Raw genomic sequence first — 57,512 nt, forward strand, 5'->3', positions numbered from 1 at the left:
AAGACAAGTTCTGGCTGCTCGCGGGGCGGGGGCCTCAATCGCGGCGCCGGAAGTGAGTGCAACGACCGGAGACCCACCGTCATTCCCGGGCGGGGCCGGCGGCGGGGGCCGCTTACCTTCCTCGGCCGTGCACCGGGATACAACGCCGCCACCCCGCCGACGATTCCGCCGCGAGCGTGCCGCCCACCACCCCAAAACCGGACATCCCACCCAGTCGGGCACACCCCGAGCGTGACTCCTCCACCCCCCGCTCGCCGATCTTGCAGTTGCTGCCTGCGCAACGTCGCTTTTGTGCCGTTATGGGAGGGCGACAACTGCAAGATCGCGCGGTGCGGGGGCCGGGCGGGCGGGGGCGGGGGCGTTAGGCGGCGGGCCAGTCCTGGGAGGCCAGACGTGGCGAGACCGCCCCCGGAGGGGCGGCCTCGAGCCAGGAGAGGAAGCCGGTGACCGTGGATCGCGCCATGGCGATCTCGACCGGAGCATGGTCGCTGGTACAGCGCAGGATCACCCAGTCGGCCGGCATGGAGAAGCGCTCCTGCCCCTCGGGCAGTCGGCGACGCTCCACCGCCAGCCCCTTGCGGGAGAGCACCCGCTTCGGGCGGAGCGCGAAGCTGAACATGCGGTACCAGCGGAGCTGATCGCCGGCGAACCGGCCGAAGCCGGGTGACCAACCACGGCCGTCGAGCATCGTGGTGACCCGGACGCTCAGCCGGATGATTCCCCCGCTACGGGTGAACAGGGCCCGCCGGATGAAGAGGATCAGAAGCGCGACGACGACGACCGCGACGCCGATTCCGATCCCTTCCACGATCTCCATCGGCGGGTCGGCTCAGCGGGCCGGAGTGGCCGGGGTGGCGCTCTCGGCGAGGACGGTCACGCCCTCACCGGTGACCGACAGGAAGCCGCCGGCGACGTCGTACGCGACCTGCTGGCCACCGGCCTGCTTGATGCGCACCTGGCTGGGCTCCGCGAGCTGGCCGAGCAGCGGCGCGTGCCCCGGCAGCACACCGAGCTCACCCTCGGTCGTCCGGGCGACGACCATCTCGGCCTCACCGGTCCAGACCTTCTCCTCGACGGCTACGAGCTCGACGTGAAGCTGCTGTGCCACGCTGTCTCCTTGCTGCGGCGGCGGATTGCCGAAAGTCTAGTCGCGACCCCGAGCGCCACCCAACGCGGGTGGTGAGAGCCGGACCACGGTGCCCCGCACCCGTTCAGGCTACTGGCTCTTCTGCTTGAAGTCGGGGTGCTCCAGCAGGAACGCGTCCAACTGCTCGGCACGCAGGGCGGCGAAGAAGTCGTCGGCCGGCGCGAGGAGCTGTTCGCCCCGGTAGGCGCTGCCGCTCCCGATCGGCCCGCCGGGCAGCTTGATCGTCTCGATGGCGTCGGGACGGATGTCCTTGAGCGCGAGGCCGAAGTCGACCACGCTGTTGCCCCGGCCGTTGAAGACGAGCGACTGCCCGGCGGCCCGCAGCACCCGGTCCAGCTTGACCGGGTTGGCCACCACGTCGGCGCTGAACGCCTGGCTCACCATCGCCTTGACGAACTGCTGCTGGTGCCGCTGCCGGCCGTAGTCCGCGTCCGGCACGCCGTTCTTGGGGTAGCGCTGCCGGACGTAGTCAAGCGCCTGCCAGCCGGTGAGGTGGGCGTCGCCCTTCTCGTACCGGGCCTGCGGGCCGAGGTAGCCGCCCCCGCCGGGCTTGAGCTGGCGCGGCTTGCCGTCCGGCTGGAGGTGCTCGGACTTCACGTCGCGCTCGATGTACATGTCGACGCCGCCCATCGCGTCCACGATCTTCTTGAACCCGCTGAAGTTGATGATCGCGCCGGCGTCGAAGCGCTTGATGCCGGTGACCCCCTGGACGGTCTTGGCGAGCAGTTCGAAGCCCTGCGCGGCGCTCGGGTTCTTCCCCGGCACGTTGCTGCCGTGCGACATGGCGGCGTTGATCCGGTCGGTGCCGCCGGCGTAGTCGGCCTTCGCGAAGGCCGGGATGTCCACCCGCAGGTCGCGCGGGAGCGAGAAGAGGTAGCCGCGGTCCATGCCGGCCGGCACGTGCAGGATCATGATCGAGTCGGAGAGCGGGCGGGCCGTCGAGGTGCGGGGGTCGATGCCGACGAGCAGGATGTTGAGCGGGCCCTTGATGTCGCTCTTCTTCTCGGTGGCGCCGGCGGCCTGGTCACCGAAGAGGTCGCCCTTGCCGACCGCACCCTCGTAGCGCGCGACGAGCGTGTGGTAGCCCACCAGCACCGAGCCGCTGAGCACCATCATGACGATGCCGAGGATGGTGCTGATCCGGGCCCACCGCGGCACGCCACGCCACATGGACCGCTTGCCCCGGTCCGTGCCGCCCTTACCCACGAGCATCTCCTATCGTCGCGCCCACGAAGAGGAGACGGGCGCAGGGGTCCGTTTCGTTGCAGAGATCAACGACGGTGACGCGAATTCGTGTCACGAACGGTACCGCGCGCTTCGGCGAACCGCTTGCCGGCCAACCGGACGTCTGGTACGGACCGGTCGTGAACAGGCGAAGGCCGCCCCGACGAGGTGTCGGGACGGCCTTCGTGGTGTGAGCGGGCTCTCAGCCCTCCTCACCCATCAGCTCCTCGGCCTTGGCCTTGAGGTCCTCCAGGCCGCCGCACATGAAGAACGCCTGCTCCGGGAAGTGGTCGAACTCCCCCTCGCTGATCCGGCGGAAGGCGTCGATGGTCTCCGCGATCGGGACCGTCGAGCCCGGCACGCCGGTGAACTGCTCGGCGGCGTAGGTGTTCTGCGAGAGGAACCGCTCGATCCGGCGGGCACGGCCGACGGTGAGCTTGTCCTCCTCGGAGAGCTCCTCGATGCCCAGGATGGCGATGATGTCCTGCAGGTCCTTGTAGCGCTGAAGGATCCGCTTCACCTCGGTGGCGACGGCGAAGTGGTCCTCGCCGACGAACTCCGGGGCGAGGATCCGGGACGAGGACGCCAGCGGGTCCACGGCCGGGTAGATGCCCTTGTCGGAGATCGACCGCTCCAGGTTGGTGGTCGCGTCGAGGTGGGCGAACGTGGTGGCCGGCGCCGGGTCGGTGTAGTCGTCGGCGGGCACGTAGATCGCCTGCATCGAGGTGATGGCCTGGCCCCGGACGGAGGTGATCCGCTCCTGGAGCTCGCCCATCTCGTCGGCCAGGGTCGGCTGGTAACCCACGGCGCTCGGCATGCGGCCGAGCAGCGTGGAGACCTCGGAACCGGCCTGGGTGAAGCGGAAGATGTTGTCGATGAAGAGCAGCACCTCCTGCTTCTTCACGTCGCGGAAGTACTCCGCCATGGTGAGCGCGGAGAGCGCGACCCGCAGCCGGGTGCCCGGCGGCTCGTCCATCTGGCCGTAGACCAGCGCGGTCTTGTCGATGACGCCGGACTCGGTCATCTCGGCGATGAGGTCGTTGCCCTCGCGGGTGCGCTCACCCACGCCGGCGAAGACCGAGGTACCACCGAAGTTCCGGGCCACCCGGGTGATCATCTCCTGGATGAGCACCGTCTTGCCCACGCCGGCGCCGCCGAACAGGCCGATCTTGCCGCCCTTGACGTACGGGGCGAGCAGGTCGATGACCTTGATGCCGGTCTCCAGCATCTCGGTCTTCGGCTCCAGGTCCGCGAAGGCCGGAGCCTTGCGGTGGATGCCCCAGTGGTCGTCGGCCTGGATGGTCTCGCCCTCGGTGAGGTTGAGGCACTCGCCGATCGCGTTGAACACGTGGCCCTTGACCGCGTCGCCCACCGGCACGCTGATCGGCGCGCCGGTGTCCCGGACGTCGGCGCCACGGACCAGGCCGTCGGTCGGCTGCATGGAGATGGCGCGGACCAGGTTGTCACCCAGGTGCTGGGCGACCTCCAGGGTCAGCGTCTTCTCACCGCCGGAGAGCGTCACGTCGACGTGCAGGGCGTTGAACAGACCCGGCATGGCGTCGCGCGGGAACTCGGCGTCGACGACCGGGCCGATGACCCGGACCACGCGACCCGTGGCCGTCTTGGTCTCCACTGCGGATACAGTCATCACACTTCACTTCCCGACGCGGCCAGCGCGTTCGCGCCGCCGACGATCTCACTGATCTCCTGGGTGATCCCGGCCTGACGGGCCGAGTTCATCTCACGCGTGTACTTCTCGATCATCTCTTCGGCGTTGTCGGTGGCGCTCTTCATCGCCCGCCGACGGGCGGCCGACTCGCTCGCCGCCGACTCCAGCAACGCCGCGTAGATCCGCGTGTTGATGTACTTCGGCAGCAGCGCGTCGAGCAGCGACTCCGGCTCCGGCTCGAACTCGTACGCCGGCAGCAGGCCCTCGGACCGCGGCCGGTCCTCGACCTGCATCGGGCCGACGATCCGGGTCACCGGGTTCTGCGTCATCAGGGACTTGAACTCGGTGTAGACGATGTGCAGCTCGTCCACGCCGAGGATCCCGTCCGCCCCGGCGTGGCCGTCCGCGTCGTCCGCGCCGGCGGTGAACGCCTTGATCAGCGTGTCACCGACCTCGCGGGCGTCGTCGAACGACGGCTGCTCGGAGAAGCCCGTCCAGCTCCCGGCGATCTCCCGGTTGCGGAACCGGTAGAACGCCACGCCCTTGCGACCGATGACGTAGAGCACCGGCTCCTTGCCGTCGGCGCGCAGCCGGGCGATCAGCGACTCGGCGGTCCGGATCGCGTTCGAGCTGTACCCGCCGGCCAGACCCCGGTCGGCGGTGACCAGCAGGACGCCCGCCCGCCGCACCCGCTCACGCGGGGTGAGCAGCGGGTGGTCGATCCGCGCGTTGGAGGCCAGCGCCGTCAGCACGCCGGTGATCGCCTCGGCGTACGGCAGCGAGGCCGCCACCTTGGCCTGGGCCTTGGCGATGCGGCTCGTCGCGACGAGCTCCATCGCCTTGGTGATCTTCTTCATCCCCTTGGCGGAACGGATCCGCTGTCGGAGAACGCGTACCTGGGCGGCCATCGGATCAGCTCTCGGCGGGGCGGTCGGTGGTGCCGTCGCGGAAGCGGGTCACCGTCTCGCGGGTCTGCTCACCCTCCAGCGGCTCGGCCGGGGCCTCGTTGACGCGGACCTCGTCGTCCTTGCCCAGGAAGACCTGCTTGAACTCGGCGATGGCCGAGTCCAGCGAGGCGATGATGTCGTCGCCCCACTTGTTGTCCGCGATCGAGGCCAGCACGCCCTCGTGCTTGTGCCGGAGGTACTGGAGGAACTCCGCCTCGAAGCGGCGGACCTCGCCGACCGGGACGTCGTCCAGCTTGCCCTCGGTGCCGGCCCAGACGGAGACGACCTGCTCGTTCACCGGGTACGGCGAGTAGTTCGGCTGCTTGAGCAGCTCGACCAGGCGGGAGCCACGGGCGAGCTGGTTCTGCGAGGCGCGGTCCAGGTCGGAGGCGAAGGCGGCGAACGCCTCCAGCTCACGGAACTGGGCCAGGTTGAGCCGCAGCGAGCCGGCGACCTTCTTCATCGGCTTCACCTGCGCGGCGCCGCCGACCCGGGAGACCGAGGTGCCGACGTTGATGGCCGGCCGGACGCCCTGGTTGAACAGGTCGGTCTCGAGGAAGATCTGACCGTCGGTGATCGAGATGACGTTGGTCGGGATGAACGCCGAGATGTCGTTCGCCTTGGTCTCGATGATCGGCAGGCCGGTCATCGAGCCGCCGCCCAGCTCGTCGGAGAGCTTCGCGCAGCGCTCCAGCAGGCGGGAGTGCAGGTAGAAGACGTCACCCGGGTACGCCTCACGGCCCGGCGGGCGGCGCAGCAGCAGCGACACGGCCCGGTACGCCTCGGCCTGCTTGCTCAGGTCGTCGAAGACGATCAGGACGTGCTTGCCGCCGTACATCCAGTGCTGCCCGATGGACGAGCCGGTGTAGGGGGCGAGGTACTTGAAGCCGGCCGGGTCGGACGCCGGGGAGGCGACGATGGTGGTGTACTCCATCGCGCCCGCGTCCTCCAGCGTCCCCTTGATGGAGGCGATGGTGGAAGCCTTCTGGCCGATCGCGACGTAGATGCAGCGGACCTGCTTCGTCGGGTCGCCGGAGCGCCAGTTGTCCCGCTGGTTCAGGATGGCGTCCAGCGCGACGGTGGTCTTGCCGGTCTTGCGGTCACCGATGATCAGCTGCCGCTGGCCACGGCCGACCGGGGTCATCGCGTCGATGGCCTTGATACCGGTCTGCAGCGGCTCGAAGACGGACTGGCGGGCCATCACGTTCGGGGCCTGGAGCTCCAGCTCGCGGAAGCCCTCGTTGGCGATGTCGCCGATGCCGTCGATCGGCTCGCCGAGCGCGTTGACCACGCGGCCGAGGAACGCGTCGCCGACCGGCACGGAGAGCACCCGGCCGGTGCGCTTGACGCGCTGACCCTCTTCGATTCCGCCGAAGTCGCCGAGGACGACGACACCGATCTCGCGCACGTCGAGGTTCAGCGCCACGCCGAGCGTGCCGTCCTCGAACTCCAGGAGCTCGTTGGTCATGGTCGAGGGCAGACCCTCGACGTGGGCGATGCCGTCGCCGGCGTCGGCGACGGTGCCGACCTCCTCACGGGAGACGTCGGCCGTGTAGGAGGAGACGTAGCGCTCCAGGGCGCCGCGGATCTCCTCCGTCGAGATGGTCAGCTCGGCCATCCTCTGCTTCCTTAAAGTTCAGGGGCCCGGGATACCAGGTACCGACCGGTCCGATGGCGTCGAAATCAGGGCTGCAAGACGCTGGTCAGCGCTTCGCGAGCGCGTTGCGGGTCTCGTTGAGGCGGCGCAGGACGGTGCCGTCGTACAGGTCGGAGCCGACCCGTACGCGCACCCCGCCGAGCACGTCGGGGTCGACCGTCTGCTTGACGGACACCTCCCGACCGTACATGCCGGAGAGGCGGGCACCGAGGCGTCGCTCCTCCTCCTCGGTGAGCGGGGCCGCCACGGTCACGTACGCGACCTGACGGTCCCGCCGGTCCGCGGCCAGCTCGACCAGCCGGGTGAGCGCGCCGCCGAAGGAGCGGCCCCCGAAGCCCGCGAGCGCGACCTCGACGAGGCGGACGGTGACCGGACGGGCCTTGCCGGCGAGCAGTTGGCCGGCGAGGCCGGACCGCCGCTCGGCCGGGGCCATCGGGTCGGAGAGCGCGTTGGACAGCTCGGCGGAGCCGGAGACGACCTGCCCGAAGCGGAACAGCTCGTCCTCGACCTCACCCAGCTCGCCGGCCGAGTCGGCGCTCGCCAGGAGCGCCTCCACGCCCAGCCGCTCGACGCCGTCGAGCAGTTCCGACGGGGTCGACCAGCGACCGGCGACCAGCGCGGTGAGCAGGTCGAGCGCCTCCGCGCCGACCTTGCCGCTGAGGATCCCGGTCAGCAGGGCCGTGCGGTCCGCACCGGAGCGGGCCGGGTCGGAGAGCGCCCGGCGCAGCCGCGGCTCGCGCCGCAGCAGGGCGGCGACGGAGAGGATGTCGTCGGCGGTGGAGGCCACCGCCGACGGCTCCGCGCCGCGGACGTACGCGTCGAGGCGTTCGACCCCGGCGGCGTACGACTCCCGGCTGGCGGCCTGCATCAGCGGGCCCCCGTGCTCTCGAGACCGCTCAGGAACCGGTCGACGGTGCCCTTGCGACGCGCCTCGTCGGCCAGCGACTCACCGACGATCTTGCTGGCCAGGTCCACCGCGATGGTGCCCATCTCGGTGCGCAGCTCACGCACGATGGTGGCCCGCTCGGCCTGGAGCTGCTCCTTGCCGGCGGCGATGACCCGGTCGGACTCCTCGCGCGCCTTGGCGAGGATGTCCTGACGGATGCCCTCGGCGTCGGCCCGGGCGTCGTCCCGGATCCGGGCGGCGTCGGTACGCGCCTCGGCGAGCTGGGCGCGGTACTGCTCGAGCAGCTGGTTCGCCTCGGCCTGGGCGGCCTCGGCGCGCTTGATGCCGCCCTCGATCGCGTCCACCCGGGCCTGGAACGTCTGCTCCATGCGCGGGAAGACGAACTTCATCAGCACGATGCAGAGCACGATGAAGGCGACGCCACCGACCACGATCTCCTGCCAGACAGGGATGATCGGGTTGTGGGTCGTCTCACCACCCTCAGCGGCGAGGAAAAACATGGAAGACCTCCCGGTCGAAGGGGGGCTGGATTAGAGCTGGCCCTGCCAGATGAAGCCGAACGCGATGCCCAGCAGCGCCAGCGCCTCGATGACGGCGAAGCCGATCCAGACGTAGGGCAGGGTCATCCGGGACGACTCCGGCTGGCGGGCGGTCGACTGGATGTAGGCCGAAAAGACCAGGCCCACGCCGATGCCCGGGCCGATGGCCGCGAGACCGTAGCCGATGGCGGCGGTGCTGCCCTCTACCGCGGCGTAGATGTCCATTGGTTGGTTCCTCCTGGTTATCACGCGTGACTCTCACGCGGGACGACAACGGTTGGTGCGAAAGATCGGATCAGTGCTCGTCGGCGAGCGCGCCCTGCACGTAGCTGGCGGTCAGCACCGTGAAGACGTACGCCTGCAGACAGATCACCAGGAACTCGAGGAAGGTCAGCGCGACCGTCATCGTCCAGGACAGCACCGACACCGGCGCCAACCAGGCGTTGGCGCTGATCATGGCGAACCCGCCGAGCGTGAAGACCAGCAGGAGCATGTGGCCGGCGAACATGTTCGCGAAGAGACGGACGGCGAGCGAGAACGGCCGGACGATGAACGTCGAGAAGAGCTCGATCGGGATCAGCAGCGGCAGGATGAACCAGGGCGCCGGCGGAACCAGAGAGTTCTTGAAGTACTTCACGAAGCCGTGGTGCCGGATGCCGACGTAGTTGAACATCACGTAGCTGATCACGGCGAGGAAGGCCGGGAACGCGATGTGCGAGTTCGGCGAGATCTGGAAGAACGGCACGATCGCGAAGAAGTTCGTCAGCAGGATGAAGCAGAAGAGCGTGGTGAAGTACGGCGCGAACCGCACCCCCGCGTGCCCGATCATGTCCACCGCGATGTTGTTGCGGACGAAGCCGTAGATCGACTCGGCGAACCACTGCTTCTTGGTGGGGACGAGCTGCGGCTTCCGGTAGCTGACCAGGAAGAAGATGATCAAGATGCCGACAGCGACCCACACCATCGCCGTGATCTTGGTGAACCAGTACGAGTTCTCCGCACCCCAGGGCAGGATGCTGGGCAGGTAGAAGTCCCCCACGCTCGGTGGGAATTCCGCCTGGCCCTGAGCCAGGACGTTCGCCTGTCCGAACACCGCGTCCCTTCCTATGTAGGCGTGCCCAGCCGGCGGACGACCAGGATGATGCCCCCGGCCATGCCGAGCACGACCCCGATGCCGGTGGCGACGCCGCCGGTATCGAGCCAACGGTCGACCAGCCAGCCGACGAAACCCCAGACGAGCATGCCCCCGATGAGGTATGAGAGCGCGGTCCAACCCTGACCGGCACCGGACGGAACGTCGCCCGAGCCGCCAGCGTTGGGGGGTTTCTGGTCACCGGCCATGACGGGGCGAACGATATCAGCAAGGCAGAAGAGGTTGTGCCTCACCCCCCGCACAACCTGGTTGTGTGGGACACGGGCGGGCGAAGTCGTCTGGAGGCACCGTACTCCTCCCGCGCCACTGAGAGAATGACCGATCGCGGACGCCGTGGCGCGTCGTCCGAAAGATGGGACGGGTCAGCGCGCGACCCGTCGCGCGTGGACGGTGGCGAGCCACCAGATGTGCACGCCGGTCCAGATCACCACGCCCGCCGCGAGGCCCAGGCAGAACGGGATCAGCCCGGGCCAGCCGGTGGAGGCGACAAGCACCAGCACGCCGCCGAGCGCGGTCATCTTGGCCACGTAGAGGCCCAGCCCGAACGGCAGCACGAGCTGCGGGTCGCGGGCGTCGGCCCAGGCCAGCACCACGGTGGTGAGCGTGTAGCTGGCCGCCGTGACGGCCACCCCGCCGGCCGCGCCGAGCGCGCCGTCCGCGCCACGCCACATCCCGCCGGCCACCGCCGCCACCGCGGCCAGCACGGCCACCGCGGCCAGCAGGACGGGCAGGTGACGCAGTCGCCACCCACGGTCCGCGATCGCCTCCGCCGCACGCGTCCCCGACTCAGCCACGGGGGTACGCCGGGAACACCGTGGTCATCTGCCGCTCCCTCGCGTTCTCCACAGCGAAGGAGTCTACGGAGCCGCACACTGGAGCCCGTGAGATGCCTCGTCACCGGTGCCACCGGCTACATCGGCGGGCGCCTCGCGCCCCGCCTCCTGACCGAGGGGCACACCGTGCGCTGCCTGGCCCGCACGGCCGGGCGGCTGCGCGACGTGCCCTGGGCCGCCGACGCGGAGATCGTCGAGGGCGACCTGCGCCGGCCGGAGACGCTGCCGGCCGCGTTCGAGGGCGTGGACGTCGCGTACTACCTGGTCCACTCGCTCGGCCAGCGTGGCTTTGAGGCGGCCGACCGGGAGGCGGCGACGAACTTCGCGGCGGCGGCGCGCGCCGCGGGCGTACGCCGGATCGTCTACCTCGGCGGGCCGGAGCCGGCGGAACGGGACGGCCTGCCCTCGGCGCACCTGCGTTCCCGGGCGGAGGTGGCCCGCATCCTGCTCGACAGCGGCGTGCCGACCGCGGTGCTGCGGGCCGCGGTGATCATCGGCTCCGGTTCGGCCTCGTTCGAGATGCTGCGCTACCTGACCGAGCGGCTGCCGGCGATGGTCACCCCCCGCTGGGTACGCAACCGGATCCAGCCGATCGCGGTCCGGGACGTGCTGCGCTACCTGGCCGGCTGCGCGCACCTGCCGCCCGAGGTGAACCGTGGCTTCGACATCGCCGGTCCGGACGTGCTGACGTTCGCGCAGATGATGCAGCGCTACGCCCGGGTGGCCGGGCTGCGGCCCCGGATCATCCTGCCGGTGCGCCCGCTCACCCCCGGGCTCTCCTCGCACTGGGTCGGTCTGATCACCCCGGTGCCGAACGCGATCGCCCGGCCGCTGGTGGAGAGCCTGATTCACGAGGCGGTGGCGCACGAGCACGACATCGCCCAATACGTGCCCGACCCGCCCGACGGGCTGACCGGCTTCGACCAGGCGGTCGACCTGGCGCTGGCCAAGGTGCGCGACGCGGAGGTGGAGACGCGCTGGTCGACCGCGAGCGGGCCGGACGCGCCGGCCGAGCCGCTGCCCTCGGACCCGGACTGGTCCGGCGGCACCGCCTACACCGACCTGCGGGAACAGGAGGTGGGCGCCCCACCGGCGGCGCTGTGGCGGGTCATCGAGGGTGTCGGTGGCGAGCACGGCTGGTACTCGTTCCCGCTGGCCTGGTCCGTGCGCGGCTGGCTGGACCGGCTGGTCGGCGGCGTGGGGCTGCGCCGCGGCCGGCGCGACCCGCACCGGCTCCAGGTCGGCGAGGCGCTGGACTTCTGGCGGGTGGAGGAGATCGTCCCGGGCGAGCTGCTGCGGCTGCGCGCCGAGATGCGACTGCCCGGCCGGGCCTGGCTGGAGATGCGCGCCGAGCCGGCCGAGGACGGCCACAGCCGGTACGTCCAGCGCGCCGTCTTCCTCCCGCACGGCCTGCCCGGCCATCTCTACTGGGCCTCGGTCGCCCCGTTCCACGCCGTCGTGTTCGGCGGCATGGCCCGCAACATCGCCCGCAACGCCGAACACCCCACCCCCTGACCCCCTGGTCCCCTCCCCTCCCCCCTCCCACCCCACGCCCCTCAGCGACCGCTTTCACGGAAAGAGTGGCTGTTCCGGGCCGCTTGGCCACTCTTTCCGTGAAACAGCGCCCGACCTGGGGTGGGGTGGGGGGTGGGGGCGAGGGGGACGGGGTCAGTTGCCGGTGCGGGGGGTGGTGTGGTGGAAGGCGACCGCCTCGCCCGGGGGGACGAAGTCCCGGACGGGCTGGTCGCGCAGGGCCCAGGCGAGGATGCGGCCGACGGCGGCGATCTGCCGCTTCTGCACGCCGCCGCCGACCGCGTCGCGCGGGTCGTCCGGGTTGGCGGCGATGGTGGCCACCGCGAGCTGCGGGGTGAACGCGACAACGGTCTCCGTGGCGTTCCGCTCCGAACTGCCGGTCTTGCCGGCCAGCGGGCGACGCAGACCGGGAGCCAGTTCCTCGGCCGTGCCGCCGGCACACCTGCGGTACATCGACTGGTCGCCCACCGGGCAGCGGCTGGCGTCGGCCGCCGCGCGGGCCACCTCGGTGTCCAGCACCTGCCGGCAGTCGGCGTCCCCGGCGGCCACCCGCCGGCCGGTCGGGTCCGTGATCGAGACGACCGGGGTGGGCCGGCACCAGGTCCCCTCAGCGGCCACCGTGGCGTACGCGTTGGCCAGGTCGAGCGGCGTGGTGGCGGAGACGCCGAGGGTGAACGGTCCCCAGTTCGCCGCCCCGTCCCGGGCCATCTTCGCGTCCTGCGGCGCGCGGAACACGATGCCCAGCCGCTGGGCCATCTCGACCACCCGGTCCGCGCCGACCCGCTCGGTCAGCCAGGCGAAGTACGTGTTCACCGAGCGACCGAACGCGTCCCACATGTCGCGGTCGCCGTCCATCCAGTACGTGTTGGCGTTCGCCGGGCACCACCGGCCGCCGCAACTGGCCGGGCCGCCGGAGATCGGGTACTTCGTGACGTACACCCGGGGCGCGTCGAACTCGGTGTCCAGCGGCAGCCCGGACTCCAGCGCGGCCAACAGCGCGAACAGCTTGAACGTGGAGCCGGCCTGGTAGCCGGTGATGTCGCCGCCCCCGGCCACGAGCTGGTTGACCGTGTTCGGGTAGTTCTGCTGCCCGGCCGGGTTGTCGCCCACGCCGTAGCCACGGTTGACCGCCATGGCCAGCACCCGTCCGGTGCCGGGCTGCACCACCGCGGTCGGCGCGGCCCGCGCGATCGTCTCCGGGTAGACCGTCCGGACCTGCTCGCTCGCCTTGGCCTGCACGTCCGGGTCGAGCGAGGAGACGATCGACCAGCCGCCCCGGCGCAGCGTCCGCTGCCGTTCGTCGACGGTCTTGCCGAACGCCGGCTGGGCGTTCCACCACTTGGTGAACCAGTCGCAGAAGAAGCCCCAGTCGTTGTGACCGGCGGGCACCGCGGCGCAGTCGTTCGGGGTGGCGCTGGGCTTGAGGGCCAGTGCGGTCTCCTTGGCCGCGGTCGCCTCCACCGCGCTCGCCCGACCGGTCTCCACCATCCGGTCCAGCACGTACGCCCGGCGGTCCAGCGCCGCCCCGGCGTCGCCGTTGATCGGGTCGTCGTGGTCCGGCGCCCGCACCAGCCCGGCGAGCAGCGCGGCCTGGGCGAGCGTGAGCCGGTCCGGCGTGGTGGAGAAGTAGCGCTTGCTGGCGGCGGCGATGCCGTACGCCCCGGCGCCGAAGTACGCGATGTTCAGGTAGCGCCCGAGGATCTCGTCCTTGCCGACCTGGCGTTCCAGCGTCAGCGCGTACCGCATCTCACGGATCTTGCGGCCGGCGGTGATCTCGGTGGCCGCGGTCCGCTGCGCCTCGGTCAGCCGGGGGTCGCCGGCCAGCGCGTTGCGCACGTACTGCATGGTCAGCGTGGAGGCGCCCTGCCGGGTGCCCTCCGTGCGGTTGGCCGTCAACGCCCGCAGCACGCCCCGCACGTCGACGCCGTGATGCTCGTAGAAGCGCACGTCCTCGGCGGCCACGATGGCGTCCCGCATCACCGGCGCCACGTCGCCGACCGGCACGTCCACCCGGTCCTCGACGTAGAACGAGGTGATCAGCGTGCGGCCGTCGTTGGCGTACAGGTTGGCGCGTTGCGCCGGTTGCGGCGCCCGGAGCGCCTCCGGCAGCTCGGTGTACGGCATCAGGTTCTTCACGCCCAGCCCGAAGACCAGCGCGGCCGGCAGCGCGGCGGCGGCCAGGGCCAGTCCGGCGAGCACGCCGGCGAGCAGCACGGTGAACAGCTTGTCGAGATGGGCGCGGTTCATCAGCTCTCCCCGCAGGAGCCGGCCGTACGGACCCGTCAAGAATGACCGGATTTGCCGTTTTCGCCGGCACCTTCGCTGAAATGCGCAGGAAGTTCGCGAGAAAGGATGAACCTCAGGGGAGCAACGCGGCGGCCAGCGGCTGGACCGTCTCCTCGATCTCGTCGGCCACCCGGCTGAAACACTGGTCGCCCCGTCCCCACGGGTCGTCCAGGTCGTCGGTGGGCAACGCCGGGTCGCCCCGGCGGGCCGCGTCGGCGGCGGCCACCAGCGCCATCCCCCGGGTGTGCACCGCCTCCGGGGTCGGCCCGGCGGGCGGCAGGGCGGACCGGTCCAGCCCACCCAGCAGCCGGCCGAACTCGCCCAGCACGAACGTGCGCCCGGCGGCGTCCGGCCGCAGCGCCACCACGTACTCCTGCTGGTCGGCGGTGGCGGTGAGCACCAGGTCGGCGGCGTCGATCAGATCCGAGCGCAACCGCCGCGCGGCGAACCCAGCCACGTCACCACCGCGGGCGGTCACCTGTCGCGCGGCCGGCGGGTTCATCTCCTCGCCGGCGTGCCAGCCGCCGGTGCCGGCGCTGTGGCTGTGCACCAGCGCGTCCGAGCCGGCCGGGTCGACGTCGAGCCGGGCCAGCCGCTCCCGCACGGCGAGCAGCAGCAGCCGCTCGGCCATCGGCGACCGGCAGATGTTGCCCATGCAGACGTGCAGGACGGTGAAGGGCGGCACTCAGAACCCCCGCTCGTCGAGGAGTTCCGGCGCCACCTCGCGCAGCTTCACCACCGACACCGCGCCCTGGCGCAGCACCCGCGGCACCTCGCCGGTCAGGTCGACGATGGTGCTCGGCACCGGGTCCACCGCCGGCCCGGCCTCGAGGTATGCCCGGACGCCGTAACCGAGCTGGTCGCGGGCCTCCTCGGCGGTCAGCGCGGCGGGCTGGCCGACCTTGTTGGCCGAGGCGACCGCCATCGGACCGGTCTCCCGCAGCACCTCCAGCGCGACCGGGTGCAGCGGCATCCGCACCGCCACCGTGCCGCTGGTATCGCCGAGGTCCCAGGCCAGGCTCGGCGAGTGCTCCACCACGATCGTCAACGCGCCCGGCCAGAACGCCTCGACCAGGTCGCGGGCCACCTGCGGCAGCGAGAAGACCAGGCCGTCGAGGGTGTGCCGGGAGCCGATCAGCACCGGCGGCGCCTGCCGGGTGCCACCCTTGGTGTCCGCCAGGGCCTTCACCGCGTACGGCGTGAACGCGTCCGCCCCGATGCCGTAGACCGTGTCGGTCGGCAGGACGACGAGTTCCCCGTTCTTGACGGCCTCGATGGCAGCGGCGATGCCGCGGTCCCGGTCGGCGGGCGACCGACAGTCGTAGAGCATCACGAGGAGTCAGTCTGCCACGCCGCGCCGGGGTCGGCGTGTCGGCCGTCCGCCCGCCGGGACGCGGTCGCCCAGCGGGGCCGCCCGGCCAGGTCCCGGTGCTCCGCCACGTGCGCGTACCGGCCGTCGGCGGCGAGCAGGGCCGGCACCGCCGTGGCGTGCGTGTCGTCGTGCTCGACGCCGATCACCCCGCCCGGACGCAGCAGCGTCGCGGCGCGGGCCACCACCGGCCGGATCACGTCCAGCCCGTCCGCGCCGCCGAACACCGCCTCGTCCGGGTCGTGGCCGGCCACCTCCGGCGGCACGGTCACCGCGCGCGGCACGTACGGCGGGTTGCACAGCAGCACGTCGACGCGGCCGGCCAGGTCCGCCAGCAGGTCCGGATCGGTGACGTCGGCGACCACCACCTCGACCGGCCGGTCCCCCGCGCCGGCCCGCCCGGCCGCGTTGCGCCGCAGCCAGGCCAGCGCGGCCGGGGAGCGTTCCACCGCCACCACCCGGGCCGCCGGCACCTCCTGGGCGACCGCGAGCGCGATCGCGCCGGAGCCGCTGCACAGGTCGACCACGAGCGGCGCGGCGAGCTGCCGGGCCACCTCGACCCCCCAGCCGGCGAGCAGTTCGGTCTCCGGGCGGGGCACGAACACCCCCGGCCCGACCGCCAGCTCCAGGTGCCGGAAGCCGGCCGCGCCGGTGAGGTGCTGCAACGGCTCCCGGGCCACCCGCCGGTCGAGCAGCGCGGCCAGGCGGTCACGTTGGACCGCGGTGAACCCGTCGGCCAGCGCCAGCCGGCCGCGCGGCACCCCCAGCACGTACGCGGCCAACTGCTCGGCCTCCGCCCGCGGCGCCGCCACGCCGGCGGCGGCCAGTGTCCGGGTGGCGCGGGCGATCATCGGCGAGACGCGTTCGCGTTCTGTCCCTTCGGACGGGTGTTGCGGGAGTGTGCTCACGCAATAATCATGAAGCGTCGCGGGTCGCCACACGAGCGGGTGCGTCCGGGCGCACACGTCAGGGAGGTCGCGAGTGGGCTGGCTCGACCAGGTCGAGGACCAGGTTGACGCCCTCCGACGTGCCCGGGCGTTGCAGGAGGCGAGCCGTTCGGCCGAGGCGTGCGTGCTGCTCGACCGCGTGATCCGCACCACCGACGACCCGTACGCCCGCGCGGACGCGCTTGTGCAACGCCTGTCCGCGCTGATCAATCTCGGTCGGACCGCCGAGTTCACCAGGGCCGTCGAGGACGCCTCCGCCGCCGTGCGCGACCTGGCCGAGCCCTACCTGCACGGGCACCTCAACGCGCTGGCCGCGCTCGCCGCCCACCACCAGGGCGCGCTCGACCGGTGCGTGATGCACCTGGTCCGGGCCGCCCGAGCGCTCGGCGCCGACGACACGCCGGACCGCGACACCGCCTGGGGCTGGCACGACCTGGCGATGGCGTACTCGTACCTCAGCTTCCACGGCCACGCGCTCGGCGCGATCGAACGCGCCCGCGAGGTCGGACTGAGCGCGGGCATTCCGGAGGAGACGTTCGCCGCGCCGGGGATCCGACTGCGCAACGCGGTGGCCCTGGACCACAACGGCGACAGCGACGGCTGCCTGCGGGTGCTGCGCGACGTGGCCGGTGACCTGGCCCGGTTCCTGCGCGGCGGGCAGGCCGCCAACCTGCGGCCCAGCAGCCTCACCGCCTACGGCTACGCCGCCGCCCGTCGTGCCGCGCTCGGCGACCGGGTGGAGTCCGCCGGGGACGCCGACCCGAACCGCCTGCTCGGCCACGGCGGGGACAGCGCCCGCGCCCGCGACCTGCGCCAGCTCGGTCAGGTCTGCCTGGCGGTCGCCGCCGGCCGGCCGATCGAGGCGGTCACCCGGCTGGACACGGTCCGGGCCTCCGACGAGACGCTCGGCGCGGCCGAGCCGCCCCGGCTGCGCAGCATCGCGCTGGCCCGGGCCGGCGACCACGCCGGCGCGCACCGCGCCGACCGGCACGCGTTCCGGCTGGCCGCCCGGCGCAGCGACCGCCTGCGCGACGTCTACATCGACGGCATCGCCGCCCGGATCGACCACGAGGAGATGCGCCGCGAGGCCGCCCGGTACGAGGGCGAGGCGCTCACCGACCCGCTCACCGGCCTGCCCAACCGCCGCCGGCTGGAGCGTTACCTCGGCGCGGTGGTGTCCCGGGGCGAGCGGGTGGTGATCGGCGTCTGCGACCTCGACGGGTTCAAGGCGGTCAACACGCGGCACGGCCACCACTCCGGCGACCTGGTGCTGCAACGGGTGGCCGGCGTGATCAACCGGGTGATGCGGCGGGGCGACTTCGTGGCCCGATACGGCGGCGACGAGTTCGTCGTGGTGCTCCCCGACACCGTCATGCCGGAGGCGGTCGAGGTAGCCCGCCGGATCGAGGCGGCCGTCCGCACCGAGGACTGGGACACGCTGGTCCCGGGCACCCCGGTCGGGGTCACCATCGGGTTCGCGGAGGTCGACGGCAGCACCACGATCAGCGTCCGGGAGGCGCTGGGCGCCGCGTTCGAGCTGGCCGACCGGGAGATGCTGCGCGCGAAGGACCGCCTCCGCGCGAGCTGAGGTGTAAGGCGGGGCCCCCGGTCAACGCCTCCGGTATGGGCCGGGCCCCCTGTTGACAACGCCCCCTCAGCGGCGGGACAGTTCGGTCTCGCCGGCCAGCCGGGCCGCGCGGTCCGCCTCGGTCAGCGCGTCGAGCACCCCGTCCAGCTCGCCGGCCAGCGCCAGGTCGAGGTTGTACGCGGTGTAGCCGATCCGGTGGTCGGTGATCCGGTTCTGCGGGAAGTTGTAGGTGCGGATCCGCTCCGACCGGTCCACGGTGCGGACCTGCGCCTTGCGGGCGTCCGAGGCGGCGGCGTCGGCCTGCTCCTGGGCCGCGGCGAGCAGCCGGGCGCGCAGGATCCGCATCGCCTGCTCGCGGTTCTGGAGCTGCGACTTCTCGTTCTGGCAGGACACCACGATGCCGGTCGGGACGTGGGTGATCCGGACCGCCGAGTCGGTAGTGTTGACCGACTGGCCGCCGGGCCCGGACGAGCGGAACACGTCGATCCGCAGCTCGTTCGCGTCGATGGTGACGTCCACGTCCTCCGCCTCGGGCAGCACCAGCACGCCGGCCGCGCTGGTGTGGATCCGGCCCTGCGACTCGGTCACCGGGACGCGTTGCACCCGGTGTACGCCGCCCTCCCACTTGAGCCGGGACCAGACGCCGTTGCCGCCCTCGGGCACGCCTCTGGTCTTGATCGCCAGCGAGACGTCCTTCACCCCGCCGAGGTCGGAATCCTGGGCGTCGATCACCTCGGTGGTCCAGCCCCGGCGCTCGGCGTACCTGGTGTACATCCGCAGCAGGTCACCGGCGAACAACGCCGACTCCTCACCGCCCTCGCCGGCCTTGATCTCGACGATCACGTCCTTCGCGTCGTGCGGGTCACGCGGGATGAGCAGTTCGGCGAGCCGTTCTTCGAGCGCCGGCAGGGTGGCCGCGATGGTGTCCGCCTCGGCGGCGAACGCCGGGTCCTCGGCGGCCAGTTCGCGTGCGGCGACCAGGTCGGCACGGGCCTGCTCCAGTTCGCCGGCTGCCTTGTGCAGCGGCACCAGCTCGGCGTACCGCCGGCCGACCCGCCGGGCGGTGCCCTGGTCGGCGTGGATGGCCGGGTCGGCCAGCCGCTTCTCCAGGTCGGCGTACTCGTCGAGGAGGGCGGCCAGGCGCTCACTGCTCATGCTGCGGATGCTCCTTCAGAAGACGCCGGGTGGAAACGGACGAACGCCCGTGCCCGGCACGGAGCCGGACACGGGCGTCGTCGACGGAGCTACTTGGCCTTCTTGGCCTGAACCTTGGCGTACTTCTGCTGGAACTTCGCGACCCGACCGGCGGTGTCCAGCACGCGCTGCTTACCGGTGTAGAACGGGTGGCAGGCGCTGCAGGTCTCGACGCTGATGGCGCCGCCCTTGGCGGTGCTGCGGGTCGTGAACGTGTTGCCGCAGGAGCAGCGGACCTCGGTGGTCGCGTACTCCGGGTGGATGTTGGGCTTCATGTCGCCTCGGTCCTTTCGTGGGTGGTCGCCGGGTCGCCGTCGGTGTGCCCCGTCGTGGTGACGGGCTCGGGCGTGAACCGGAACCGGTGGCCGATTGACCAGTGTGCCATGGGCGTCGGCCGGCCGGCACAGCAGGTCCGCCCGCCACAACGCCCGGCCACCTCCCCGCATTCCCGCCCACCGCCGGGGCATGCGCGCGCCCCGCCGGCCGGGCTCCTCCCCCAGGACGAGGAGCCCGGCCGGGGGACCTACGCGGCGGGGCGCGCCTGCGCCGCCGCGGTGGTGGTCACCGTGGCCTCGGCGCGGACGCCGTTGACGGTGACCGTGAGCAGGATCCGTGCGCCGGCACGCAGCGCGGTGAGCTGACCGGTCGACGGGTCGAACCGGGCCACGTGCCACGGGCGTACCCCGGTCGCGTCGCCGACGTGCAGGTTGGGCGAGCCCGCCCAGTCGGCGCTCACCGGCGGCCCCACCGGCACCTGCCGGCCGCCGGGCTGGGTGAGCGTGGCGACGACGGCCGCGGGGGCGCCGAGGCGCACCTGGGCCGGCGCGTCCAGCACGAGCCGGTCGACGTGGGCGTGCGTCTCCGCGGTCACCCACTCCGGCCCCTCGGCGAGCGGGTCGCGGCGGGCCCGCTCCGCCTCCCGCGCGGAGACCGGGTCCACCCCGAACTCGGTCCAGCCGGTGAAACCGCCCTGCCCGGCCGGGGTGGACGGGTCCTTGCCCGCGTTCCCGTTGATGACGTACGGGACGCCGTCCACCCGGTCGGCGTGGAACGTGCCGACGTGTCCGTTGACCATCACCGCGCCCTTGCCGGTGCGGTGCTGGAAGTCGGCCAGCCACTGCTCGACGAGCGCGGCCTCCTTCCGGTCCCCGAGCTGGCTGGCCTTGACCGGGCCCGGGTCCCGCGGCGGGTGGTGGAACAGCACCGCCACCGAGCCGACGGCGCGGTCGGCAGCCGCCTCGTCAAGCGTCCGGCGCAGCAGCTCCACCTGGTCGAAGCCGCCCCCGCGCAGCGAGCCGCTGGCCGTGCTCAGGGTGAGGAACCGGGTGCCCCGGTGGTCGAAGACACGCTTCGTGTCCCCGAACACGCTGCGGAAGTTGTCGATCGGGGCGCCCATGATCTCGTGGTTGCCCGGCACGTAGTGGTAGGGCACCTCGCCGCCCAGCTCCTCGTCGAGGATCCGCTTGGCCAGCGCGAAGTCCGCCGGGTACGCGGTGTCCACGAAGTCGCCGTCGATGATCAGGAAGTCCGGCCGGGCGGCGCGGACCTCGCGCAGCGTACGGCGGGCCTGGGCGACCAGCTCGCTGTCCGGGTCGGCGGCGACGAACTGGGCGTCGGAGAGCACCGCGAAGCGCCAGGGCGCGCCGTCGACGGTGCCGTCGCGCAGCACCACCCGGTCGGTGCGGTTCGGCTCCGCGGGCGCCTGCACGTCCGGCGGCACCCGGGCCACCAGGTCGTCGATCACCACCTCGCTGCGGTACTGCTTCGCCGGGTCGGTCTCGGCCACGTAGAACCGGCGCACCCGCACCGGGTACTGCACGCCGGGCGGCACCGCGAACTCGACGTACTTCCAGCCGGTCCAGTCCAGGTACGGGCCGCGCAGCACGAACTGGGTGTCCTGGGCGTCGTGCAGGTGCAGGCTCGGCCACTCGCCGGCGCCGTTCGCCTTGATCCACATACCGAACGCCTGCGGCTGGCCGGGCACGTCGATCCAGGCCGGCGGGTCGGCGTACGCGGCCCGGGTGCCGGTGGACTGGCTGAAGTCGTACGACATCTTCAGGCCGGCGCCGGTGTGCCCGTCCGCCGGGGCGACCGCGCCGGCGGCCCGGGCCTGGCTGAACCGCCAGGACGCGGCGTCGTCGAAGCCGGCCACCGGCACGTCGGTCAGCCCGACCGTCACCGGCAGCACCGTGCGGTCCCCGCCGACGCGGGCGGTGACCAGCGCCGAGCCGGACCCGCCGAGCGCCGTCACGGACAGGTTGCCGTCGGCGGTGGGGGTGACGGAGAGCAGGTCGTGGTCGTACTCCAGCGTCAGGTCGGCCGGCTCGATCGGCGCGGTGTTGCCCTCGGCGTCGTAGCCGACCACGCCGAACAGGCCGGTGTCGCCGGCCCCGTCGAGGCCGACCCGGTCGACGGTGGCGTCGATCCGCGCCAGCGGGCCGAGCACGGTCAGGTCGAGCGTGCCCCGGGCCCGGCCGCGGGTGGCGGTGACGGTGCTCCGGCCGGGGCTGCCGGCCCGGAAGATGCCGTCGCCGTCCACCCGGCCGTGGGTGGCGCGCCAGCGCGGCTCGCCGGCCGCCGGCCCGTACGTCTCGTCGTGACCGGCGGCGGTGAGCCGGCGGGTGAGGCCCGGGAAGACCCGGTCCGGCCGACCGCCCCGGACCGGGGCGACGCCCGGCGCGGCGGTCGGGTCGCTCGCGGTCTCCAGCCAGTACCCGGTGAGCCGGCCGCTGCCCTTCGGCGCGTAGACGGCCAGCCCGTTCGGCACCGGCCGCTCGCTGCCGTCGGAGGGGCTGTTCTCCACCTGGACCGCCGCCGCGCCGGGCTCCCGGGCCAGCAGCGTGGAGGAGCCGCCGCCGTCGAGGTTGAGCGCGTTCGCGGCGCCCAGCTCGACCATCATCCGGCCCATCTCGGTCTGGGTGACGCCGCGGCTGTCCACCTGCCGGCCGTCCACCGTCAGCATGATCATCCGACGTCCGTCGGCGGAGAACCCGACCGACGTACGCGGGGCCAGCGACTGGTCGGCGATGCTCTGCACCACGCCGTCCCGGACCAGCACGTTCCCGCCGCCCACCGCGGCGCGCAGGTCGCCACCGTCGGAGGCGCGCGGACGCCAGGACAGGTCCACCGCGTCGCCGGGACGCAACGCGGCGAGCGCGTCCGCCCCGGCCTCCCGGCCGAGCAGCACCGTGCTGCCGGCCGGGATCGGCCCCTCCCCCGCCGTGGTGGCGACCGTGGCCACCCGCCCGCCGGTCACCGTCACCTCGACCACCCGCGCCGCGCCGTCCACCGCACGCTGCCGGGCGTACGCGCCCCAGAGCGGCGTGAACACGCCCACACCGTCGCGCTGCACCATGTTGTTGAACTGGGTCAGCGGCACCGGTCCGGCGGGCAGCGCGGCGGTGCCCTCGAAGCCGACCTCGACCACCCGGCCGATGCCGCCGGCGCTGATCCCGACCGCGTTGGGGTGCCCGGCGACCGGCGACTGCACCAGCTCGCCGGAGCGGATGCCCACGCCCTGGGCGGCACCGGAGTTGTTGATGTCGAAGAAGTCGCCGTTGACGGCCGCCACGGCGCGGGACCGGTCCACCGCCGCCCGCAGCGGCTCGTCCCGGGTGACCGCGCCGGAGTTGACGTAGTCCACGGTCAGCCCGCCGGACAGGTCGGCGGTGAGCGCGTCGGCCCGCAGCCAGCCGGCGGCGTCGTACCTGTCGAAGGAGGTCAGGTCGAGACCGGGCGCGACCGGCCGGGTGGTCTTCGCGGTCTCCAGGCCACCGGCGGGTTCCACCGCGGCCAGCGTGACCGCCGACTCGGGTCGGGAGGAGGCCGCCGGCGCGTCCTCGGCCGCGGTGCCCGTCGGGGTCGCCGTGGTCGGGATCGCCGTGGTCGGCGGGGTGGCCGCCGCGGCCGACGGCATCGGCGCGGCGAGGGTGAGCAGCGGCGTCAGCAGCAGGACGCCGGCGGAACGGATGGATCGACTGCGCAGTCGCATGGACGACAGTCAACCCGACTCTGAACAGAAGTTTCAATACCTCACGGCTGAACCGTAGAAAAACTTCAGCCGGCCCGGGTGTCGCGAACGCGAACGAGGGGCACGGCCGGTGGCCGTGCCCCTCGTCGTCGGTCCGTCAGGTCACTCGCCCGGAGTGGACTTCGCGATCTGCATCAGGAACTCGATGTTGGTGCGGGACTGCTTGAGCCGGTCCAGCAGCAGGTCGAGCGCGGCCTGCGAGTCCAGCGAGTGCAGCACCTTGCGGAGCTTGTGGATGATGGCCAACTCCTCCGGCGCGAGCAGGACCTCCTCCTTGCGCGTACCGGTGGGGTTGATGTCGATCGCCGGGAAGACGCGCTTGTCGGCGATCTTCCGGTCCAGCTTCAGCTCGGCGTTGCCGGTGCCCTTGAACTCCTCGAAGATGACCGTGTCCGCCATGGAACCGGTCTCCACCAGCGCCGTGGCGATGATGGTCAGCGAGCCGCCGTTCTCGATGTTGCGGGCCGCGCCGAGGAAGCGCTTCGGCGGGTAGAGCGCGGTGGAGTCGATACCACCCGACATGATCCGGCCGCTGGCCGGCGCCGCCAGGTTGTACGACCGACCCAGCCGGGTCACCGAGTCGAGCAGCACGACCACGTCGTGCCCCAGCTCCACCAGGCGCTTCGCCCGCTCGATCGCCAGCTCGGCCACCGTGGTGTGGTCCTGCGGCGGACGGTCGAACGTGGCCGCGATGACCTCGCCCTTGATCGACCGCTGCATGTCGGTGACCTCTTCGGGCCGCTCGTCCACCAGCACCACCATCAGGTGGCACTCCGGGTTGTTGCGGGTGATCGCATTCGCGATCGCCTGGAGCACCATCGTCTTGCCCGCCTTGGGCGGTGACTGGATGAGCGCCCGCTGACCCTTGCCGATCGGCATGACCAGGTCGATGACCCGGGTGGTCAGGATGTGCGGCTCGGTCTCCAGCCGCAGCCGCTCCTGCGGGTAGAGCGGGGTGAGCTTGTAGAACTCCGGCCGGCGCTTCGCCTCGTCCGGCTCCATGCCGTTGATGGTGTCCAGCCGGACCAGCGGGTTGTACTTGTCGCGCCGCTGCTCGCCGTCCCGGGCCGCCCGCACCGCGCCGGTGATGGCGTCACCGCGGCGCAGGCCGTACTTCTTGATCTGGGACATCGAGACGTACACGTCGTTCGGGCCGGCCAGGTAGCCGGTGGTCCGGACGAAGGCGTAGTTGTCGAGCACGTCGATGATGCCGGCCACCGGGACGAGCACGTCGTCCTCGCCGACCTGCGGCTCGCGGACGGCACCGCCGTCGCCGTTCTCGCCCCGCTCGCCGCGGCCACGCCGACGGTCCCGGAACCGGCTGCGCCGGCCCCGCCGGCCGCCGCTCTCGTCGTCGTCGTCGTTGTCGCGGTTGTCCCGCTCGGCGCGCTGCCCCCGGTCGTTGCGGTCACCCCGGTCGTTGCGGTCACCCCGGTCGGCACGCTCACCCCGGTCGTTGCGGTCGCCCCGGTCGTTGCGGTCGCCCCGATCGTTGCGGTCAGCCCGGTCGTTGCGGTCGCCCCGCTCGGCACGCTCACCCCGGTCGGCACGCTCGTTGCGGTCACTCCGGTCGTTGCGCTCGCCCCGCTCGGCACGCTCGCCCCGATCGTTGCGGTCGCCCCGCTCGGCACGCTCACCCCGCTCGGCACGCTCGCCCCGGTCGTTGCGCTCGCCCCGCTCGGCACGCTCGCCCCGGTCGCGGCCCCGGCCTTCGGCACGCTCGTCGCCGCCATCGGCCCGCTCGGCACCGCGCTCGGCCCGCTCGCCGATCTCGGCGGGCGCCTCCGCGGCGGGTGCCTCGGCCGGACGCGCCTCGGTGGCCGCGGTGGCGGCCCGGGTACGACGGCCACGGGTGCGGCCCTCGGTCGCCTCGGCGGTCGGCGCCTGCTCGGCGGGACGACGCCCGGCCTCGGCCCGCTCCTCACGGACCTCGGCGTGCACCTCCTCGCGTGCGGGAGCCGCCGCGGCTGCAACCTCGGCCCGCGGTCGAGGGGTACCGGCGGCGCCGCCGCCCTGCCGCTCGGTGATCGCACTGATCAGCTCGCCCTTGCGCATGCGAGCCGTACCGGAGATGCCGAGCGACGCGGCCAGGCTCTGGAGCTCCGGCAGCAGCATCGCCGACAGGCCGGTACCGCTACGCCGACGGCGCGTGGGGGCGGCGGTGGTGGCATCGCCAGCGACGTTGGAAACATCCGACGTCACGTCGGTGGTGTCGCTCAATGGATTCCTTCCCTCGATAGGCCGGGGCTGCCCGGGGTCGTGGAACCAGGTGGCCGGGCGGCCTCGGTGCACCCGCCTCGCATGGACGCGTCGCGGGAGTCTGTAACACAGCAGCAGGGCGGTCTCCCGACTCACCAACCTCGGTGAGCAGGTCTCGCCGTCTGCGGCGACCTGCGGAAACTGCGGTGCGGCGTGGGCCTTGGCAGGGGTGACGGGCTGACCGCCGAGAGCTTCGGGGGTGCGCCGAACCGCAGGAAGATCGCATGCTTCGCGGCTGTGCTCGGTCTAGAGGGTAATCAACTCTTCCGACCTGCGGCAACAGGGTCCCGCTCGGCGTGTCAAAGTGTACCCCGGAAAACCCGGGCTCCGCTGACATCTGTCGGCAACTCCCACCGGCGCCATTCTGTTCCCGGCTCGAAGCCCGCCGGCACGTCGGAGAGCGCCAGCACGGTCGGGCCCGCCCCACTGATCACGGCAGCCACACCCGCCGCACGCAGCGCGGCGACCAGCCGGGCGCTGGCCGGCATCCCCGGGGCCCGCTGCTCCTGGTGGATGCGGTCGACGGTGGCCGGCAGCAGCAGCGCGGGGTCGACGGTCAGCGCGTGCACCAGCAGCGCGGCCCGGCCCGCGTTGGCCGCGGCGTCGGCGTGCGGCACGGTGGCCGGCAGTGCGGCCCGCGCCGCCGCGGTCAGGCCCCGCTCGGCCGGCACGAAGACGGTGGGCCGGACGGTCGACGCCACCGGCAGCGAGACCGCCCGGGCGCCGGACGGCTCCGTCCAGGCGATCGTGAAGCCGCCGAGCAGGCACGGGGCCACGTTGTCCGGATGCCCCTCCAGCTCCGCGGCCAGGCGCAGCGCGGCCGCGTCGTCCAGCCGCTGCCCGCCGTCGACCACAAGCGCGCGGGCCGCCAGCACCCCGGCCACGATGGCCGCCGAGGACGAACCGAGACCACGGGCCTGCGGGATCCGGTTGACGCACTCCAGCGCCAGGCCGGCGGGCTGCGCGCCCAGCACGTCGAACGCGGCCCGCATGGCGGTCACCACCAGGTGCCGGTCGTCCGCCGGCAGCTCACCGGCGCCCTCGCCGGCGACCACCACCCGGACGCCGCCGCCGGTCACCTCGGCCGTCACGTCGTCGTGCCGGCCGAGGGCCAGCCCGAGCGCATCGAACCCGGGGCCGAGATTGGCGCTGGTCGCGGGCACCCGGACCCGGACCGGACCGGAGGCGAAAGTCGTCGGCACCGGCTCATGCTAGGGCCTGGCACCGACACCGCGGCGGACCGCCCGCAGCGTGGGACCGCCGGACGGGCCGCCCGTCCCGCCGCGCCCGCTCGCCGCCGTGGCACGACCGGATCACGCCGGCCGGCAGCATCCGCTCCCGGGTCAACCGGCCGGCGACTGCGCCGGGTCGGTGAGCGACAGACGCCGGGTGGCGAACCGCCAGCCGATCGCGTAGACCACGGTGACCAGGCCGCAGCCGGCCAGCACGGTGCGCTCGTCCACCCGGTCCACCACCAGCGCCACCACCAGCTGGCTGAGCGCGATGGCCAGCGTGGCGAGCATCATGTCGGTGGCGAAGACCCGGCCGCGCAGCCGGTCCGGCACCTCGCCCTGGAGCGCGTAGTTGGACAGCACCCAGTTGCTGCCGCCCCCGAGGTGGGCCAGGAAGACCAGCACCAGCACCAGCGGGAACCAGGACACCGCCGAGGCCCCCAGGTAGGCCAGGCCGTACGTCGACATGGACAGCGCCAGGCCGGTGAGCAGCCAGGCCCGGTTGCTGAGCACCCGGCGCATCAGGATCGGACCGACGAGCGCGCCGGCGCCCCGGGCGGCGAACAGCAGACCGGCGCCGACCGCCCCGACCCCGTACACGCCGGCCAGCAGCGGGAAGACGGTCAGCACGCCGTTGCCCAGGCCGACCGCCGACTTCACCGTCACCAGCGCGAGCACGCGCGGCCGGCGGGCGATGTAGCCGAGCGCCTCGCGGATCGCCGCCGAGGGGCGCGGCACGCCCGCCGCCGGGTCCCGGGGCGCCTGGAGGGGCCGCCGGATCAGTGCGGCCAGCGCCGCCGCCCCGGCCAGGCCCGCCGCGGCCACCCAGAAGCAGGCGTACGGGCCGGCGGCGGCGCTCAGGATGCCGCCGAGCGAGGCGCCGACCACCGCCATCGTCCCCCAGGCCGAGCCGGCGACCGCGTTGGCCGCCGCCAGGTCCACCGGGTCGACCACGTTGGGCAGCGCGGCCTGGGCGGCCGGCGAGTAGAACGCCTTCGCCACGGCCACCACCGCGATGGCCAGCAGCGCCAGCCAGGCGGTCCCGGCGCCGCGCACACCGAGCAGCAGCAGAATGCCGGCGAACGCGGCCACATTGGCCGCCATCATCACCTTGCGGCGGTCGAACCGGTCGGCGACGGTGCCCGCGTACGGGAGCAGCAGGGCGGTGGTGCCGGTGTCCACGGCCAGCACCAGCGCGCCCCAGATCCCGCTGCCGGTCAACTCCGGCAGCAGCACGAGCAGCGGCACCATGACGAACCAGTCGGCGCCGAAGACCACCAGCTCGGCGAGGAACAGGTGGCGGAAGTCGCGGTTACGGACGAGGACCGAGAGGGTGGGTGACACGCCGGCACCCTATCGGGCGGCTCCCGGGGCGGTGGTGCGACGCAGCAGGTCGGAAACGGTCACGAACGCGTAGCCCCGGGCCCGCAGCCCGGCGATCATGTCGGGCAGGCCGCGGAGCGCGACCAGCCGCCGCTCGTCGCCGACGTCGTGGCCGAGCAGGATGGTGCCGGGCCGCACGTCGGCCACGATGCGCCGGGCGTGCCCGGCCGGGTCGTGCGGGAACTCGCTCTCCACCATCTGGAGTGTCCAGAGCACCAGCCGGTAGTCCAGTTGGGCCGCCGCGTACAGCACCGCCCCGCCCAGGTGCCCCCAGGGCGGGCGGAGCAGCCGGGGCGCCGAGCCGGTGGCCGCGGTGATCGCGTCGTGGCTGCGGCGCAGGTCGTCGTGGACCGTCGCGGCGTCCATCCGGGCCAGGTCCTGGTGCGCCCAACTGTGGTTGCCCACCTCGTGGCCGCCCATCCGGCCGCGCACCAGCGCGGCGTGCCGGCGGGCCCGCTCACCGACCAGGAAGAACGTGGCCGGCACCCGGTGCTCGGCCAGCGTGTCCAGCACCATCGGCGTCCACTGTGGCCGTGGCCCGTCGTCGAACGTCAGCGCCACCAGCGGCTCACCGGTGCGAACACCCCACACCACCTGCACGCCGCCCCCGCCGACGTCCTGGCGGCGGTTGCCGAGCGTCGCGCTGGCCGGGCCGCCGGCCAGCGGCAGCCGGCGGTCGGCCACCCACGTGCTCTCCAGCGTCGCGGCGGAACCCAGCGCGGCGCCGCCGAGCAGCAGCGCCGACCGGCGCAGCAGCGCTCGGCGACCCCACCGACCCCTGCCGTCCGCCATCGCGCCCCCGCACCCAAAGTAGGCACCAGCTCACCGAGCGTACCGCTCAGCGAGGCCCTACCGGGGGGAGGTGTTGGGCGGGGGCCCCGCTTATGCAGAAAGCGATAAGCGGGGCCCCGCCTTTCACTCGGTCGGGGGAAGCGGGGAACGGCGGCTCTTCGGCAGCCGGAGCACCTCGAACTGGTCCGTGCCGTCGACAAGCGCCCCGGACGGGCGGGCCGGCGGCTCGGTCGGGGCGTCCCCGCCGCCCACGTTCACCGGCGGCGGCTCGGCCCGCTCGACCGGCTCGGCCGGGCCGGTCGGGCCGGTCGGCTCCGGCATGCCCCGGCGGCGGTCCCGGCGGTCCCGGAACGAGCCCTTGGTGCGCTCGACCATGGTGTAGAGCGTCGGCACCAGGACCAGCGTCAACAGCGTCGAGCTGAGCAGACCACCGATCACCACGATCGCCAGCGGCTTCGAGATGAACCCGCCCTCACCGGTCAGCCCGAACGCCATCGGCAGCAGCGCGAACACGGTGGCGACCGCGGTCATCAGAATCGGTCGCAGCCGACGCCGGCCACCCTCGACCACCGCCTCGGTGACACCCATGCCCTGTGCCCGGTACTGGTTGATCAGGTCGAGCAGCACGATCGCGTTGGTCACCACGATGCCGACCAGCATGAGCACGCCGATCAGCGCCGGCACGCCCAGCGGCGTCCCGGTGGCCAGCAGCAGCGCGATCGCGCCGGTCGCCGCGAACGGCACCGAGATCAGCAGGATCAACGCCTGGGTCAGGCTGCGGAACGTGGCCACCATGATCAGGAAGACGATCGCGATGGCGGCCAGCACCGCCAGGCCGAGGTCCGCGAACGCGTCCGCCTGGTCGGCGCTCACCCCGCCGATGACGTACGTGGCACCCGGCACGTTCAGCGCGTCCAGCTTCTTCTGAAGCTCGGACGTGGTGGCGCCGAGGTTCGAGCCGGTGGCCGTGCCGGTCACCGAGACACTGCGCTCGCCGTCGATCCGGGTCACCTGCTGCGGCCCGTCGACCTGGTTGACGTCGGCGATCGCGTCCAGCGTCACCGGCCCCACCCGCAGCGCCCGCAGCTCCGCCACGCTCAGCGGCGGCTTCGCCCCGCTGCTCAGCACCACGTCCTGCGCCGTGCCGTCCAGCGTGACCTGACCCAGCGGCGCCCCCCGGTACGTCTGCGCGACGAGCTGCCCGACGGCCGCCTCGGTGAGACCGGCGCGGGCCGCGGCGACCCGGTCCACGGTCACCTCGACCCGGGGCACCCGGGTGGCCAGGCCGCTGGTGACGTCCTCGACGCCGGAGGTGCCGGCCATCGCGGCCCGGACCTCCTCCGCCGCCCGGGTCAGCGTCTCCTGGTCGGCGGCCTGCACCACCACCTCGACCTGGTTGGCCGAGGCGTCCTGCCCGCCGCCGAAGGTCAGCTCGCCGACCTCCGGGCCGAGCGCGTCGAACTCCTTGCGCAGCGTCTCCCGCACCGCCTTGGCGTCGGTGTCGTCGGAGAGCGCCAGCGACCAGGAGGCGCTGTCACTGCCGCCGCCCCCGGCCCACGGGTTGTCCCCGCCACCGGCGCTGACCTGGTAGGTCTCCACGCCCGGCGTACGCTTCAGCACCTCCTCGACCCGGGCGGCGGCCCGGTCGGTGCCGGTGAGCCCGGTGCCGGCCGGCATCTCCTGCCGGATGGCCAGGGTGTCCTGGCCGGAGTCGTCCAGGAAGTTGGTCTCCAGCTTCTGCGCCAGACCGAACGTGCCCAGCAGCACCAGCAGGCCGAGCGCCACGGTGGCCCACCGGCTCTTCCGCGACCGGGTGGCGAAGCCGATCACCGGCAGGTACGCCCGCTGGAGCGGGCTGCGCAGCTCCTTCTCCTCGGCGGCGCGGCGGGCGGCCTCGTCGTCCGCGCCGCGGCGCGGCCGGAGGAACCAGTACGCCAGCACCGGGATCACGGTCAGCGACACCAGCAGCGAGGCGAGCAGGGCCACCGTCACGGTGATCGCGAACGGCGCGAAGAGCTGCCCGACGAAGCCGCCGACCAGGGCGATCGGCGCGAAGACGGCGACCGTGGTCAGCGTGGAGGCGGTGACCGCGCCGGCCACCTCGCGGACCGCGGCCAGGATCGCGTCGCGTTTCTCCTCGCCGTACTCCAGGTGCCGTTTGATGTTCTCCAGCACCACGATGGAGTCGTCCACCACCCGGCCGACCGCGATGGTCAACGCGCCGAGCGTGAGCAGGTTCAGCGAGTAGTCGCCGGCCCAGAGCACGATCAGCGCGACCAGCACCGACAGCGGGATGGAGACCGCGGTGACCACGGTGGACCGCACCGAGAGCAGGAACACCAGGATCACCACCACGGCCATCAGCAGGCCGAGCAGGCCCTCGGTGGTGAGACTCTCGATGGACCGCTCGACGAACGGGGCCTGGTCGAAGACGACGGTCAGCTCCGCGCCGGAGGCGGTCTGCAACTCGGCCAGCCGGTCGCGGATGTCGTGCGAGATGCCGACCGCGTTGCCGTCCGGGCTGGCGGTCACCGCGATGCCCAGGCTCGGCTTGCCGTTGGTGCGGGTGAACGACGTCGCCGGGGCGAGCTGCTGCTCCACCCTCGCCACGTCACCGAGGCGCACCGGCGCGGCCGGCGCGGTGGTGAGCACGATGCCCCGCAGGTCGTCCACCGTGCGGATCGGCGTGCCGACCTGCACCGGCAGCGACCGGTCGCCGTCGGCCAGCGCGCCGGCCGGCACCGCCACGCCGTTCGACCTGAGCGCCGACGCGATGGCGGTCGGGGACACCCGGGCGGCGGCCAGCTTCGCCGGGTCGGGCGTGATCGTCACCACCTGGTCGCGGGCGCCGGTGACGTCCACCGAACGGACGCCGTCCAGCCCTTCCAGCTCCGGCACCACGGTGGCGCGCAGCTTCTCGGCCAGCGCCCGCTCGTCGCCGTCGCCGGTCGCGGCGACCACCACCGCGGGCAGGTCGTCGGTGCTACCGGCGATCACCTGCGGGTCGACGCCCTCCGGGAGCCGGGCCCGGTTGATCGCGGTCTCCATCTTGTTGACCACGTCGTCCAGGTCGGTGCCGAACTCGTACTGCACCTGGACGGTGGCCGCGCCCTCGCGCGAGGTGGAGGTGACCTTCTCCAGCCCCGGGATGCCCTGGAGGCTGTTCTCGATCGGCTCGGCGACCTGGGACTCGACGATCTCGGGGGCGGCGCCCGGGTACGGCGCCACGATGAACGCCGCCGGGAATTCCAGCGAGGGCAGCAGTTGCTGCTTCAGCGACGGCACGGCGAACGCGCCGAACGCCGCGGTCACCAACGCGATCAGGGCGATCAGGCCCCGGTTGGCAAGACTGAATCTGGCGAGCAACGACATGGGCGTTGGTCACTCCTGGGAAGGGGTCTGCGGGGTGCCCTGAGTCTGCCGCACCCGCTCCCGCTCCCCGCCTGCGGGGCGGGTGGGTTCAGGCCAGGTCGAGGGAGCGGGCGGCGGCGAGGGCGTCGTTGGCGATGGTCACCGGCGCCGGGGCGGTCGAGATGGCCCACTCCGGGTCCTTCAGGCCGTGGCCGGTGACCGTGCACACCACCCGCGACCCGGCCGGCACCTGACCGGCGGCGGCCTGCTGGAGCAGGCCGGCCACGCTGGCGGCGCTGCCCAGCTCGACGAAGACGCCCACCTCGCGGGCCAGCAGGCGGTACGCGGAGAGGATCTCCCGGTCGGTGACCGAGGAGATCAGCCCACCGGAGGCGTCCCGCGCGTCGACCGCCTTCGTCCAGCTCGCCGGGTTGCCGATCCGGATGGCGGTGGCGATGGTCGACGGCTCGGGCACCACCTGGCCGGTGACGATCGGGGCCGCGCCGGCCGCCTGGAAGCCGAACATCCGGGGGGCCTTCGTGGCGTTGCCGTCGTGCAGGTCCTCGGAGTAGCCCATCCAGTAGGCGGTGATGTTGCCGGCGTTGCCGACCGGCAGGCAGTGGATGTCCGGCGCGTCGCCGAGCGCCTCGACGATCTCGAAGGCGGCCGTCTTCTGGCCGTGCAGCCGGTACACGTTCACGGAGTTGACGAGCGCGACCGGGTAGTCCTGGGCGAGCTTGCCGGCCAGCGCCAGGCAGTCGTCGAAGTTGCCCTGCACCTGGAGCAGCTTCGCGCCGTGCACCAGCGCCTGGGCCAGCTTGCCCAACGCGATCTTGCCCTGCGGCACCAGCACCGCGCAGGTGATCCCGGCACGGGCCGCGTACGCGGCGGCCGACGCGCTGGTGTTGCCGGTGGAGGCGCAGATGATCGCCTTGTCACCGCCCTCGACCGCCTTGGAGACGGCGAGCGTCATGCCCCGGTCCTTGAACGAGCCGGTCGGGTTCGCGCCCTCGACCTTGAGCCACACGTCCGCGCCGACCCGGGCGGAGAGCACCGGCGCCGGCAGCAGCGGCGTGTTCCCCTCGTGCAGGGTGACGACCGGAGTGGCATCGGTGATCGGCAGCCGGTTCCGGTACGCCTCGATCAGCCCTCGCCACATGTCGCGCTCCTCGCCTCTCCCGCCCCGGTCCGGGGCCCGTCTCAAGCGTGGACCAGCCCGCCCGACCGGTCACCGGCACACTCCGACCTAACCATCAGGCGGGACGCCGGGGTTACGCCCCGCCCTCGACCCGCAGCACGCTGGTGACCGACCGGACGGTGTCCAGCCCGCGCAGCTCGCGCACGGTGGCCGCGAGCGCGGCGTCCGGTGCGACGTGGGTGACGATGACCAGCTCGGCGTCCCCGCCGGCGGGGCCCTGCCGGACGGTGGCGATGGAGACCTCGTGCCGGGCGAACACCCCGGCCACCGACGCCAGCACACCCGGCCGGTCGGCCACGTCGAGGCTGATGTGGTAGCGGGTGAGCGCCTCCCCCATCGGCCGCACCGGCAGGTCCGCGTACGCCGACTCGCTGGCCGCGTGCACGCCGGCGAGGCGGTTGCGGGCCACCGCCACCACGTCGCCGAGCACCGCGCTGGCGGTCGGCGCCCCGCCCGCGCCCCGGCCGTAGAACATGAGCTGCCCGGCGGCGTCCGCCTCGACGAAGACCGCGTTGAACGCGTCGCCGACGCCGGCGAGCGGATGGCTCAGCGGGATCATCGCCGGGTGCACCCGGACGTTGACCGTCTCGCGGCCGGCCGGGTCGGCGCCCCGGGCCGCGATGCAGAGCAGCTTGATGGTGCAGCCCATGGCCTTGGCGCTGGCCACGTCCGCGGCGGTCACCTCGGTGATGCCCTCGCGGTGCACGTCGGCGGCGGTGACCCGGGTGTGGAACGCCAGCGAGGCGAGGATGGCGGCCTTGGCGGCGGCGTCGAAGCCCTCCACGTCGGCCGTCGGGTCGGCCTCCGCGTACCCCAGCTCGGTGGCCTCCTCCAGCGCCTCGGCGAACCCGGCGCCGGTGGCGTCCATGGCGGAGAGGATGAAGTTGGTGGTGCCGTTCACGATGCCGGTGACCCGGGTGATCCGGTCGCCGTGCAGCGACTCGCGCAGCGGGCGCAGCAGCGGGATGGCCCCGGCGACGCTGGCCTCGTAGTAGAGGTCGGCGCCGCCCTCGGCCGCCGCGTCGTGCAGCGTGGCGCCGTCCTCGGCGAGCAGCGCCTTGTTGGCGGTGACCACGCTCTTGCCGGCGCGCAGCGCCTCGACCAGCCAGCCCCGGGCCGGCTCGATGCCGCCGACGACCTCGATCACCACGTCCACGTCGTCGCGCTTGATCAACCCGAGCGCGTCGGTGGTGAACAACGCCGGGTCGACCGGCAGGTCGCCGCGGTCGCGGCCGAGCCGGCGGACGGCGATGCCGGCGATCTCCAGCGGGGCGCCGATCCGGGCGGCGAGGTCGGCCGACTGCGCGTGCAGCAGGCGTACGACGTCGCTGCCGACCGTGCCGCAGCCGAGCAACGCCAAGCGAACCGGTGAGGTCATCCCACATCCAATGCGAGCAGGTCGTCTTCGGTCTCCCGCCGAACGATCACCCGGGCGTGACCGTCACGCACGGCGACGACCGGGGGCCTCGGCACATGGTTGTAGTTGCTGGCCATGCTCCGGCAGTAGGCCCCCGTGCCGGGCACCGCGACAAGATCTCCGGGCTGCACGTCGGCGGGCAGGAATTCATCCTTCACCACGATGTCCCCGGACTCACAGTGCTTTCCCACCACGCGGGCGAGCATCGGCACCGTGGAAGACGCGCGGTTCGCCAGTGTCGCCGAGTAGGACGCGTCGTAGAGCGCGGTGCGGATGTTGTCGCTCATCCCCCCGTCCACGCTGACGTACGTCCGCAGACCGTCCACGTCCTTCACCGTGCCCACCTCGTAGAGCGTGAACACGGCCGGGCCGACGATGGCGCGGCCCGGCTCGACCGAGAGGTGCGGCACGGCGAGGTTCTCCGCCGCGCACTCGCCGTCGACGATCTTGCGGAGCCGCTTGGCCAGCTCGTGCGGGGACGCCGGGTCGTCCTGCGTGGTGTACGCGATGCCGAAGCCGCCGCCCAGGTCCAGCTCGGGCAGCTCCACGCCGCGGGCGTCGCGGATCTGCGCCTGGAGGGCGAGCACCCGGCGGGCGGAGACCTCGAAGCCGCTGGCGTCGAAGATCTGCGAGCCGATGTGCGAGTGCAGCCCACGCAGCTCCAGCACGTCCTCGTCGAGGATCCGGAACGCCGCCGTCGCGGCGGCGCCGCCGGCGAGGGAGAAGCCGAACTTCTGGTCCTCGTGCGCGGTGGCGATGAACTCGTGGGTGTGCGCCTCCACGCCGACGGTGACCCGCAGCAGCACCCGGGGACGGACCCCGCGCTCGCGGGCCAGCGCGGTGAGCCGGTCGATCTCGGTGAACGAGTCGACGATGATCCGGCCCACGCCGGCGTCCACCGCCCGGGTCAGCTCCGTCACCGACTTGTTGTTGCCGTGGAAGCCGATCCGTTCCGGCGGCATCCCGGCCGACAGCGCGGTGGCCAACTCACCGCCGGTGCAGACGTCGAGGAACAGGCCCTCCTCGGCGATCATGCGGACCACCGCGCGGCAGAGGAACGCCTTGCCGGCGTAGTAGACGTCCGCGTCCGGAAAGGCGGCCCGGAACTCGCGGCAGCGTCCACGCAGGTCGTCCTCGTCCAGCACGTACGCCGCGGTGCCGAACTCGGCGGCCAGGTCGCGGACGTCCAGGCCGGCGACGGTCAGCGCGCCGGCCGGGCCGCGCGCCACGTGCCGCGGCCAGAGCTGCGGCACCAGGGCGTTGACGTCGACCGGGGTACGCAGCCAGGCGGGCCCCCGGTTGCCGATGTCGCCGTGCAGGGCGCCGGCCTCATGCGCGCGCACCGGGGATCACATCCTTTCCGGCGCGGAGACGCCGAGCAGGCGCAGGCCGTTGGCGATGACCACCCGGGTGGCGTCGTTGAGCCAGAGCCGGGCCCGGTGGGTGTCGGTGATCTCCTCGTCGCCCTGCGGCGCGATCCGGCAGTTGTCGTAGAACCGGTGGTACGCCTGCGCGACGCTCTCCTCCAGGTAGCGGGCGATCCGGTGCGGCTCGCGCAGCTCGGCGGCGGTGGCCACCACGGCGGGGAACTCGGCGAGCGCCTTGAGCAGCTCGTTCTCCTTCTCGTGGCCGAGCAGCTCGGGGCGGAACGCGGCAGCGTCTCCCCGGGTCAGCCCGATCTCGGCGGCGTTGCGGGCCACCCCGGCCGTGCGGGCGGCCACGTACTGGACGTAGTAGACCGGGTTGTCGTTCTTGGCCCGGGTCCACAGCTCCACGTCGATGTCGATCGGTGAGTCGGCCGAGTAGCGGGCCAGCGCGTACCGGGAGGCGTCCACGCCGATCGCGTCGACCAGGTCCTCCAGGGTGACCACGGTGCCGGCCCGCTTGCTCATCCGCACCGGGGCGCCGTCGCGGACCAGGTTGACGAGCTGGCCGATGAGGATCTCCAGATTGCGCGCCGGGTCGTCGCCGAAGCAGGCGGCCATCGCCTTCATCCGGCCGATGTAGCCGTGGTGGTCGGCGCCCAGCATGATCACGACCCGCTCGAAGCCGCGCTCCCGCTTGTCGAGGTAGTAGGCGCAGTCGGCGGCGAAGTAGGTCCACTCGCCGTTGGACTTGCGCAGCACCCGGTCCTTGTCGTCGCCGAAGTCGGTGGTGCGCAGCCAGGTCGCGCCGTCGGACTCGAAGACGTGCCCCTGCTCGCGCAGCCGGGTCAGCGCCGCCTCCAGCTCGCCCCGGTCGTGCAGGTCCTTCTCGTTGAAGTAGGTGTCGAACTCCACCCCGAAGTCGCGCAGCGAGGACTTGATCTCGGCGAACATGAGCTGGACGCCCTCGACCCGGAACACCTCCTGGGCGGCGTCGTCGGCCAGCTCCCGCACCTCGGGCCGGTGCGTGACCACCTCGGCCGCGATCTCCGCGATGTACGCGCCGCCGTAGCCGTCCTCCGGCGCCGGCTCACCCTTGGCGGCGGCCAGCAGCGACCGGGCGAACCGGTCGATCTGCGAGCCGGCGTCGTTGAAGTAGTACTCCGTGCCCACGTCGGCGCCGGTGGCGCGCAGCAGGCGGCTGAGCGCGTCGCCGACCGCCGCCCAGCGGACCCCGCCGATGTGCACCGGGCCGGTCGGGTTCGCCGAGACGAACTCCAGGTTGATCCGCTGCCCGGCCAGGGTGTCGCTGCTTCCGTACGCCGGCCCGGCCTCGACGATGACCTTGGCGAGCTGGCCGGCGGCGGCGGCGTCGAGCCGGATGTTCAGGAAGCCGGGGCCGGCGATCTCCACCGACTTGACCCCCGGCGCGTTGCCGAGCTGCTCGGCCAGCGCGGCGGCCAGCTCCCGCGGCGGCACGCCGACCTTCTTGCTGAGCTGCAACGCCAGCGTCGAGGCGTAGTCACCGTGATCGGGGTTACGGGGTCGCTCGACGGTGGTCTGCGCGGGCAACGCGGCAGGGTCCAGCCCCCGCTCGTCGAAGACGGCGTGGGCTGCGGCGAGGACGACCTCGGCGAGTTCTGCGGGAGTCACCGAACCATGTTATCGGGGGTAGACTCGGGCACCGCGGCGGCGACCCAGCATGTGAACAGGCCCCCGCGCTCCCCTGACCGACCGACCTGACGAGGCACGATGAGCATCAGCACCCCGGGCGGCCCGGAACGCCGTCCCACCGTGGTCAGCACCGGCAAGAAGCCGGCCGCCGGCCGGCCCGCGGCTGCCGAGAAGCCCGCCGCCAAGGCCGGCGCGACCAAGCCCGGCGGCGGCAAGGGCCCACGGGCGGGCGCCGGGGGCAAGGGCCGCAAGCCGGTCACCCCGGTCAAGGTGAGCCAGGGTCGCTCGTGGGGCCCGATCGCCCTCTTCGTCGCGGTCGGCGTGCTGGCCGTCGGCATCATCGGCATCGGCGCCTGGGCGGTCTACCAGGGCGCCCAGCCCTGGCAGAAGCGGGCCGACGCGATCGACGGCATGGTCGACTTCCGTAAGAAGGACAAGGACCTGGTCAAGGGCGGAAACCACCAGCCCGGCACGATCAAGTACGACGTGTCCCCGCCGGTCGCCGGCCCGCACAACCAGGCGTGGCAGAACTGCATGGGCGACGTCTACGACGCCCCGATCGCCAACGAGCACGCGGTGCACAGCCTGGAGCACGGCACGGTCTGGATCACCTACCGCCCGGACCTGCCGGCCGACCAGGTGGCGAAGCTCAAGAGCAAGGTGCAGGGCAAGGAGAAGCTGATGCTCAGCCCGTACGAGGGGCTGGACAAGCCGATCTCGCTCCAGGCCTGGGGCTTCCAGCTCAAGGTCGACAACGCCGACGACGGCCGGATCGACGAGTTCATCAAGACGCTGCGGGTGAACGCCTCGATCGAGGGCCCGAACGCGCTCTGCGACCAGGGCGTGACCGCCACCGGCACCACCCCGCGTGACAACCTCCAGCAGAACATGCCCGAGCAGCCCACCCAGTGAGGACGCCGCGATGACCGCCCCGGTGACCACCGACAGCGAGCTCGACGAGGCCCCGGCCGCCGACGAGGGCGGCCGGCCGGCGGCGCGTCGCTACGGCCTGCTGGCCGTGGCCGCCGCCGTCGTGGTCGGGCTGCTCCTCGGGTACGCCGGCGGCCTGCTCACCCCGACGCTCACCCGCCCGGGCCAGAACTCGGCCGAGGCCGGTTTCGCCCGGGACATGACCGCCCACCACAACCAGGCGGTGGCCATGGGTCTGCTGGCGTTCCGCCAGGGGCAGGACGCGGAGGTCCGCCAGGTCGGGGTGGACATCGCCACCGGGCAGCAGGGCGAGATCGGCACCATGCAGACCTGGCTGCGCTCCTGGAAGCTGGACCCGACCGGCGACCGGGCCCCGATGGCGTGGATGCCGGACGGCGCCGGGCTGGTCAGGAACGGCCTGATGCCGGGCATGGCCACCTCCGAGGAGATGGCGAAGCTGCGGGCGGCGAGCGGTCGCGAGTTCGACGTGATGTTCCTGAAGATGATGATCCAGCACCACATCGGCGGGGTCCACATGATCGACGGCATCCTCGCCGAGGGGCACGACGACGACGTGCTGGCGGTCGCCCAGGTCATGAAGAACACCCAGCAGAACGACCTGGCCAACCTCACCGCAGCGCTCAAGCGCCTGGGTGGCACGCCCTGACGGTCCCGCCCCCGCTCACCGGAGCCCGCGTCGCGCCCGTGACGCGGGCTCCAACATGTCCGGGCCCAGCAACTTTGCCCGTTATGTCGGTTCGTAGACTTTTTCTACCTACATATCGTGACCAGTTGTGATTCGGGGTCGTTGCGCAGGACGTGGGGGTTGCACTCAGAGACGCAGGGCGGTCGGTGACCAGCTGGTGCCGACGCCACACCATCGGCGGTGACGGAGCGGTGGCAGCCGTCCGTCGCGGACTGCGGCAGGGCGAGCCGGGAACGCTCAGCCGCGAACAGGAACTCGAACTGATCGACGTGCTGCGGGGCGTCCACCCGGACGAGTTCGGCCTCGACGAGGAGCTGTGGACGCGGCAGAGCCTGACCACGCTCATCGAACGCCGGTTCGCGCTGGCCATGGACGCCGGCACCGTCGGGGCGTACCTCCGGGCCTGGGGCCTGGGCCCCCGCGAGCCGCGCGAGCGGGCCTGCGGGCTCTGCGTGGGGGCGGTCGAGCGGTGGGTACGCAGCGAGTACCCGGCGATCACCCGGGCGGCCCAGGAGCACGCGGCGGAGATCTACTGGCTCGGCCGGGTCCGGCTGCGCGGCACCATGCCCGCCGCCGACGTGGTCTCGGCGGTCTCCTCGCGGGGGCGGGTGCGGTTCATGGTCACCACGCCGTCGGTGGACCCGCCGCTGCCCCGGGACTTCGTCCTACGGCTCAGCGGCGCCGACCAACGCCCCGTGCACCTGATCGTGGACGGCTCCTGGCCGCGCAACGAGTGGCCTCGACGACTGCCCCGCCGCATCGCGCTGCACCCGCTGCCGAGCTGCGGTCGCACCGTCGCCGCCGCCTGACCGACGAAGATCGACTCGCGGGCGATACCGATTCGGTGATCCGGGAAGGGGTTTGCTACTCTTCTCGGGTCGCTGAGCCCCCGTAGCTCAGGGGATAGAGCACCGCCCTCCGGAGGCGGGGGCGCAGGTTCGAATCCTGCCGGGGGCACCAGACATCTCGAAGCCCGGGCCACCGCGCCCGGGCTTTCGCGTTGCCGGTCAGCCGGCCTCCCGGCGGGCCCGGGCCCGTCGCTTGCCCTCGTGCATCGCCTGGACCCGGGCCACCGGGATGGTCCGCCCCTCGGCGACCAGCTCCGCCGGCAGCGACTGCGGCGCGGGCAGCGCCTCGGCCCACGGGTCGCGGTCGCCGAGCAGCGCCGGCACGGTCTTCACGGTGAAGTCGGCAGGCGTCGCCGACTCCAGGTCGGCCCAGCCGATCGGGTACGACACCGGCGCGCCGGGCCGGATCCGCGGGCTGTACGCGGCCACCACCGTCGCCCCGTGCGCGCGGGTCGAGTCCACGAAGACCCGGCCCCCGCGGTCGGCCACGATGAACGCGGTGGTGGCCAGCGCCGGGTCGAGCCGTTCGGTGTGGGCCGCGAGCGCCCGGGTCGCGGCGGCGGCCTCCTCAGCCGTGGTCTCCGGCGTCACCGGCACGATCACGTGCAGGCCCTTCGCGCCGCTGGTCTTGACGGCGCCGGCCAGCCCGGCGTCGCCGAGCGCCTGCCGCACCAGCAGCGCGACGCGTACCGCCGCGCCGAACGTCTTCCCCTCCGGCGGGTCCAGGTCGAGCACCAGGTGGGTCGGGTGCTCGGGCGCCCCGGCGCGGACCAGCGTGGGGTGGTACTCCACCGCCCGCTGGTTGGCGAACCAGAGCAGCGTCCGCCGGTCGTCGCAGAGCGCGTACGAGATGCGCCGGTGCGACGCCTCCGCCCAGACCTCGGTGCGGCGCACCCACTCCGGCGTGTACTTCGGCAGGTTCTTCTGCATGAACGGCTCCTGGCCGGGCCGGACCCGCAGCACCGACAGCGGCCGGTCGCGCAGCTCCGGCAGGATTCGGCCGTGCAGCGCGTCCAGGTAGTCGACCAGGTCGCGCTTGGTCGCACCGGCGGAGTCGAACAGCGGCTGGTCCAGATTGGTCAGCGAGATCCCGTCCCGGGTCTCGTCAGCGGCGCCCATCCGACCACCTTCCCGGCCCGGCGGCGGCTCGGCAACCCCGACACGGCGGCCAGCTCCGGCGGCCAGCTCCGGCGGCCAGCTCCGGCGGCCAGCTCCGGCGGCCGGCTCCGGCGGCCGGCTCCGGCGGCCGGCTCCGGCGGCCGGCGTGACGACCGGCTCCGGGCGGGTGTGCGACCTCGCTGGGCGAACCGGCGACCACTCGGGTGATGGGCAACCACGCTACGAACTTGATGGCGTGAACGAGTCAAGGGGGTCAGGCCACCCAGCCCGTCCGTGCGGGGCGCGACGCACGTCCCGAGTCACGGCGTGGTCCCGGACCGGTTCGGCACCGCTGAGGTCACCCCAACACGGCCCGGACCACGCACAGCAGTCCGGGCACGCACGCACAGCAGCCACGGCACGGTACGGTCCGACACGCACAGTAGTTCGGACGCCCGATCCGGACACGCACAGCAGTTCAGACACGCACAGTCCGACGCGCACGGTAGTACGGACACGCACAATCCGGACACGCACAGCAGTTCGGGCATGCGCAGTCCGACACGTACAGCAGTTCGGACACGCACGATCCGACGCGCACAGTAGTTCGGACACGTACAGACCGGACACGCACAGCAGTCCGGGGGCGGCCCATCGGTCCGGGCAGGCATGGTCCGGGCACAGGGAGGCCGCTGGGCCGGCCTCACGGCGGCTGACCCATCCATGCCATCAAGTTCGTAGGGCGAGAGAACGTGAGGTCTTCGCCCGACCCCCGGCACGTGATCGCCGCACGCACTCCGGCGGTCGGCTGCCACCCGTGGCGCATGATGGTCACCGAGGGCTCCGTCGGGGCCGAGCGGAGGAGGCACGGTGACGACCCAGCACAACCGGTGCGCGTCCGACCCGGCCGACCGGAGCCCGGGCGGGCCGCAGGCGCGGGCCTGCACGGTGCGGGAGGCGCTGGACCGGGTGGGCGGGAAGTGGAGCATCGGCATCCTGATCGCCGCCTCGACCGGCCCGGTGCGCTTCACCGAGCTGGAACGGCGGGTGGAGGGCATCAGCCGGCGGATGCTCACGCTGACGTTGCGCAACCTGGAGCGCGACGGGCTGCTGGTCCGGCACGTGCATCCGACGGTGCCGCCGAGGGTGGAGTACACCGCCACCCCGATGGCCCGGGAACTGTACGAGTCGCTTGTCGCGCTCACCCACTGGGCGGAGCGGCACCGCGAGTCGATCAGCGCGGCCCGGGCCGCGTACGACCGGGAGCATCCTGTGGCGAAGCCCACGCCATCCGTCTGACCGATCGGTCAGATGCTGACCGATCGGTCAGGCATGCTGGAGGGCATGGCACGCGCTACCCCGGCCACCCACGACGAGCTGCTCACCGCCGCGGCCCGTCGGTTCGCCGTCACCGGCTACAAGGGCACCTCGCTCCAGGACATCGCCCGTGAGGTGGGCTGCTCCAAGGCCACCGTGCTCTACCACTTCGCCAGCAAGGACGCCCTGCTCTGCGAGCTGATGGCCCCGGCCATCGCGATGCTGGAGGCACTCGACGCCCGGCTCGCCGACCTCACCGGCGCGCCGGCCCAGCGGGCCGCCGCCGAGGGCTTCGTCGACCTGGCGGTCCGCTTCCGCCGGGAGATCGCGCTGCTCCGGGGCGAGTTCCCGGACCTGCTCCAGCAGCCGGCGTTCGCGCACATCCAGCAAATCTCCGAACGGCTGGTCGCCGCATTCGCCGGCTTCTCCGACCGGCCGGTGGCCCGCGTCGCCGCGCTTGTCGTGCTGGCCGGCATCGCCGAGACCTGCGGCGAGTTCCTGGACATCCCCGACGAGGAGCTGCGACCCGCGCTGCTCGCCGTGGCGCACCGCGCGCTCGAACCCACCACCTGATCCCACCAGTTCGCACCCGAGGACGAAGGAAGGTCCATGGCGACCCTGCTGTACCGGCTCGGCCGGGCATCCCTACGCCGACGGCGACTCGTCGCCGTCGTCTGGCTCGTCGTACTCGTCGGCCTCGGCCTGGCCGCGGCCACGCTGCGGGGCCCGACGGCGAGCAACTTCACCATGCCCGGCACCGAGTCGCAGCAGGCCATCGACCTGCTCGCCGACCGGTTCCCGGCGGCCAGCGGCGCCACCGGCACCATCGCCGTCAAGGCGCCGCAGGACGGCGCGCTCACCTCGCCGGCCGGCCAGGCAGTGGTCAAGCAGGTCACCCAGGAGGCGGCCACGCTGCCCGGCGTGGTCGGCGCGATCGACCCCTACCAGGCGCAGGCGCTCACACCGGACGGCCGGTACGCGCTGATCCAGGTGCAGTTCGCCGGTCGCGCGGACGACGTGACCACCGAGCAGCGCGACGCGTACGAGAAGGTCGGCCAGCAGGCCGAGGCGCAGGGCTGGCAGATCGCCCCCGGTGGCGAGGTGCTCAACGGCGAGCCGGAGGTCGGCTCGACCGAGGCGCTCGGTGTGCTGGTCGCGGCGATCGTCCTGGTCATCACGTTCGGCTCGCTGGTGGCGGCCGGGATGACCATGCTGAACGCGCTGATCGGCGTCGGCGTCGGCATGGCCGGCCTGTTCGCACTCAGCGGCGCGGTGGAGCTGACCAGCACCGCACCGATCCTGGCGCTGATGCTCGGCCTGGCGGTCGGCATCGACTACTCGCTGTTCATCACCTCCCGGCACCGGCAGAACCTGCTCGACGGGCTCTCCCCGGAGGAGGCGGTCGGCCGCGCGGTCGGCACCGCCGGCTCCGCCGTGGTCTTCGCCGGCGCGACGGTGGTGGTGGCGCTGGCCGGTCTGGCTGTGGTGGGCATCCCGTTCCTCACCGTGATGGGCCTGGCCGCCGCCGGCACCGTCACCGTGGCCGTACTGGTGGCGATCACGTTGGCCCCGGCGCTGCTCGGCTTCGCCGGTCGCCGGGTGCTGCCGCGCAAGCTCCGCAACCGCGAGGCGGTCGCGGACCCGGGCACCGGCTCGGAGGACCGCTCCGGCTTCGGGTTCCGCTGGGCGAACTGGGTGACCCGGTTCCGCATCCCGGTGATCCTGGTCGGCCTGCTCGGCCTCGGCCTGCTGGCGATTCCCTCGCAGGACATGCGCCTGGCGCTGCCGGACGCCTCCACCGCCGCCGAGGGCACCCCGGCCCGGGTCAGCAACGACCTGATCCGGGAGGGCTTCGGCCCCGGTTTCACCGGCCGGCTCGCGGTCGTGGTCACCGCCGACTCGCCGCAGGCCACCCAGGCCGCCGTGCCGCAGGTCGCGTCGCTGATCCAGAAGACCGACGGGGTGCTGGCGGTGGCTCCGCCGCAGCTCGACCCGTCCGGCCGCACCGCGCTGCTCGGCGTGATCCCGAAGACCGGGCCGACCGACGAGAAGACCGAGGAGCTGGTGCACGACATCCGCCGGCAGGTCGGCGGTATCGGCAACGCCGAGGTGCTGCTCACCGGCGTCACGGCGATCGGCATCGACGTGTCGGAGAAGCTCTCCGACGCGCTCCCGGTCTACCTGCTGCTGGTGGTGGGCCTGTCCGTGCTGCTGCTGATGCTGGTGTTCCGGTCGATCCTGGTGCCGGTGAAGGCGGCGCTCGGGTTCCTGCTCACCGTGGCGGCCACGTTCGGCATCACGGTCGCGGTGTTCCAGCAGGGCCACCTGGCCGGGCTGCTCGGCGTCGACACGCCGGCGCCGCTTGTCAGCTTCCTGCCGATCCTGCTCATCGGCATCCTGTTCGGCCTGGCCATGGACTACGAGGTCTTCCTGGTCTCCCGGATGCGCGAGGACTTCGTGCACGGGGACACCGCCCGCCAGGCCACCATCAACGGCATGGGGCACGGCGCCCGGGTGGTCACCGCCGCGGCGCTCATCATGATGTCGGTGTTCGGCGGCTTCGTCTTCCTGGACGACCCGATCATCAAGTCGATGGGCTTCGCGCTCGCGATCGGTGTCGCCATCGACGCGTTCGTGGTCCGGATGACCATCGTCCCGGCGGTGATGTCGCTGCTGAACAACGCCGCATGGTGGCTGCCGCGCTGGCTGAACAAGCTGCTGCCCAACGTGGACGTCGAGGGCGAGGGCCTGCGCGCCCACCTGGCCAAGAAGGAGCCCGTCGAGGTGTGAGCCGTCCGGGTGGGGCCCCGCGGGGCCCCACCCGTCACACCCCCGCCGGGTACGTCTCCATCTCGCCCGGTGTCACCAAGGCCGGCAGGGGATGCAGGGCGGTCGTCTCGTCGCACCAGACGAACGCGTCGTACCGCTCCCCCAACCGGGTCGGCACGTAGTTGCCCCACGACTCGAAGCTCGGGTCGTACACCACGCCGACGGCCCGGTGGTCCGCCTCCCCGGTCACCCACTCCGGCTCGTCCGGGCCGCCGAAGACCAGCACCGCCCGGTCCGGCATCAACTCGTGCAACAGGTGCTCCACCGATCCCTCCCGGGCCGGCGGCACCACCATCGTCTCGGCCGGGGAGCCCCACCGCGGGGCGGCGATCACGCTGCCCCGCCAACTGCCGAAACCGATCAGCGCCACCGCGTCCCGGCCGTGCCGTTCCCGACCGAGCTGACCGATGTTCACCATGCCGTCCGCCGCCATCTCGGTGGCCCGCGCGTCGCCGACGTGCGTGTTGTGCGCCCACACGACGCCGCGTGCGTCCGGCCCGTAGCGGTCGAGCAGCCGGTCCAGTGTGTCCGCCATGTGGATGTCGCGGACGTTCCACGACTCCGGACCGCCGCCGATCATGGCCCGGTAGTACCGTTCCGCGCCGGCCACCACCTCCGCGTTCTGCCAGGCCGAGAAGCGGTCCGGGCCGTCCGTGGCGGCCTGTTCCCGGGTACGCGCCAACAACCGGACCACCTCCTCCTCGCACCGGGCGGAGACGAACCGGCTGGCCAGGCCGTACTCCTCGGCCTGTTTGCCGTACGGCTCGAAGCAGCGGTACGCCTCCTGGGCCGCCTCCAGCGACGCCGGGTCCTCCTCGCCCAGGTAGTCGAAGATGGCCTGCATCGACTCCCAGAGCGAGTAGACGTCGAGGCCGTGGAAGCCGGCCCGCTCCCCCTCCGGCCGCTCCAGGTTCCAGGCGCGCAGCCACCGGCAGAACCGGGCCACCTCCGCGTTCGCCCACATCCAGGTGGGCCAGCGCTCGAACCGCTCCAACGCGACCATCGGATCGGCCAGTCCGCCCGGTGCGCCCACCACCGAACGGTGCACCCGGTCGCAGTCCGGCCAGTCCCCCTCCACCGCGACGAAGTCGAACCCCTGCTCGGCGATGAGCCGCCGGGTCAACTGCTCGCGCAGGCGGTAGTAGTCGTAGCTGCCGTGCGTCGCCTCGCCGATCATCACGATGCGGGCGTCGCGGACGCGCTCCAGCAGCGGGTCGAAGTCGCTCGGTGCGCCGAGCCGCTGAACCAGCATGTCCGCGGCTACCCGGGGCCCGCCGGGGCAAACCGCCGTCCGGACCGGCATGCCGCGCCGCCCAGCGGGTAGCCGCGTGACATGACCGTCAGCGGCGCGCAGGTGCAGGAGTTCGTCTCCGGACTCGACTACCCGGTCTCCCGGGAGGACCTGGTCCGCTGGGCTCAGGAGAACGGCGCCAGCACCGAGACGCTCCAGATGCTCCGGACGTTGCCGGCCGAGGAGTTCGACACCCCGGCCGAGCTGGGCGAGGCGCTGGCCCCGTTCATCGGCTAGCCGGCCCGCAGCCGGAGTGCCACTGCTGGCCACTGTTGACCCATACATTCGGGCCCGCATCGGGCATGGCGATCGCTTCGGCGTGCGGATCCTTCAGCCTCGGCGAACTATCGCATGGCGGCAGCGTCGAACGGACGTGCCGGGCCGGCAACGCACGGTTAAGACCCAGCAGGTCGCCGGACAAGTCATCTAGCCGACACTCGGCGGGGATGGGGCGGGCGTTTCCGTACGGTGGTCTACCGTGCGTGTCCCCAGCGTCGCGACTCGAATCCGTCTCACGCTCGCTGTGATCGCTGCGGGGCTGGTTGGTGGCGTCTTGGTCCTCAACTCGCCTCCCCCGCTCGACGACGACGCTGTCCCGACGCCCGAACCGACAGGGAGCTGGTGGCAGGACGCCGGCCACCCGCCGCGCACCGCGTTCGTGAAAGTGCAGGTCGGGATCGAGAAGGATGTCAGTCTGCCGGTTACGGTAAATGTCGACTACGAGGTCATCCTGCAGTCCGACGATCCTCTGCTCGCAAAGGTTACCGCAGGGGAGGTGTCCGGTTCGGAACTCGTCGGGCGCCTGACCGGAGGCAGTTTGGACGACGACCGAACGCCGACCGTACAACGAGGGGGCACCGGCGCGGCCCACGTACTGGTGAGTGGGAAGATCTTCCCCAGCGCATGGACGACCTCGGACGGCCGCCTGCGGGTTCCCATTTCTATCGAGGCCACGTCGGAGGACGACAGTCACGCTCCGACGTCAACGAGCGTTGTGACGCGCCGGTCCCTGACCGTCCAGGCCACCGACATGAAGATTATCGCGGTATCCGGCGGTGGGATCGTCGAACAGACTCCGACAATGGTGCGGTTCGAAGGGCGGCCGGGTGCCGCGAAGGTCACCTTCGAGCTGGAGGATCCGGATGTTGACGACGCCTCCCGGTCATACCCTTTCCAAGACCTTGAGTTGTCCGATTTCGGTGAATTCATCATCTCTGGTCTAATACTTCTAGCTCCCTGGCTGGCACTCTTGATCGCCTTACGGTCGAGCCGAAGAAAAGGCGGCATCGAGACAGCCATCTGGCTCTGCGCGCTGACAATCACCGTCGGCGGCACGATCATCCTTACCGTAGACGAAATATTCGAAGATTTATTTTTCCCATTACTTCTTCCCGGCCTGAGCGGCATCGCCGTCATGTCTACCGCTGTACTTGTTGCCTGTACTGGTCGCGCGCTGCGGGGTTTGTCGGCGTGGGACCGACTCTTGTACCGACGACTCCTCCTTGGTTGCGCGGCACTGACCGCGACCGCGGGTTGCGTCGCCTGGGGCTGGGGAGGCGTACGGGTGAAGCCATCGCCAGCGGAGTGGCTGGGATATCTGATCCTTGTCGCCGCTGCCGCAGCCCTGGCAATGGTATACAACTGGCGTTTCGCTCTGCGGGGCGCTGTGCTCGGCTTGTCTGCGGCGCTCCTGCTCGCCATATCGCCGATCCTGACGAGCGACTTCCTGGCAATAGGATCGGCGTGGTTCCTCGCAATGGCACTGATGCTCGGCGTGGTCTACGTATACATCGCGGAAACCGCGGCTCTAGCTCCTCGACTTCTGCACTACAGAAAATCGGAGCGACGCATTCTATACGCGACCGGCGCACTTGTGTTTCTTCCCGTCCTCCACATGGTTGCCAACCCGTACGCGAAGAGGCCAGTGCTCTACGACAAGTTCAGCGGTCTCACCGTCGCCATGGCGGTACTGGGCATGGTCCTCTTCGCAGTAACTGTAGTTCTGGCCCGCCGGCGAGGCCAGCGCCCCGAAGCAACGGGCGACATTGTGGTATGGGCCCTCGCGCAGGCGAGCACCATCGTCGTCGCCATCGACCGCGGTCACCTCATACAGTTCGATGCCCTCGCCGCAGGGTCGTTCCTGCTGCTCTGGTGGCTGTTGCTCCCACGGCATCACCAGTCCAGAGGGGTAACCCTGGCCGGGGTTAGTCCCGTCACACACACCGCCCTTGTCAAGGCAGAGATGCGGCGCCGCCTGATGGAGCTAAGTGCCCACGACGTCTACCGCTCGGCCCGCGCCCTGCTGCGCGACGGCAGCATCAGCACGCGTGAGTACTATCGTCGACAGCAGGCCATCGATGACGCGGCCGCGACTCGGGGCCGGGTGATCGCAGGAGTGCCCGTGAGCGACGCGCTAGCCACGTCTGGCGGCTGTTCTCCGTGGAACGGAGCGCTCGCGGCGATGCTGTATGCCACACCCCTGTTCCTGCTCATTCTCGGGTACGAGTTGGGCCTGCCAGCGGTGCCGTACACCTTGATCTTCAGCACCCCGTGGCAGGCAGCCCTCGCATTGGCGCACATTCTGCGGTGGATCGTGTACGCGGCAATCTTCGGGTATTTCTACCCGCTGATCCGTGGCCGAACCCCGGTCACCAAGGCCATGGGCCTCGTCCTGCTCATCCTGCCGGCGGAACTCCTATCCGTGCTGTCGTTGATCGAACCTGGAGAGGATCGAGCGTCCGGGAACAGCATCACCACCTCAGGTGAGTTGCTGCTGGCGCTGGGCATCCGGACCGGCCAGGTACTCGTGTTCTGCACCGTCCTCGGCCTCGCGTGGGAGCGGCGGATGGCAATGCTGGCGGGTTATCGCTGGGACCGTCTGCGGAACATCAGGAGCCTGCGAGCCCTCGCGACTCCTGCCGGCACCGTCATCGTTGCCATCGCAACCGCGCTGGGAACAGCGTTGGCCGGTACAGCAGTCGCTGCCCTGCTGACCACCGGGCCCAACGCCCCACCGGCTCCCCAATCGACACCGAGTCCGTCGCAGAGCCCCGAAAAGTAGCACCACCACCCGTTCGTCAAGCCATCTGCACCACCGCGGTGGTTCCTGCGCCGCTACGACGCACCACAGGCACATCGTCAACGACCAACCACTACGAGATCGGCAGTACACCTAGCCGGGGGCGTGCAGCAGGCGGAACAGCACCAGCCACTGCTCGGGCCAGACCAGCCCGACCGGGGTGTCCGGCGCGATCCGGGCGGCCCGTAACGCGCCGTCGACCCGGCGGCGCGGGTGGGCGGTGCGCAGCGAGGCCGCGAGCGAGCCGCCGACCCCGCCGAAGCCCAGCTCCACCATCCTCCGGTACGCGGGCAGCACGCCGGGCGCCAGCAGTGGCACGGTCCGGCGCTCCAGGCGCAGGATGCCGCCGTCCACGGCGGGTACCGGCCGGAACGCGCCCCGGGGCACCCGCCCGGCCAGCCGCCAGTGGTGTTCCGGCCAGGTGAGCACCGTGAGCCGGCTCCACCGGCCGTGGTCGCCGGCGCGTTTGCGGGCGTAGTCGAGCTGAATGAGCAGCGTGGCCGCGCGCAGTCCGGGCGCGGCGAGGCACCAGCGGACCACGGCCGCGGTCAGCGACCAGGGGATGTTGCCGGCCACCGAGAACGGCTCCTCGGGCGGCGGCGCGGAGAGGAAGTCGGCCGCCCGGATCTCGACGTGCGGCAGCGGCGCGCAGGTCGCGGTCAGCTCCGGCAACACGGCCGGGTCCACCTCGTACGCGATCAGCCGCCCGCACCGCGCGGCGAGCGAGCGGGTGAGTTGGCCGCGTCCGGCGCCCACCTCCAGCAGCAGGTCGTCCGGGTCGGGGCGGGCCGCCCGGACGATCCGTGCGACGGCGGCCGGATCGGCGAGGAAGTTCTGGGACAGTACGCGACGGGACCGGTCGCGTGCGGTGGTGCGGAGTCGGCGGGGCGCCACGGGTTCGTCCTGTCTGTCGCCGGACGGCGACGGGTACGGACCGCTGCGCAGGTGTTCCACGCCGCCCTCGGGCTCGGGCGTGCGACCGGTCCTGCGGGCGGGCGCCGCCGGGCGGGACGGGTCGGCAGCCACGACGAGCCGGGTCGGCGTGGAGCGGATGGGGCGGGCGGTCCGAGCGGATCGGGGCTCGGACGACCCTGGATCGGTCGGGACGCTCACCGCGCGAACCACCGCGCCACCTCTCGGCGGGGTGGTGGGATCAGCGCGACTGCCAGCGCCAGCTCGGCGAAACGGCGGGATCAGGCCCGCTGGACGCCGTCAGCCCGGTGACGTGGCGGGTCGGCCAGTCGGGCTCGGGGGCGGTGGTCAGGTCAGGCGCGGCGGTCCGCGTCCCGGCCGGCCAGGGCCGGGCGCCGGACCCGCGGGCGGGCGACCAGAAGGAGCCCGAGCGCGGCCGGCGCGACGGCCACGTCGATCAGGGCATGCGTGAACATGCGCGCGACGCTAGCGGCCGGCCCGCCGCCCCGCGACGGGTTTTCTCAGACGTCGATCGTGCGCCCCTGCGCCCGGGCGGTCTCGGCGGCGTCGAGCACCGCCACCACTTCCCGGCCGAACCGCACGTCGCAGCGGTGGTCGCGGGTGCCGGCGTCCACCTCCGCCAGCAACTGGTCGAGCGCGGCGCCGAACGCCTGGAGCGCGCTGCCGTCACCGGGCGGGATGCTCTCGGTGCCGTTCGCGCCGAACAGGACGAAGTCACGGGTGACCGCCTCGGCCGGCGCGTCGAGGGTGAGGGAGAGCGTGCTGGTCGCGCCGCCGTCGTGGGTGAGCAGCAGGTGCACCAGGCCGCTCGGCCCGTCCATCGCGGCGACCCGGGTGACCCGGCCGAGCACCGGCAGGATCAGCGACAGCGCGTGCGGGCCGATGTCCCACAGCGCGCCCCGGTCGCGCCGCCACCGCGAGTCGCCGTACGGGTTCCCGGGCTGGTAGATCGAGGCGAACATGGTTCCCCGGGCGTGCTGCCAACCGCCGGCCGCGGCAGCCGAGGCGAGGACGCCGGTGACGTTGGGGTGAAAGCGCTGGGTGAAGAAGACCACCGAGGCCACCCCGGACGCCTCGGCGGCGGCGACCACCCGGTCGGCGTCGGGGAGGCTCAGCGCCAGCGGCTTGTCCAGCAGCAGGTGCCGCCCGGCGGTGGCGGCCCGGACCGCGATGTCGGCCTGCACGTCGGGCGGGAGCGCCACGGCGACCGCGTCGACGGCGTCGAGCAGCGCGTCAACGTCGGTGAAGGCCGGCACGCCGTGCCGGGTGGCCAGCGCCTCCGCCTTCGCCGGGTCGCGCCCCCACACGCCGGCCAGTCGGGCCCGGGGGTGGGCGTCGATGGCGGCGGCGTGCGTCTCCGCCGCCCAGTGACCGGTGCCGAACAACCCGAAACGCACCCCTGCCCCCTGCCGTCGTCGTGGGCCACCGGCGTACGCCGGGACCGTGATCCACGCTAGTCGTCCGGCCCGGCCGGCGCGCCCCGACCCGCGCGGAGGCTGGCTACTACACGACTTAGTAGGCTGGGCCGGTGAACGACACTGCGTCGATGACCAGCGCCGCGGCGGCGGGCTCGCCGGTGGACGGGGTCCTCCCCACGATCGCGATCGTGCTGTCGCTGGCGGTCGCGGTCTGGGCCCTGGTCGCCGCCGTACGCCAGCAGCCGCCGGACCGGATCCAGTTCGCCGGGCTGGCCGTGGTGGAGGTGGCGCTGCTGGCGCTGACCGTGGTGGCGCTCGTCGCCCTTGGCGGTGGGGACCGGCCGGGCGAGCCGGGGGCGTTCTTCGGCTACCTGGTGACGCTGGTCTGCCTGCCGCCGCTGGCCTGGGTGCTGGCCCGGATGGAGCCGACCCGCTGGGGCTCGGCGATCGTCTGCGCGGTCTGCCTGGTCACGCCGGTCGTGGTGGTGCGGTTGCAGCAGACGTGGGAGGTCGTCGGTGGTTGAGACCCGGGCACCGGAACGCGCCACCAACCGCGGGCCGGGGCGGCTGCTGATCGCGGTCTACATCCTCTTCGCCATCGCCGCGACGTCGCGGGCCGGGCTCCAGATCGCCACGAAATTCGACGAGGCGCCGGTGGCGTACCTGCTCTCCGCGCTGGCCGCGCTGATCTACATCGTGGCGGCGGTCGGGCTGGCCCGGGCCGGGCACGCCGGCCGCCGGGTGGCGCTGGCCTGCTGTTCGGTGGAACTGGTCGGGGTGCTCGCGGTGGGCGTGCTGAGCATCGCCGACCCGGAGCTGTTCCCGGACGAGACGGTCTGGTCCGACTTCGGCAGCGGCTACGGCTACATCCCCCTGGTGCTGCCGGCGCTGGGCCTCCTCTGGCTGTACCGCACCCGCGCCCACCCCCGCCCCGCGCCCTCCCCCTGAGGCGCGCTTTCTCGGAAAGCGTGGCCATGGAGCGCGGAATGGCCACGCTTCCCGAGAAAGCGTGGCCATTCGTCGTGGGGGTGGGGGTGGGAGTCAGTCCTTGGGGCCGCCGGCCACGTAGATGACCTGGCCGGAGACGAAGGACGCGCCCTCGCTGGCCAGGAACGAGATGGTGTGCGCGACGTCCTCCGGGCGGCCGGTGCGGCGGACCGGGATCTCGGCGGCGGCGTGCTCCTGGAGCGCGGCGAAGTCGACCTTCATCCGGGCCGCGGTGGCCGCGGTCATGTCGGTGACGATGAAGCCCGGCGCGACCGCGTTGACGGTCACCCCGAATGGGCCCAGCTCGATGGCGAGCGTCTTGGTGAAGCCCTGCATCCCGGCCTTGGCGGCGGCGTAGTTCGCCTGGCCGCGGTTGCCCAGCGCGGAGGTGCTGGACAGGTTGACGATCCGGCCCCACTTCCGCTCGACCATGTGCTTCTGGGTGGCCTGGCTGAACAGGAACGCGCCGCGCAGGTGCACGCCCAGGACGGTGTCCCAGTCGGCGTCGGTCATCTTGAACAGCAGGTTGTCGCGGAGCACGCCGGCGTTGTTGACCAGCACGGTCGGCGCGCCCAGCTCGGCGGCGACCCGCTCGACGGCGGCCTCCACCTGGGCCCGGTCGGCCACGTCCGCGCCGACGCCGAGCGCCCGACCACCGGCGGCGACGATGCCGTCGACGGTCTCCGCGGTGGCCGACTCCTCGATGTCGACCACGGCGACGGCCATGCCGTCGGCGGCCAGCCGGCGGGCGGTGGCCGCGCCGATGCCGCGTGCGGCTCCGGTCACGATGGCGACGCGGGGCTCCTCCGACATGATTACCTCCCGGTAACTTGGCTCGATCGGAGGAGCCTAACCCGCCGTCGCGTCGATCAGAGCGCCCCACCCCGGCAGAGCCGGATCCAGCGGTAACCGTGGCCGTTCAGCTTCAGCCGGTCGAGCTTGCCCACCTCGTCGTAGTTGCGGTCACTCAGCACGTCGATCGGCAGGTCCGCCTCCGGCGCCAGGGTGCTCAGGTCGATCTCCACGTCCTCGGTGCCGAGGTTGTGCAGGAAGACCATGGTTCCGGTCCGCCCGTCGGCGCGGTGCGCGAGCACCCCGGCCGGCATCGGCACGTCGATGTGGGTGGTGCTACCGGAGCCGATCTCCGGGGCCTCCCGCAGCGTCCGGATCATCCGCTCGAACCAGCCGAGCAGCGAACGCGGATCCTTGCGCTGGGCGGTGACGTTGACCTGCTGGTAGCCGAACTCACCCTTGTCGATCACCGGGCGGACCAGCTTCTCCGGCTCGGCGGTGGAGAAGCCGGCGTTCTCCTTGTAGGACCACTGCATCGGGGTACGGATCGCGTCGCGCCCCTTCAGCGTCAGGTCCTCCCCCATGCCGATCTCCTCGCCGTAGCGCAGCACCGGCGTGCCGCGCAGCGAGAACTGGAGCGCGTACGCCAGTTCGATGTGCCGGCGGTCGTTGCCGAGCATCGGCGCGAGCCGGCGGCGGATGCCCCGGCCGTAGAGCTGCATGTTCTCGTCCGGGCCGAACTTCGCCAACACGTCGTTGCGCTGGTCGGCGGTGAGCCGGGACAGGTCGATCTCGTCGTGGTTGCGCAGGAACGTCGCCCACTGGCCGCCGGTCGGCAGCTTCGGGGTGTCGCGCAACGCGTCGATGATCGCCTCCGGGTCCTCCCGGGCGAGGGCGAGCATCAGCCGGCCGTTCATCATGAAGTCGAAGAGCATGTGGATCCGGTTGCCCGAACCGCTGCCGTCGCCGAAGTAGACGGGCAACTGGTCCGGCTCGACGTTCGCCTCGGCCAGCAGCACCGCGTCGCCGCGCCGCCACTGGACGTGCTGGCGCAGGTCGGTGAGGAACTCGAAGTCCTTGGTCGCGTTCGGGTTGCCCGGCTCGGTCTTCTCGATGATGAACGGCACCGCGTCCATCCGGAACCCGGAGACGCCGAGCTGGAGCCAGAACGAGGTGATCTTCTTGATCTCCGCGCGGACCTTCGGGTTCTCGATGTTCAGGTCCGGCTGGAACTTGTAGAACCGGTGGTAGAACCACGCCTTGGCGGTCCGGTCGTAGGTCCAGGTCTCGTGCTGCTCGCCCGGGAACACCATGCCCTGGTGCCGGTCGTCCGGCTCGTGGTCGGCCCAGACGTACCAGTCGCGGTACGGCGAGTCGGGCGAGGACCGGGCGGACTGGAACCACGGGTGCTGGTCCGAGGTGTGGTTGACCACCAGGTCGATGATCACCCGGATGCCCCGGTTCTGCGCCTGGTGCAGCAGTTCGGCGAAGTCGCCGAGCGTCCCGAGCCGCGGGTCGACGTTGTAGAAGTCGGTCGCGTCGTACCCGTCGTCCTGGTTGGGGGACGGGTGGATCGGGTTGAGCCAGAGGCAGGTCACCCCCAGCCGGGCCAGATAGTCCAGCCGGCCGATCAGCCCCTGGAAGTCACCCACCCCGTCGCCGTCGGAGTCCGCGTACGTGTCGACGTCGAGGCAGTAGACGACCGCCTCCTGATACCACCTGTCACCCATGCGGGCTCTACTTCTCCGAACGCCCGCGCCGGCAAACCCCGGTACCGTGCCCCCATGGGCGAGGACGCATCGGGCACCGACTGGTCCGGCGGCACGTGGCTCAACCCGCCGGAGCGGACCGAGGCGGTCGACGGCGGGCTGCTTGTCGAGCCGCGCGGGGGCAGTGACTTCTGGCGACGCACCAGCTACGGCTTCGTGCACGACGACGGTTCGGCGCTGCTCGCGCCGTTCGCCGGGGACACCGCCGTGGAGGTGTCGTTCCGGCTCGACTACGCCGCGCAGTTCGACCAGGCCGGCGTGCTGGTGCGGGTGGACGAGCGGCGGTGGACGAAGGCCGGGGTCGAGGTGAGCGACGGCGTGCCGCAGGTCGGCGCCGTGGTGACCGACGAGTTCTCCGACTGGTCGGTGGCGCCGGTGCCGGAGTGGTCGGGGCGGGAGGTGACGGTCCGGGTGAGCCGGGCCGGCGACGCGTTGACGGTCCGCGCCCGGGTCGACGGCGAGCCGTGGCGGCTGGTGCGGGTCGCGCCGCTCGACCCGGCGGCGTCGGCGACGGCCGGGCCGTACTGCTGCTCGCCCAGCCACGGCGGCCTGCTGGTCCGCTTCACCGGCTGGCGGCGGGGGCCGGCGGACGAGGCGCTGCACCCGGAGGGTTAGCCCGGTCACCGGCGGGTGTGAGCAGGACTCACCCGGGTACTACCCCCGGATCTCCGGCACCCGTGTGGAAGGACCGCCATGGCCCTCGCCCAGAACGTCGATCCGAACCAGTTCACCGGGCTGACCGGGTGGGTGGCGAGCGTGATCGACGCGTGGGGCGCGGTCGGCGTGGCGCTGCTCGTGGCGCTGGAGAGCATCATCCCGCCGATCCCGAGCGAGATCGTGCTGGCGATGGCGGGCTACCTGTCCGCCGAGGGCCGGTTCAACGTGGTGGTGATCGTGCTGGCCGCGACCGCCGGCTCGCTGCTCGGCGCGCTGGTGCTCTACTGGCTCGGCGCGGCGCTCGGCGAGGACCGGCTCAAGCGGTGGCTCGACCACATCCCGCTGGTCGACCTGGAGGACCTGGAGAAGGCGGACCGCTGGTTCGAGCGGCACGGCCGGTGGGCGGTGCTGATCGGCCGGGTGGTGCCGGTGGTGCGCAGCCTGGTGTCGATCCCGGCCGGCGCGAACCGCATGCCGCTGGGCGAGTTCATCCTGCTCACCACGCTCGGCAGCGGGGTGTGGAACACGCTCATCGTGGGTGCCGGCTTCCTGCTCGGCTCGCGCTGGGAGGACGTCGACCGCTACAGCCAGTGGTTCAACTACGCGATCTTCGCGGTCTTCGGCGTGATGATCGTGAGCTGGGCGGTGAAGAAGGTGCGCCGGCGGCGCGCCCGGCAGTCGGTGACCGCCGGGCGCTGACCGCCGGGCCCGATCAGCGGCGGAACGTGAACCAGTTGACGTTGACGAAGTCCGACGGCTGGCCGCTGCTGAACGTGAGATAGACGGTGTGCCGGCCGGTCACGGCGCCCACGTTGCCGGGCACCGAGGTCCAGGTCTGCCAGCCGCCGGTGTTGCCGACCGCGAAGCTCCCGATCGGCGTCGCGGTCGGGCTGTCCACCCGCACCTCCACCAGGCCGCTCACCCCGGCCGCCGCGCCGGACGCGACCCGGGCCACGAAGTCCCGTGGCGGCGTGGAGCCGAAGTCGACGTTGTCGTAGCGGGCCCAGTCACCGTTGGCCAGGAAACCGATGTCCTGCCCGCCCTCGGCACACGTCTCCACCTGCACGCCGTTCTGCGCGTTGAACGACTCGGCCTGGATGGTCGCGTACGCGTCCCGCACGCCGCCCGGCGGCGGCGTGGTCGGCGTCGGCGACGGGTTGCTCCC

The 57,512-nt window shown here is 72.4% G+C and carries 50 protein-coding genes and 1 tRNA gene (1 of these 51 running past the window's edge); 15 read left to right on the plus strand and 36 right to left on the minus strand.

Features of this window, described 5'->3' with window-relative positions:
• Positions 1-361 precede the first annotated feature (361 nt).
• The 12 genes from ACIA6B_RS27840 to ACIA6B_RS27895 all read right to left on the minus strand — a co-directional run bounded on the left by ACIA6B_RS27840 (position 362) and on the right by ACIA6B_RS27895 (position 10,037).
• A complete protein-coding gene (locus ACIA6B_RS27840; protein WP_396777779.1) occupies positions 362-817 on the minus strand; it encodes a DUF2550 domain-containing protein in 456 nt (151 codons plus the stop codon).
• Positions 818-829: 12 nt separating this feature from the next.
• Positions 830-1,108, minus strand: a complete 279-nt coding sequence (locus tag ACIA6B_RS27845; RefSeq protein ID WP_047893558.1) for a F0F1 ATP synthase subunit epsilon — start codon at positions 1,106-1,108, stop codon at positions 830-832.
• Positions 1,109-1,216: 108 nt separating this feature from the next.
• The gene (locus tag ACIA6B_RS27850) at positions 1,217-2,359 is read right to left on the minus strand and encodes an LCP family protein (protein ID WP_396777781.1); all 1,143 of its coding nucleotides are present in this window, start codon (positions 2,357-2,359) and stop codon (positions 1,217-1,219) included.
• Between the two features lie 214 nt (positions 2,360-2,573).
• Entirely contained in the window at positions 2,574-4,019 is a 1,446-nt protein-coding gene (gene atpD / locus ACIA6B_RS27855) for a F0F1 ATP synthase subunit beta (protein WP_107156997.1), read from the minus strand.
• Positions 4,019-4,948: a F0F1 ATP synthase subunit gamma gene (locus ACIA6B_RS27860; RefSeq protein WP_107156996.1), complete on the minus strand. Its 930-nt coding sequence runs from the start codon at positions 4,946-4,948 to the stop codon at positions 4,019-4,021. The genes atpD and ACIA6B_RS27860 overlap by 1 nt, the downstream gene beginning before the upstream one ends.
• 4 nt (positions 4,949-4,952) lie before the next feature.
• Entirely contained in the window at positions 4,953-6,605 is a 1,653-nt protein-coding gene (gene atpA, locus ACIA6B_RS27865) for a F0F1 ATP synthase subunit alpha (protein ID WP_396777783.1), read from the minus strand.
• Between the two features lie 85 nt (positions 6,606-6,690).
• Complete coding sequence (locus ACIA6B_RS27870) at positions 6,691-7,512, minus strand: F0F1 ATP synthase subunit delta (RefSeq protein ID WP_107156994.1); 822 nt, start codon at positions 7,510-7,512, stop codon at positions 6,691-6,693.
• The gene (locus ACIA6B_RS27875) at positions 7,512-8,051 is read right to left on the minus strand and encodes a F0F1 ATP synthase subunit B (RefSeq protein ID WP_396777785.1); all 540 of its coding nucleotides are present in this window, start codon (positions 8,049-8,051) and stop codon (positions 7,512-7,514) included. The genes ACIA6B_RS27870 and ACIA6B_RS27875 overlap by 1 nt, the downstream gene beginning before the upstream one ends.
• Before the next feature lie 30 nt (positions 8,052-8,081).
• Positions 8,082-8,315 carry an ATP synthase F0 subunit C gene (locus tag ACIA6B_RS27880; protein WP_091571232.1) on the minus strand — a complete coding sequence of 78 codons (234 nt, stop codon included), beginning with the start codon at positions 8,313-8,315 and terminating at the stop codon, positions 8,082-8,084.
• A 70-nt stretch (positions 8,316-8,385) separates the two neighbouring features.
• Positions 8,386-9,183, minus strand: coding sequence for a F0F1 ATP synthase subunit A (gene atpB / locus ACIA6B_RS27885; RefSeq protein ID WP_396777787.1), 798 nt, complete (start codon positions 9,181-9,183; stop codon positions 8,386-8,388).
• Between the two features lie 11 nt (positions 9,184-9,194).
• Positions 9,195-9,431 carry an AtpZ/AtpI family protein gene (locus tag ACIA6B_RS27890; RefSeq protein WP_107157102.1) on the minus strand — a complete coding sequence of 79 codons (237 nt, stop codon included), beginning with the start codon at positions 9,429-9,431 and terminating at the stop codon, positions 9,195-9,197.
• A gap of 174 nt (positions 9,432-9,605) precedes the next feature.
• A complete protein-coding gene (locus tag ACIA6B_RS27895) occupies positions 9,606-10,037 on the minus strand; it encodes a hypothetical protein (RefSeq protein WP_396777789.1) in 432 nt (143 codons plus the stop codon).
• 87 nt (positions 10,038-10,124) lie between these two features.
• Here ACIA6B_RS27895 and ACIA6B_RS27900 point away from each other — a divergent pair, with 87 nt between their 5' ends.
• The gene (locus ACIA6B_RS27900) at positions 10,125-11,591 is read left to right on the plus strand and encodes an SDR family oxidoreductase (RefSeq protein WP_396777791.1); all 1,467 of its coding nucleotides are present in this window, start codon (positions 10,125-10,127) and stop codon (positions 11,589-11,591) included.
• A 153-nt stretch (positions 11,592-11,744) separates the two neighbouring features.
• Here ACIA6B_RS27900 and ACIA6B_RS27905 read toward each other — a convergent pair whose 3' ends face one another.
• The 4 genes from ACIA6B_RS27905 to prmC form a co-directional block, all read right to left on the minus strand.
• A complete protein-coding gene (locus tag ACIA6B_RS27905) occupies positions 11,745-13,856 on the minus strand; it encodes a transglycosylase domain-containing protein (RefSeq protein ID WP_396777793.1) in 2,112 nt (703 codons plus the stop codon).
• Between the two features lie 112 nt (positions 13,857-13,968).
• Positions 13,969-14,580 (minus strand): phosphotyrosine protein phosphatase, encoded by a 612-nt coding sequence (locus tag ACIA6B_RS27910; RefSeq protein WP_396777794.1) that lies wholly within the window; start codon positions 14,578-14,580, stop codon positions 13,969-13,971.
• Positions 14,581-15,225: an L-threonylcarbamoyladenylate synthase gene (locus tag ACIA6B_RS27915; RefSeq protein WP_396777796.1), complete on the minus strand. Its 645-nt coding sequence runs from the start codon at positions 15,223-15,225 to the stop codon at positions 14,581-14,583.
• Positions 15,225-16,115, minus strand: a complete 891-nt coding sequence (gene prmC / locus ACIA6B_RS27920) for a peptide chain release factor N(5)-glutamine methyltransferase (RefSeq protein WP_396777991.1) — start codon at positions 16,113-16,115, stop codon at positions 15,225-15,227. Before prmC ends, ACIA6B_RS27915 begins: the two co-directional genes overlap by 1 nt.
• Before the next feature lie 130 nt (positions 16,116-16,245).
• Between prmC and ACIA6B_RS27925 the strand changes: the two genes are divergently transcribed.
• Entirely contained in the window at positions 16,246-17,799 is a 1,554-nt protein-coding gene (locus tag ACIA6B_RS27925) for a GGDEF domain-containing protein (RefSeq protein ID WP_281937623.1), read from the plus strand.
• A 66-nt stretch (positions 17,800-17,865) separates the two neighbouring features.
• On the opposite strand, the gene prfA is transcribed toward ACIA6B_RS27925, so the two are convergent.
• The 12 genes from prfA to argS all read right to left on the minus strand — a co-directional run bounded on the left by prfA (position 17,866) and on the right by argS (position 37,672).
• Entirely contained in the window at positions 17,866-18,954 is a 1,089-nt protein-coding gene (gene prfA, locus ACIA6B_RS27930; protein WP_396777798.1) for a peptide chain release factor 1, read from the minus strand.
• Positions 18,955-19,043: 89 nt separating this feature from the next.
• On the minus strand, positions 19,044-19,268 hold the full coding sequence (gene rpmE / locus ACIA6B_RS27935; RefSeq protein WP_073828674.1) for a 50S ribosomal protein L31: 225 nt from the start codon (positions 19,266-19,268) through the stop codon (positions 19,044-19,046).
• Positions 19,269-19,516: 248 nt separating this feature from the next.
• Positions 19,517-22,984 (minus strand): phosphodiester glycosidase family protein, encoded by a 3,468-nt coding sequence (locus ACIA6B_RS27940; protein ID WP_396777800.1) that lies wholly within the window; start codon positions 22,982-22,984, stop codon positions 19,517-19,519.
• Positions 22,985-23,125: 141 nt separating this feature from the next.
• On the minus strand, positions 23,126-25,243 hold the full coding sequence (rho, locus tag ACIA6B_RS27945) for a transcription termination factor Rho (protein ID WP_396777802.1): 2,118 nt from the start codon (positions 25,241-25,243) through the stop codon (positions 23,126-23,128).
• Positions 25,244-25,581: 338 nt separating this feature from the next.
• Entirely contained in the window at positions 25,582-26,484 is a 903-nt protein-coding gene (gene thrB / locus ACIA6B_RS27950) for a homoserine kinase (protein WP_396777804.1), read from the minus strand.
• A gap of 141 nt (positions 26,485-26,625) precedes the next feature.
• Entirely contained in the window at positions 26,626-27,858 is a 1,233-nt protein-coding gene (locus ACIA6B_RS27955) for an MFS transporter (protein WP_396777806.1), read from the minus strand.
• A 9-nt stretch (positions 27,859-27,867) separates the two neighbouring features.
• A complete protein-coding gene (locus ACIA6B_RS27960) occupies positions 27,868-28,689 on the minus strand; it encodes a polysaccharide deacetylase family protein (protein WP_396777808.1) in 822 nt (273 codons plus the stop codon).
• Positions 28,690-28,812: 123 nt separating this feature from the next.
• On the minus strand, positions 28,813-32,061 hold the full coding sequence (locus ACIA6B_RS27965) for an efflux RND transporter permease subunit (protein WP_396777810.1): 3,249 nt from the start codon (positions 32,059-32,061) through the stop codon (positions 28,813-28,815).
• A gap of 88 nt (positions 32,062-32,149) precedes the next feature.
• Positions 32,150-33,199: a threonine synthase gene (thrC, locus tag ACIA6B_RS27970; RefSeq protein ID WP_281937640.1), complete on the minus strand. Its 1,050-nt coding sequence runs from the start codon at positions 33,197-33,199 to the stop codon at positions 32,150-32,152.
• A gap of 112 nt (positions 33,200-33,311) precedes the next feature.
• The gene (locus ACIA6B_RS27975) at positions 33,312-34,616 is read right to left on the minus strand and encodes a homoserine dehydrogenase (protein ID WP_396777812.1); all 1,305 of its coding nucleotides are present in this window, start codon (positions 34,614-34,616) and stop codon (positions 33,312-33,314) included.
• Positions 34,613-35,998, minus strand: coding sequence for a diaminopimelate decarboxylase (lysA, locus tag ACIA6B_RS27980; protein ID WP_396777814.1), 1,386 nt, complete (start codon positions 35,996-35,998; stop codon positions 34,613-34,615). Before lysA ends, ACIA6B_RS27975 begins: the two co-directional genes overlap by 4 nt.
• 6 nt (positions 35,999-36,004) lie before the next feature.
• Positions 36,005-37,672 (minus strand): arginine--tRNA ligase, encoded by a 1,668-nt coding sequence (gene argS, locus ACIA6B_RS27985; RefSeq protein ID WP_396777816.1) that lies wholly within the window; start codon positions 37,670-37,672, stop codon positions 36,005-36,007.
• 99 nt (positions 37,673-37,771) lie between these two features.
• On the opposite strand from argS, the gene ACIA6B_RS27990 reads away from it, so the two are divergent.
• From ACIA6B_RS27990 to ACIA6B_RS28005, 4 genes are all read left to right on the plus strand, one after another.
• Positions 37,772-38,605 carry a DUF3105 domain-containing protein gene (locus ACIA6B_RS27990; RefSeq protein WP_396777818.1) on the plus strand — a complete coding sequence of 278 codons (834 nt, stop codon included), beginning with the start codon at positions 37,772-37,774 and terminating at the stop codon, positions 38,603-38,605.
• A gap of 10 nt (positions 38,606-38,615) precedes the next feature.
• Positions 38,616-39,290: a DUF305 domain-containing protein gene (locus ACIA6B_RS27995; RefSeq protein WP_396777819.1), complete on the plus strand. Its 675-nt coding sequence runs from the start codon at positions 38,616-38,618 to the stop codon at positions 39,288-39,290.
• Positions 39,291-39,442: 152 nt separating this feature from the next.
• Positions 39,443-40,138 carry a winged helix-turn-helix domain-containing protein gene (locus ACIA6B_RS28000; RefSeq protein ID WP_281937651.1) on the plus strand — a complete coding sequence of 232 codons (696 nt, stop codon included), beginning with the start codon at positions 39,443-39,445 and terminating at the stop codon, positions 40,136-40,138.
• Between the two features lie 76 nt (positions 40,139-40,214).
• A tRNA-Arg gene (locus ACIA6B_RS28005) sits at positions 40,215-40,289 on the plus strand.
• Positions 40,290-40,336: 47 nt separating this feature from the next.
• Here ACIA6B_RS28005 and ligD read toward each other — a convergent pair.
• On the minus strand, positions 40,337-41,296 hold the full coding sequence (ligD, locus tag ACIA6B_RS28010) for a non-homologous end-joining DNA ligase (protein WP_396777822.1): 960 nt from the start codon (positions 41,294-41,296) through the stop codon (positions 40,337-40,339).
• A 927-nt stretch (positions 41,297-42,223) separates the two neighbouring features.
• Between ligD and ACIA6B_RS28015 the strand changes: the two genes are divergently transcribed.
• From ACIA6B_RS28015 to ACIA6B_RS28025, 3 genes are read left to right on the plus strand one after another with little or no spacing between them, the layout of a single operon-like run.
• Positions 42,224-42,574: a winged helix-turn-helix transcriptional regulator gene (locus tag ACIA6B_RS28015; protein ID WP_396777993.1), complete on the plus strand. Its 351-nt coding sequence runs from the start codon at positions 42,224-42,226 to the stop codon at positions 42,572-42,574.
• 45 nt (positions 42,575-42,619) lie between these two features.
• On the plus strand, positions 42,620-43,165 hold the full coding sequence (locus ACIA6B_RS28020; RefSeq protein WP_396777824.1) for a TetR/AcrR family transcriptional regulator: 546 nt from the start codon (positions 42,620-42,622) through the stop codon (positions 43,163-43,165).
• A gap of 36 nt (positions 43,166-43,201) precedes the next feature.
• On the plus strand, positions 43,202-45,382 hold the full coding sequence (locus ACIA6B_RS28025) for an MMPL family transporter (protein WP_396777826.1): 2,181 nt from the start codon (positions 43,202-43,204) through the stop codon (positions 45,380-45,382).
• Between the two features lie 34 nt (positions 45,383-45,416).
• Here ACIA6B_RS28025 and ACIA6B_RS28030 read toward each other — a convergent pair whose 3' ends face one another.
• Positions 45,417-46,673 carry an erythromycin esterase family protein gene (locus ACIA6B_RS28030; RefSeq protein WP_396777828.1) on the minus strand — a complete coding sequence of 419 codons (1,257 nt, stop codon included), beginning with the start codon at positions 46,671-46,673 and terminating at the stop codon, positions 45,417-45,419.
• An 81-nt stretch (positions 46,674-46,754) separates the two neighbouring features.
• Here ACIA6B_RS28030 and ACIA6B_RS28035 point away from each other — a divergent pair, with 81 nt between their 5' ends.
• The gene (locus ACIA6B_RS28035) at positions 46,755-46,949 is read left to right on the plus strand and encodes a DUF2795 domain-containing protein (protein ID WP_396777829.1); all 195 of its coding nucleotides are present in this window, start codon (positions 46,755-46,757) and stop codon (positions 46,947-46,949) included.
• 241 nt (positions 46,950-47,190) lie between these two features.
• Positions 47,191-49,773, plus strand: a complete 2,583-nt coding sequence (locus ACIA6B_RS28040) for a hypothetical protein (RefSeq protein ID WP_396777831.1) — start codon at positions 47,191-47,193, stop codon at positions 49,771-49,773.
• A gap of 111 nt (positions 49,774-49,884) precedes the next feature.
• Here ACIA6B_RS28040 and erm read toward each other — a convergent pair whose 3' ends face one another.
• The 3 genes from erm to ACIA6B_RS28055 form a co-directional block, all read right to left on the minus strand.
• Positions 49,885-50,685, minus strand: a complete 801-nt coding sequence (erm, locus tag ACIA6B_RS28045) for an ErmE/ErmH/ErmO/ErmR family 23S rRNA (adenine(2058)-N(6))-methyltransferase (RefSeq protein ID WP_396777832.1) — start codon at positions 50,683-50,685, stop codon at positions 49,885-49,887.
• Positions 50,686-51,056: 371 nt separating this feature from the next.
• A complete protein-coding gene (locus ACIA6B_RS28050; protein WP_396777834.1) occupies positions 51,057-51,179 on the minus strand; it encodes a hypothetical protein in 123 nt (40 codons plus the stop codon).
• Between the two features lie 45 nt (positions 51,180-51,224).
• Positions 51,225-52,121: a Gfo/Idh/MocA family protein gene (locus ACIA6B_RS28055; protein ID WP_396777836.1), complete on the minus strand. Its 897-nt coding sequence runs from the start codon at positions 52,119-52,121 to the stop codon at positions 51,225-51,227.
• 149 nt (positions 52,122-52,270) lie between these two features.
• Between ACIA6B_RS28055 and ACIA6B_RS28060 the strand changes: the two genes are divergently transcribed.
• A complete protein-coding gene (locus ACIA6B_RS28060; protein ID WP_396777995.1) occupies positions 52,271-52,666 on the plus strand; it encodes a hypothetical protein in 396 nt (131 codons plus the stop codon).
• Positions 52,659-53,090: a hypothetical protein gene (locus tag ACIA6B_RS28065; protein WP_396777838.1), complete on the plus strand. Its 432-nt coding sequence runs from the start codon at positions 52,659-52,661 to the stop codon at positions 53,088-53,090. The genes ACIA6B_RS28060 and ACIA6B_RS28065 overlap by 8 nt, the downstream gene beginning before the upstream one ends.
• 93 nt (positions 53,091-53,183) lie before the next feature.
• Here the strand turns inward: ACIA6B_RS28065 and fabG are convergent, their stop codons facing one another.
• Positions 53,184-53,942: a 3-oxoacyl-ACP reductase FabG gene (fabG, locus tag ACIA6B_RS28070; protein WP_396777840.1), complete on the minus strand. Its 759-nt coding sequence runs from the start codon at positions 53,940-53,942 to the stop codon at positions 53,184-53,186.
• A 56-nt stretch (positions 53,943-53,998) separates the two neighbouring features.
• The gene (locus ACIA6B_RS28075) at positions 53,999-55,651 is read right to left on the minus strand and encodes an alpha-amylase family protein (protein WP_396777842.1); all 1,653 of its coding nucleotides are present in this window, start codon (positions 55,649-55,651) and stop codon (positions 53,999-54,001) included.
• Between the two features lie 54 nt (positions 55,652-55,705).
• Here ACIA6B_RS28075 and ACIA6B_RS28080 point away from each other — a divergent pair, with 54 nt between their 5' ends.
• Positions 55,706-56,305 (plus strand): DUF1349 domain-containing protein, encoded by a 600-nt coding sequence (locus ACIA6B_RS28080; protein ID WP_396777843.1) that lies wholly within the window; start codon positions 55,706-55,708, stop codon positions 56,303-56,305.
• Between the two features lie 78 nt (positions 56,306-56,383).
• Complete coding sequence (locus ACIA6B_RS28085) at positions 56,384-57,046, plus strand: DedA family protein (protein ID WP_396777845.1); 663 nt, start codon at positions 56,384-56,386, stop codon at positions 57,044-57,046.
• Positions 57,047-57,059: 13 nt separating this feature from the next.
• On the opposite strand, the gene ACIA6B_RS28090 is transcribed toward ACIA6B_RS28085, so the two are convergent.
• Positions 57,060-57,512: the 3' end of a carbohydrate-binding protein gene (locus ACIA6B_RS28090; RefSeq protein ID WP_396777847.1), read on the minus strand. 972 nt of this gene lie beyond the right edge of the window; the window shows 453 of its 1,425 coding nt (coding positions 973-1,425); its start codon lies off the right edge, out of view; it ends in the stop codon at positions 57,060-57,062.

Source organism: Micromonospora sp. NPDC051141 (genome assembly GCF_044455765.1).
Classification (GTDB): domain Bacteria; phylum Actinomycetota; class Actinomycetes; order Mycobacteriales; family Micromonosporaceae; genus Micromonospora.

Bases quoted from the DNA above. Each gene is read 5' to 3' on its own strand.
- ACIA6B_RS28085 (WP_396777845.1), top strand. From the start codon at position 56,384: ATGGCCCTCGCCCAGAACGTCGATCCGAACCAGTTCACCGGGCTGACC.
- ACIA6B_RS27860 (WP_107156996.1), bottom strand. From the start codon at position 4,948: ATGGCCGCCCAGGTACGCGTTCTCCGACAGCGGATCCGTTCCGCCAAG.
- ACIA6B_RS28030 (WP_396777828.1), bottom strand. From the start codon at position 46,673: ATGCTGGTTCAGCGGCTCGGCGCACCGAGCGACTTCGACCCGCTGCTG.
- ACIA6B_RS27880 (WP_091571232.1), bottom strand. From the start codon at position 8,315: ATGGACATCTACGCCGCGGTAGAGGGCAGCACCGCCGCCATCGGCTAC.
- prfA (WP_396777798.1), bottom strand. From the start codon at position 18,954: ATGAGCAGTGAGCGCCTGGCCGCCCTCCTCGACGAGTACGCCGACCTG.
- prmC (WP_396777991.1), bottom strand. From the start codon at position 16,115: ATGATCGCCCGCGCCACCCGGACACTGGCCGCCGCCGGCGTGGCGGCG.
- ACIA6B_RS27870 (WP_107156994.1), bottom strand. From the start codon at position 7,512: ATGCAGGCCGCCAGCCGGGAGTCGTACGCCGCCGGGGTCGAACGCCTC.
- ACIA6B_RS27940 (WP_396777800.1), bottom strand. From the start codon at position 22,984: ATGCGACTGCGCAGTCGATCCATCCGTTCCGCCGGCGTCCTGCTGCTG.
- atpD (WP_107156997.1), bottom strand. From the start codon at position 4,019: ATGACTGTATCCGCAGTGGAGACCAAGACGGCCACGGGTCGCGTGGTC.
- rpmE (WP_073828674.1), bottom strand. From the start codon at position 19,268: ATGAAGCCCAACATCCACCCGGAGTACGCGACCACCGAGGTCCGCTGC.
- fabG (WP_396777840.1), bottom strand. From the start codon at position 53,942: ATGTCGGAGGAGCCCCGCGTCGCCATCGTGACCGGAGCCGCACGCGGC.
- ACIA6B_RS28060 (WP_396777995.1), top strand. From the start codon at position 52,271: ATGACCAGCGCCGCGGCGGCGGGCTCGCCGGTGGACGGGGTCCTCCCC.
- ACIA6B_RS27850 (WP_396777781.1), bottom strand. From the start codon at position 2,359: ATGCTCGTGGGTAAGGGCGGCACGGACCGGGGCAAGCGGTCCATGTGG.
- thrC (WP_281937640.1), bottom strand. From the start codon at position 33,199: ATGTGGCGAGGGCTGATCGAGGCGTACCGGAACCGGCTGCCGATCACC.
- ACIA6B_RS27915 (WP_396777796.1), bottom strand. From the start codon at position 15,225: ATGCTCTACGACTGTCGGTCGCCCGCCGACCGGGACCGCGGCATCGCC.
- ACIA6B_RS27990 (WP_396777818.1), top strand. From the start codon at position 37,772: ATGAGCATCAGCACCCCGGGCGGCCCGGAACGCCGTCCCACCGTGGTC.
- ACIA6B_RS27905 (WP_396777793.1), bottom strand. From the start codon at position 13,856: ATGAACCGCGCCCATCTCGACAAGCTGTTCACCGTGCTGCTCGCCGGC.
- ACIA6B_RS28035 (WP_396777829.1), top strand. From the start codon at position 46,755: ATGACCGTCAGCGGCGCGCAGGTGCAGGAGTTCGTCTCCGGACTCGAC.
- ACIA6B_RS28025 (WP_396777826.1), top strand. From the start codon at position 43,202: ATGGCGACCCTGCTGTACCGGCTCGGCCGGGCATCCCTACGCCGACGG.
- ACIA6B_RS27975 (WP_396777812.1), bottom strand. From the start codon at position 34,616: ATGACCTCACCGGTTCGCTTGGCGTTGCTCGGCTGCGGCACGGTCGGC.
- ACIA6B_RS27995 (WP_396777819.1), top strand. From the start codon at position 38,616: ATGACCGCCCCGGTGACCACCGACAGCGAGCTCGACGAGGCCCCGGCC.
- ACIA6B_RS27890 (WP_107157102.1), bottom strand. From the start codon at position 9,431: ATGGCCGGTGACCAGAAACCCCCCAACGCTGGCGGCTCGGGCGACGTT.
- ACIA6B_RS28050 (WP_396777834.1), bottom strand. From the start codon at position 51,179: ATGTTCACGCATGCCCTGATCGACGTGGCCGTCGCGCCGGCCGCGCTC.
- ACIA6B_RS27965 (WP_396777810.1), bottom strand. From the start codon at position 32,061: ATGTCGTTGCTCGCCAGATTCAGTCTTGCCAACCGGGGCCTGATCGCC.
- ACIA6B_RS28075 (WP_396777842.1), bottom strand. From the start codon at position 55,651: ATGGGTGACAGGTGGTATCAGGAGGCGGTCGTCTACTGCCTCGACGTC.
- ACIA6B_RS27960 (WP_396777808.1), bottom strand. From the start codon at position 28,689: ATGGCGGACGGCAGGGGTCGGTGGGGTCGCCGAGCGCTGCTGCGCCGG.
- ACIA6B_RS27875 (WP_396777785.1), bottom strand. From the start codon at position 8,051: ATGTTTTTCCTCGCCGCTGAGGGTGGTGAGACGACCCACAACCCGATC.
- atpA (WP_396777783.1), bottom strand. From the start codon at position 6,605: ATGGCCGAGCTGACCATCTCGACGGAGGAGATCCGCGGCGCCCTGGAG.
- ACIA6B_RS27840 (WP_396777779.1), bottom strand. From the start codon at position 817: ATGGAGATCGTGGAAGGGATCGGAATCGGCGTCGCGGTCGTCGTCGTC.
- ACIA6B_RS28020 (WP_396777824.1), top strand. From the start codon at position 42,620: ATGGCACGCGCTACCCCGGCCACCCACGACGAGCTGCTCACCGCCGCG.
- ACIA6B_RS28080 (WP_396777843.1), top strand. From the start codon at position 55,706: ATGGGCGAGGACGCATCGGGCACCGACTGGTCCGGCGGCACGTGGCTC.
- ligD (WP_396777822.1), bottom strand. From the start codon at position 41,296: ATGGGCGCCGCTGACGAGACCCGGGACGGGATCTCGCTGACCAATCTG.